Consider the following 57,251-nt stretch of genomic DNA (forward strand, 5'->3'; position numbering starts at 1 on the left):
AAACGCAGGCCAATCAGTGCGCCGCGATCGCCGCCATTGCCGCCAAGAGGCTGAAGCGCGCGGTCAAGATCCGGCTCGACCGCGACGAGGACATGACCGCCACCGGTAAGCGGCATGATTTCGCCATCGACTACGAGGTCGGCTTCGACGACGAGGGCAACATCCTTGGCGTCGACTTCACCTACGCTTTGCGCTGCGGCTTTTCAGCCGACCTGTCCGGCCCGGTCGGCGATCGTGCGCTGTTCCACTGCGACAACGCCTATTTCTATCCAGCGGTGCTGGCCAAATCGGCGCCGCTCTTTACCAACACCGTCTCCAACACCGCCTTTCGTGGCTTCGGCGGCCCGCAAGGCATGATCGGCGCCGAGCGCGTCATCGACGAGGTCGCCTTTTCGGTCGGCAAGGATTCGCTCGAGATCCGCAAGCTGAATTTCTACGATCCGATGGAAGCGACCGGCGGCCGCAACGTCACGCCCTATCACCAGAAGGTCGAGGACTGCATCATCCAGCGCATCGTGGCGGAACTGGAAGAGAGCGCCAGTTATGCACGCCGCCGTCGCGAGATTTCCGCGTTCAACGCCAACAGCCGCTTCATCAAGCGCGGCTTGGCACTGACGCCGGTCAAGTTTGGCATTTCCTTCACCAAGACCGAGTCCAACCAGGCCGGCGCGCTGGTGCATGTCTATGCCGACGGCTCGGTGCACATGAACCATGGCGGAACCGAAATGGGGCAGGGCCTGCACCTCAAGGTGGCGCAGGTCGTGGCCGAGGAATTCCAGATCGACCTCGACCGCGTGAAGATCACCGCCACCACCACCGCCAAGGTGCCCAACACCGCGCCGACGGCGGCGTCCTCGGGCGCCGACCTCAATGGCATGGCGGCACAGAACGCGGCGCGCCAGATCCGCCAGCGGCTGACCGACTTTGCCGCCGAGAGATACCAGATCCCTGTCGACCAGGTGGTGTTCCTGCCAAACCGGGTGCGCGTCGGCAACCAGGAGGTCAGCTTCAACGATCTGGTTAAGCAGGCCTATATTGCGCGTGTGCAGCTCTCGGCAGCCGGCTTCTACAAGACGCCGAAAATCCACTGGGACCGCGGCAAGGGCCAGGGCCACGCCTTTTATTACTACGCCTATGGCGCGGCCTGCGCCGAAGTGTCGGTCGACACGCTAACCGGCGAATATGTCGTCGAGCGCGCCGATATCCTGCACGATTGCGGCCGTTCGTTGAACCGGGCCATCGACCTCGGCCAGGTCGAGGGCGGCTTCATCCAGGGCATGGGGTGGCTGACCACGGAGGAATTGTGGTGGGACGACAAGGGCCGGCTGCGCACGCATGCGCCGTCGACCTACAAGATCCCGCTGGCGTCCGACCGACCGAAGATCTTCAACGTGGCGCTGACTGACTGGTCGCAGGCCTATGAACCGACCATCCATCGCTCCAAGGCGGTCGGCGAACCGCCGCTGCCGCATGGCATGGCGGTGCTGCACGCCCTGTCGGACGCAGTGGCCAGCGTCGCCGACCACAAGATCTGCCCGCGTCTCGACGCCCCGGCAACGCCGGAACGCGTGCTGATGGCAATCGAGCGGCTGAAGAAAGCGATCAAGGCTGGCGCCTGAATCGGGCAGAACGTGCAATTCGGACCGAAAAAGCCTATATTTCCCATTCGGGAACGTGAAACCATGACCTCGAAAGTACAAAACCTGAAAGCCTTTCTCGGCGGCGCCGGCCGTCTTGCCCTGGTCGAAGTGGCCGGCACCAAGGGCTCGACACCGCGTGAGAAGGGCGCCTTCATGCTCGTCTCGCGAACGGCGATCTTTGGCACGATCGGCGGCGGTCAACTCGAATACATGGCCATCGACAAGGCGCGGCAGATGGTGGCGCCATCGGGTGGATCCAACCGCCTGCAGTCGACGTCCCGCGTCGCGGTCGACGAAGTCCGCACCACGCTTGACGTCCCGCTCGGCCCCGAAATCGGCCAGTGCTGTGGCGGGCGGGTCGAGGTGCTGATCCGGTTGGTCGATACCGCATTGGCCGCCGAACTGGTCGCGGCGGCGGAAGCCGAGGAAGCTCATATGCCGCATGTCTATATTTTCGGCGGCGGTCATGTCGGCCAGGCGCTGGCGTCGACCATTGCGCTCCTTCCCGTGCGCGGCGTCGTCATCGAAACACGCGCCGAGGCGCTGGAAGGAATGCCGGAAACCGTGGAGACACGGCTGACCCCCATGCCGGAGGCCGAGGTGCGCAACGCCCCGGCCGGCACCGCCTTCGCCATCCTCACTCATGACCATGCGCTCGATTTCCTGATCGTCGCCGAAGCGCTGAAACGCGACGACGCGGCCTATGTCGGCATGATCGGCTCGAAGACCAAGAAAGCCACGTTCAGGAGCTGGTTCCTGAAGTCGGCGGACGGTACGGAGGCTGAATTCGCCCGCCTCGTCTCGCCGATCGGCGATGCGGTCAAGGACAAGCGCCCGCCCGTCATCGCCGCGCTGGCCGCCGCCGAGATCATGACGGCGCTGGTCAGCTACGTGACCGCGGATTATCGGGCTCTGCAGGGCAGGGTGATGGCCCGGCTAGACCAGCCTAGGCTGGCTTTCACGCAAGGCAACCGGATCGGATAAGCCACGAGGCGATCACTTGCAGGCCAGTTCGCTCTTCCGCCTACTTGCCGGCCAGAATGTCCTTGATCAGCCGCTGGCAGCGCTCCGCCATGAAATCGAGCAGCAGCCGCACCTTGGGATCCTGCAGCTTCTTGTGCGGATAAACGGCCGCGAACTGCACCGGCGTTGGTGGCGTATTGCTCAGGATCACCTTCAGCCGGCGGTCGCGGATGAAAGGCTCGACCTCGAAGCGCGGTTTGTTGATGATGCCGCGTCCTGACAGCGCCCAACCGGTCAGCACGTCGCCATCATCGGTGTCGTAGGGGCCGTGTACCTCGAACTTTTGTGGTCCGGTTGGGGTCTGCAAGGTCCAGACATATTCGCGCGCGCCGGAATAGCGCAGCATCAGGCAGTCATGTTTCCTGCCGATCAGCTCCTGCGGCTCCATCGGCTCGCCGCGCGCCTCCAGATATTTTGGTGCGGCGACCAGCACGCGTTCGCATTCCATGATGCCACGCATCCGAAGACTGGAATCCTCGATGATGCCGAGCCGGAAGGCGACGTCGATGCCTTCCTTCATGATGTCGACATTGTGGTCCGAGAGCCTGAGCCGCACCTCGATGTCAGGGTATTTGTCATGGAAATCGGGAATGCCCGACGCCACCAGCCGTCGCCCGAGACCGAGCGGCGCGGTGACGCGGATGGTGCCGCGCGGCTGGCCGGACAGCGCCGAGACGGCAGCCTCCGCCTCGGTGATCGCTTCCAGCACCTGCTTGGCGCCGGAATAGAAAACGGTGCCGTGTTCTGTTGGCATCAACTGTCGGGTGGTGCGGTTGAACAGCCGCACGCCGAGATGCTTCTCCAGTTCCTTGATGCGATTGGAGGCGACAGCCGGTGAAATACGCATGTCGCGGCCGGCCGCCGACAGATTGCCGAGCTCGACGACGCGGACGAAGACGGCGATGTTGTCGAGATAGGCCATGCGGAGCACCTTCGCCGGTTTGTGGCCATCAACCTAGTATTTTCCAATTTTTTTTGAAAGTCATCGTACACCTCGCCTCTTTTCGTTTGCGCACCACACCGTAAAGTCACCGGATCGGCAGGGACGACTTCAATGACGGATTTCGCGATTTTCTGGGACTGGCTGAGCTTCGCCGTGCGCTGGCTGCACGTCGTTACCGGCATCGCCTGGATCGGCTCGTCCTTCTACTTCGTCGCACTCGATCTTGGCCTGCGCCAGCGCCCGGACATGCCGGTCGGCGCCTTCGGCGAGGAATGGCAGGTGCATGGCGGCGGCTTCTACCACATCCAGAAATATCTGGTGGCGCCGTCCGAGATGCCGGAACACCTGACTTGGTTCAAATGGGAATCCTACGCCACCTGGCTGTCCGGTTTCGCGATGCTGTGCGTGGTTTATTACGCCGGCGCTGACCTGTTCCTGATTGATCCCAACGTGCTGCCGATGTCGGTACCGGTCGGCATCCTGCTGTCGATGGCGACGATCGGCGTCGGCTGGGTGGTCTATGATCTCTTGTGCCGCTCGCCGCTCGGAAAAAGCGATACCGGCCTGATGCTGGTGCTCTATGGCGTGCTGGTGTTCATAGCCTGGGGGCTGACGCATCTGTTCACCGGCCGCGCCGCCTTCCTGCATCTGGGTGCCATCACCGCGACGATCATGTCGGCCAATGTCTTCATGGTCATCATTCCCAACCAGAAGATCGTCGTCGCCGACCTCATCGCCGGCCGCAAGCCGGACCCGAAATACGGCAAGATCGCCAAGCAGCGTTCGCTCCACAACAACTATCTGACGTTGCCGGTGCTGTTCCTGATGCTGTCGAACCATTATCCGCTGGCGTTCGGCACCGAGTTCAACTGGGTCATCGCCTCGCTGGTGTTCATCATCGGCGTCCTGATCCGGCATTATTTCAACACCGTGCACAAGCGTGCCGGCAATCCGCACTGGACGTGGCTGGGTGCCCTTGTCCTGTTCCTCATCATCATCTGGCTGTCGACCGTGCCGAAGGTGCTGACTGGCGAGCCCAAGGCCTCCACCGCGGCTGAGGTCTATATCGCATCGGCGCATTTCCCGGCGGTGCGTGACACCGTGCTCGGCCGCTGCTCGATGTGTCATGCGCAGGAGCCGGTCTATGAAGGCATCTATCACGCACCCAAGGGGGTGATGCTGGATACGGACGTCGGCATCGCCGAGCATGCCCGCGAGATCTATCTGCAGGCCGGCCGCAGCCACGCCATGCCCCCAGCCAATGTCAGCCAGATCACCGACAAGGAACGGGCGTTGCTGGTGGCGTGGTTCGAAGGCGCGGGGAAATAAGCATGACCTTGACACTTCTGCGTGGCCGCACGCTGTCCTTCGTGCGCTGGCCGCAAACCATCGACGACCACTCCGCCTGGCGCTACGAGGAGGATGGCGGGCTGCTGATAAGCGACGGCAGGATCGTTGCAGCAGGCGCCTATGCCGATGTCGAGAAACAGGCCGGTGAGACGGCGAAAAAAATCGACCACCGGCCGCATTTGCTGCTGCCGGGCTTCATCGATGCCCATGTGCATTTCCCGCAGATGCAGGTCATCGCGTCCTATGGCGCCGAACTGCTCGATTGGCTGAACACCTACACCTTTCCCGAGGAGACAAAATTCGCCAACGCCCAGCATGGCCGCCGCATCGCGCGCCTGTTCCTTGATGAGACGGTGCGCCATGGCACCACCACGGTTGCCGCCTACTGTTCGGTGCACAAGGCGTCGGCGGAAGCCTTCTTCGCCGAGTCGCATGCGCGCGATATGCTCAACATCGCCGGCAAGGTGATGATGGACCGCAACGCGCCCGAAGGCGTGCTCGATACGCCGCAATCAGGCTATGACGACACCAAGGCGCTGATCGCCGAATGGCACGGCAAGGGCCGCCAGCTTTATGCCATCACGCCACGTTTCGCCATCACCTCGTCACCGGAGCAGATGGAGATGGCCGGCGCGTTGTGCCGCGAACATCCCGACCTGCACATGCAGACGCATCTGTCGGAAAACCACGCCGAGATCGCCTTCACTGGGGAACTCTACCCCTGGTCGAGCGACTACACCGATGTTTACGAACACTATGGGCTGCTGGGCAAAAAGAGCCTGTTCGGCCACTGCATCCATTTGTCGGAGCGCGAGGCGGACGCGCTGTCGGACAGCGGTTCGGTGGCTGTGTTCTGCCCGACCTCGAACCTGTTCCTCGGTTCCGGCCTGTTCGACTATCAGCGCTTTCGTCGCCGCGACAAGCCGTTGCGCATAGGGGCCGCCACCGATGTCGGCGGCGGCACAAGCTATTCGATGCTGCGCACCATGGACGAGGGCTACAAGATCATCGCGCTCAATGGCGAGAAGCTGAACCCGTTCCAGTCCTTCTGGCAGATCACGCGCGGCAATGCAGAGGCGCTGTCGGTGGCGGACAAGATCGGCACGCTGGAGGAAGGCACCGATGCAGACATCGTCGTGCTCGATGCCAGGGCGACGCCCGCCATGCGGCTCAGGATGGAAGCGGTCGAGACGCTGGCGCAGGAATTGTTTCTGCTGCAGACGCTTGGCGACGACCGCGCCGTGCGCGAGGTCTATGTGGCGGGGCGCGCGGCCAAGAGCGACATGATCGCGGGGTGAACCCCGTCTTGCCAACCGAATTGCGAAGGGCAATTCGGGGCAATCCGGCCTCTCCCCAAGGAGAGAGGAGGCCGCCGGCGCTGGCGCCAGGCTCTTCTCCCAACCGGGAGAACGCGGCCGCGCAGCGGCCGGATGAGGGCGCGCCGCGATGCAAGCTTGACCCGGCCGATGTTGTCGTACAAACGACACGTCACGATTTTCGGAGAAAAGAGACATGGCCGTTGCTGACGACATCGCTCTAATCAAGAGACAGGAAGAGACACTTGTCTTCGCAGCCTTCGACGAGGCCGTCGCCTTCGAGATAGGCGCAGCCATCCGTGGTCGTGCAATGGCCGAGAACCTGCCGATCATCGTCGACATCAGGCTATGGGACCGGCCGCTTTTCTATGCCGCCATGCCGGGTTCGAACGCTTCCAACCCCGACTGGGCGCGGCGCAAGATCAATGTCGTGAAGCGCTATCTCAGAAGCACTTACCGTCTGGTGCTTGAACAGCAACGTCCTGACCGCACCTTCAAGATCGGCGAGGGGCTGGATATTGCTGACTACGTGCTGGCCGGCGGCGGCTTCCCGGTCACGGTCAAGGGCGCCGGTGTCATCGGTGTGATCGCGGTGTCCGGCCTGCCGGAGCGCCAGGATCATGGCGTGGTGGTCGATGCGCTGTGCGATCACCTGGGCATGGACAGGCGCGAGCTGGCGCTGTCCCCGGACCCCGAATGACCGTGCCCGATCCCAAGGTTTTTCTTACCTCGATCTTCAATGCCGCCGTCGCCGCCGCCGATCCGGAGCGTACCATCCGCGACCATTTGCCGGCCAAGCCAAGGGGCCGCACCATCGTCATCGGCGCCGGCAAGGGCTCGGCGCAGATGGCTGCGGCCTTCGAAAAGGTCTGGGATGGCCCGATCGAAGGGCTGGTCGTCACCCGCTACGGCTATGGTGCCAAATGCGAGCGCATCGAGATCATCGAGGCGGCGCATCCGGTGCCGGACGCCGCCGGGCTCGAGGCCTCGCGGCGGCTGCTGGACAAGGTGCAAGGGCTGACAGCGGACGATCTGGTCGTGGCGCTGATCTCCGGCGGCGGTTCGGCGCTGCTGCCGTCTCCAGCCGCCGGCCTGACGCTGGCCGACGAGATCGCCGTCAACGAGGCGCTGCTCGCCTCCGGCGCGCCGATCGCGGCGATGAACACCATCCGCAAGCATCTCTCCACCATCAAGGGCGGCCGGCTGGCTGCCGCCGCATGGCCGGCCAAGGTGGTGTCGCTGGTGGTCTCCGACATCCCCGGCGACAATCCGGCCCTTGTCGCGTCCGGCCCAACCGTTCCCGATACCGGCAGCCGTGAAGATGCCCTGGCTTCGATATCAGCCTATGGCATGAAACTACCGGACGCGGTCATGGCGCACATCCGGTCGCCTGCGGCCGACGCGCCAGATCCCGACGACAAGCGCTTTGCGCGTAACGAAGTGCATCTGATCGCCTCCGCCGGTGTGTCGCTGGAAGCGGCAGCAGTGGAAGCGAGGCGGCAAGGCATAGAAGCCGTCATCCTCTCCGATGCCGTTGAAGGCGAAGCGCGCGAGGTCGGCGGCGTCCACGCCGCGATTGCCCGCGAAGTGGCGACGCGCAACCGGCCCTTCCAAAAGCCGGTTCTGATCCTTTCTGGCGGTGAGACCACCGTGACCTTGCGGGCCAAAGGCAAGGGTGGCCGCAACTCGGAATTCCTGCTCGCCTTCGCCATCGGCATCAATGGCATGGAGGGTATTCATGCCTTGGGGGCCGACACCGACGGCATCGACGGTTCGGAAAACAATGCCGGCGCCTTCGCCGACGGCTCGACCGTTTCGCGCATGCGCGCGGCGGGCGTGGATGCCAAGGCGATGCTCGCCGCCAACAACGCCTGGACGGCCTTCAATGCCGTCGGCGATCTCTTCGTGCCCGGCCCGACCGGCACGAACGTCAACGATCTCAGGGCAATTCTCGTCCGCTAATGCATGTCGCCCAAGTGACCTCGGTTTTGGGGGAAGGACATTCATCAAAACAAAGACCTAAAGCGCGTCGCATGAGTCCGTTTCGACGCGACGCGCTTTAGGCCGTAATCACGCGGCCATAAGCCGCTTCACCTGCTTCATATCCTGCAAGAACCGCTCGCGTTCGGCCTCTTTGTCGGCGTGATCACGAATGCGCAGGATGAAGGAGGGATGAATGGTGATGAAGACCCGCAAGCCATCCTCGCGTTCGATCACCTGGCCGCGCATCTTGGTCACCGGTATCGCCTTGCCAAGCAGGGACAGCGCCGCCGTAGCGCCGAGCGCCACGGCCACGTTCGGCTTGATCAGGTCAAACTCCTGGTCGAGCCACCAGCGGCAGGCTTGAACCTCGCCGACATTCGGCTTGGAATGGATGCGCCGCTTGCCGCGCGGCTCGAATTTGAAGTGCTTGACCGCGTTGGTGACGTAGACCTTCAGGCGATCGACCCCGGCATCGTCCAATATGGCATCGAACACCTTGCCCGCCGGGCCGACGAATGGCTGGCCGGCGATGTCTTCCTGGTCGCCCGGCTGTTCGCCGACAAAAATCACCTTGGCATTGTCAGGCCCTTCACCGAATACCGTCTGCGTCGCATCGCGCCAAAGCGGACAGCGGCGGCATCCCTTGGCGACCTCTCGCAATTCGGAAACCGTGTCCGCGGCATCGTCATCAGGTGTTTCGGCTGGCTGCTGCTTCGGCCAGTGCCTCGCCTGCACCTTGGCGTGGTGCGGCGCCGGCGTTGTCGGCATCTTCGCAATCATATCTCTGGCGGCCTTGTCCGCTCTCGCGATCAAGTCAGGAATGAGCGAGCCCTCGGGAAGGTTCCGCCAATATTTCTATGGGTAGGCCGATACGCCACCTCATTTTGATGACAACGGCGAAAAAGTGATCGTCGCCGGGTCACGCAGCCATCAGACTTCGTGCAGGTAAAGATGATAGTCCAGTTCGCTGACCGTGCGCGCCACGCGCAGGTATTCGGACTGCTTGATCGCCACGAAGGTGCGGTGCAGGTCCTCGCCGAGCGCGCCTTTCAGAAAGCTGGACGCCTTGGCTGCTTCGATGGCGGCGCGCCAATCGGCCGGCATCGTCGTACGGGTGACGGACGCCTCATAGCCATTGCCGGTCGTTTCGGGGCCTGGATCGAGCCCTTCATCGAGGCCTTTGACGATGCCGGCGAGTACCGTGGCCGCAATCAGATAGGGGTTGGCGTCGACGCCGGACGGACGATGTTCGATGCGCCGGTTTTTCGCATCGCCCGCCGGCACGCGCAGCGCCACCGAGCGGTTGTTGACGCCCCAGGTCGGCGCGACCGGTGCATAGGATTGCGAGACGAAGCGGCGCCAGGAATTGGCGTGCGGCGCAAACACCAGCATCGATTCCGCCATGGTCTGGATCAGCCCGCCGAGGCCACGCAGCAGCGGCAACGACCAGTTCTCGCCGGCTGCTTCCGAAAAGACGTTTCGGCCGTCCTTGTCCTGCAGCGAGACATGGAAATGCATGCCGGAGCCGGCATATTTCTCGATCGGCTTGGCCATGAAGCAGGCGGTGACGCCGTGGCGGCGCGCCTGCGCCCGCACCAGCCGCTTCAGCATGACCAGATCGTCCGCCGCCCGGATCACGTCCTTGCGGTAGTTCAGCGTCAATTCGTACTGGCCAGGCGCATATTCCGAGATCACCGTCTCGGCCGGAATGCCTTGCGCCTTGGCGGCGGCGTAGATGTCGGAGAACAGCGGCTCCATGCCGTGCAGATGGTCGACGGAATAGACTTCCGTTTTGCCCGAGACGCGGCCATCAAGCACCGCGCGCGCCGGCTGCACCTTGCCCTCGACATCGCGCTCATTGGCCAGCAGAAAAAACTCCAGCTCGAAGGCGCCAGCCGGATGGAGGCCCTTGGCCGCCAGTATGTCGACCTGCCGGGCAAGCGCCAGCCGCGGGTCCGACGACATTGGCTGGCCGTCGAGATGGTGCATCGCCATCAGCACCTGGCCGCGGGGCGGGTTCGTGCCGTAAAGCGGCACCAGCGTGCCGGGAATTGGCCAGGCCCTGAGATCGCCATCGCCGCTGTCCCAGATCAGCCCGGTTTCGTGCACATCCTCGCCGGTGATATCGAGGCCGAGGATCGAGATCGGCATATGCCGGCCGCCTTCGAAAATGCTTTTCAGCTCATGCCGGCGCACGATCTTGCCGCGCCCGACGCCATTGGCGTCGGTCAGCACGATATCGAAGGCCTCGACCTCGGGATGGGCGTCGAGGAAGGCTTGCGCCTCGGTGGGCGTCGAGCCCGAAGGTGAAGTCATGATGGAACTCGGGTTTGGCTTGGTGGCTTGTCTCATGCCGCAAGCTTTGCCGCAACCGAGCCAAAAGCGGTGATCAGCCGGTTGACCTGGGCGCCTGACGTTGCCGGTGAGATCAGCATCATGTTGTGGAAGGGTGCGATCAGCACGCCGCGATTGACCAGCGCGACATGGATGGCGGCCTCCAGTTCCGGTGCATGTGCATCCTCGGCCTCGGCGCCATTGCACAGCGGGCCGGGCGCGCAGATGAACTCAATGCGGGCCCCGACACGGGAGACATGCCAGGGCAGACGATAGCGATTGATCACGCCGGTCAGCCCAGCATCGAGCCGCCGCGCCAGATGATCCATGCGGTCGTAATTCTCCTGCGTCATCACCTCCTCGAGCGTGGCGCGCATCGCCGCGAACTGCAGCGGGTTGGCCGACAGCGTCGTGCCCATGCCGGAATAGCCAGGCTCTTTCGTCCTGTTGTAGTCGGCATAGCGCGACGCGACCTCCTCGCTCATCCCCCAGACGCTCGCCGGCACGCCGCCGGCAATCGGCTTGCCCAGCACGAACAAGTCCGGCTCCAGGCCATATTTCCTGGTGTAGCCGCCCGGGCCGGTCGAGATCGTGTGCGTCTCGTCGATCAAAAGCAGCGTGCCCGCTTCGCGCGTCAACTTTCGCAGCGCATCATGGTAGCCGGGATCGGCAAGCACCATGCAGGAATTGGTCAGCACCGGCTCGGCGATGACGCAAGCGACATCCCTGTCCTTCAGCGCCGCTTCGAGAGCGGCGACATCGTTGAATTCGATGACCTTGGCCGTTCGGGTCAGGTCGCGGAATTCGCCCGCCAGTCCGGGCCGGTTGATTGGTTTGCCGTCGATCAGCCGCACCATCGTCTCGTCCACCGAGCCGTGATAGCAGCCGTTGAAGACCAGGATTTTTTCTCTCCCAGTGATGGCGCGGGCGACGCGTAGCGCGAACCGGTTGGCGTCGGTCGCCGTCGTCGCGATCTGCCAGAAAGGCAGGCCGAAGCGCTGCTGCAGCAGCGGCCCGATGGCGAGCGCGTCTTCCGAAGGCAGCATGTAAGTCAAGCCGCGCCCAGCCTGGCGGCGAATGGCGCGTGCCACCGGCGGAGGCGAATGGCCGAACATCGAACCGGTGTCGCCGAGGCAGAAATCGTCGAGCTTGTTGCCGTCCATATCGGTGATCGTGGCGCCGCGGGCACTATCGACCAGGATCGGAAACGGCGTCGGCCAGTCGTTCATCCAGTGCATCGGCACGCCGCCGAAGAAGCCGGGGACACCGTTGCCGACCTTGGCCTGCGATTTTGGCCGCGCCTTGCGGAATACGGCACCTTCCGTCTCGCGCAATTGCGCGATGCGGTCGCGGCTGATACCGCCGATGGTTTTTGAACTGTCGCTGTGCATGAAAACCCCCTCTGGCACGTTCCTCTTAGCCAATCCACCTCCGCAACGGCAATTGGCCGCGCGGCCGTTCTGCATTGGCTCAGCTCTAGCTGGCGGCGCTTGACGCTCTGCGCGAAGTCGGCGCCAATGGAACGGAATTGGGGCAAGGGAAATGCGGACGATCATCTGCGTGACGGCACTGTTCCTGTCGGCCGGTACGGCTTTTGCGACCGGCGGCATCTGGTGCTCCGTCGATGATTCACAGGTGAAATTCCAGGTCGATGCTGGCGTCACCACTGGCATGGGCGGCCCGACCTTCAATTTTCGCGGCGACCTGGAGATCAAGGCAGGGCCGGCCGGCGATCAGCTGCGCAAGGCCACTTTCGAGAACTCCAACCTCACCCAATACTGGCTCGACAACAAGGAGCTGCGGCTGAACATCTACCACGAGCAGGAGGTGGCCAAGACCTACAGTTCGGTCGAACTCACGATCCTGACCAGGGCCAGCGACGAGGGCGTCTATGATGGAGACTACAAACTCGCCGTCTATGACAGCACGGCCGACAAGGACAGCGATGGCAAGCCGGTCGATCTGACCGGCAAGGTTTCCTGCGGCGCCGAGTAATCCGCTGTTTCGAAACTACGCAGTGATGTCGATGACGCCGCAGTCGCCGGCGGCACTGCCGAAGGCGACGCGGCGTTCTTCCTTGTCCCACATCATCGCGGTGATGGCGCCTTTGCCCGGGCGCCGCAAAAGCACTTCCTTGGCGTCGGAAAAGCGCACGGCCATGACCATGCCGTCGTCATAGCCGACGGCGACGACATCCTGGCTCGGGTGGCAAGCGACCGCCGTCACCATGGCGTTGCCGCGCGTGCCGAGTTCCAGCGGCGCCTTGCCCATCGGCCCGTCCTTAGCCGAAAACGGCCAGACGATCGCCGCCGGCGCGCCGGAACTGGCCAGCCACTTGCCTTTCACGCTCCACGACAGGCTTTTAACCTTGCCGGGATAGCCGCTCATGCGCATGTGCTTGCCGTCGGCGAGTTTCCAGCCATGCAGGGCGTTTTCCTGCATGGTGGTGACCAGAAAGGCGCCGTCCGGCGAGAAGGTGATGCCGGTGTGGGCGCCCGCCCATTCGAGTTCCACCGGCTTGCCTTCGGCGGCCGGGAAATGCAGCGTCGCGCCATTGTAGCGGGCAACGCCGAAGCGCATGCCCTTGGGCGAGAACGCCAGCCCCTCGACCGAGCGCGGATGGGCAAATTCCCGGGTCTTGCCATCGGCGAAGCGCACGAAAGCGGTCTTGCCCGTGGCATAGGCGACGGCCCCTTGCGGCCCGGCGGCAACGCTGGTGATCCATTTCTTGCCGGCGCTCGCCACCTCCTGGGTCTCGCCGCCGGCTTTGACGGCAAACACCTTGCCGTCCTCGCCGCCGGTGATCAGCCGGTCGTTGGCCGCGTCATGGAAAGCCGCGAGCAGCCCATCATTGGCCTGCACAGTCTTGTGGCCATTGTCGAGCCGATGGACGGCACCATCGGCCAGCGCGAAATGCGGCACATCGCCAAGGAAGACGGCGGTAACGCAATGGCCTTCGAGATCAAGCGGGGCGACTGTGGGCATGATTGTCTTTTTTCAACTGAATGAGATTACAGAGGCGGCTTACTCGACGTTTGCGGTTCCGGCAACCGGCAGATCAGATGGCGAGAGGCTGTCATCAAAGCAGCCCCTTCGCCCGCAGATCGGTTGCGAACGTCGCCAATGGCATCACCAAGGTCAGATCCGATCCATCGAGACGCTCGGCCCCGTAGCTGGCATACCATCTTGCGGCCCGCTCGCTCTTGGCATCGATGATGAGCAGGATGCCGCCGCCTTCGCCAGCAAGTCGCAAGCAGCGCAACGCGGCGGCGGCAAGCAGTTGACCTCCGAGTCCTTGCCTGGCGACGCTGCGGTCGGTCGCCAGCCGGGCAAGCTTGAAGCCGGAAACCTCGTGCCGCGCCAAGCCTCTCGTCATCGTCTCCGGCACGGTTTCATGAGCAATGGCTGACGGCGCGATCGTATAGAAGCCAAAGATCCGCTCCAAAGCCGTGTCGTCGATCGCACAGAAAGTCTTGGCGGCATTTTGTTCGTGGCTTTGCCGCGCGAACCGCCGCAGAAAATCGTTCATCTGCGCATCGCCGCAATCGAACGAGGCCCGATCATGGCGTTTCGCAATCGGCTCCTCGTGCCAGGCGGGAAGCGTCACAGAGTATCCGGCAAGGCTGCGATCGCTGCTCGGAGCTTGGCATTGGGTTTCGGCGGGTTCTCCAGCAGATCGAGTATACGTGTGAAATCGCGGTCGGACACTTTCGCAACCTCGGCTGCTTCGATTACGGCCTGTGCTTCCGGAACCACCTTGTTGAGAATGAAGTCGGTAACGTCCTGATGAGATAGCGCGGCAGCGCGCGCGATCATCGCCTTCTGCGCAGGCGCGATGCGGATTTGATAGCGCTCCGTTTTGTTGTCGGCCGACCTGGGCATCGGAAATCTCCTCGGATCCATGTACACATGATATGTGTACATGGATCCATAGTCAATCTCGAGAGCCCTTCAATACAGCCCTACGAGGCTTGGCAGGCCTCGAAACTCTTCCTCAGCCGCTCGGCGTCGAGTTCGCGGCCGATGAACACCAGCCGGCTTTCGTGCTTCTCGCCGTCCTTCCAGGCGCGCTGGTGGTCGCCTTCGATGATCATGTGCACGCCCTGGATGACATAGCGCTCATCATCGCCCTTGAGCGCGATAATGCCTTTCAGTCGCAGGATGTTGGGACCTTCCATCTGGGTGATCTTCTCGATCCAAGGGAAGAATTTCTTCGGGTCCATCTCGCCGCCGCGCAGCGACACCGACTGCACCGTCACGTCATGGATGTCGGAAGGATGCGCGTGATGGTCATGCCCATCATGATCATGATGGTGGTGATCGTGGCCATCATGGTCGTGATGATCATGATCATGGTCATGGTGATCATGATCGTCATGCGACTCGAGGAAATGCGGATCGTTTTCCAATGCCCGGGACAGGTCGAAGGCGCCGCGGTCGAGCACTTCCGACAGCTCGACACCGGCGCGGGTCGTACGATGGATCCTGGCCGCCGGATTGATGGCGCGGATCGTCGCCTCGACCTTGGCGAGTTCTTCCGGGGTCACAAGGTCGGTCTTGTTGAGCACCACGACGTCGGCGAAGGCGATCTGGTCCTCGGCTTCCTTGGAATCCTTGAGCCGCAGCGGCAAATGCTTGGCGTCGACCAGCGCCACCACGGCATCGAGCTTGGTCTTGGAGCGCACGTCGTCATCCATGAAGAAGGTCTGCGCCACCGGTACCGGATCGGCGAGCCCGGTGGTCTCGACGACGATGGCGTCGAAGCGGCCGGGCCGGCGCATCAGGCCCTCGACGACGCGGATCAGGTCGCCGCGCACCGTGCAGCAGACGCAGCCATTGTTCATCTCGTAGATTTCCTCGTCGGATTCCACGATCAGCTCGTTGTCGATGCCGATCTCGCCAAATTCGTTGACGATCACGGCGTAACGCTTGCCGTGGGTCTCCGACAGGATGCGGTTGAGCAGCGTCGTCTTGCCGGCGCCGAGATAGCCGGTAAGAACGGTTACGGGAATCTGCGTCTGTGCGTCGCTCATGGCTTGCCTCGAAATAACTGGGCCCTGAAATCCAGGCCGCGAAAGGGATTGTCGGCTCCATATAGGATGTGCGCCGGGCTTTTGCACGGGGCAAACCATGGGCCAAATTTAACGGCTGGGATTCGTTCTGACATCGTGGCCGCGAAAGGCGGTCGCCGCCGCGCGAATGATCAGGGGGGCGCCTTGCCCGGGCTGCCGGGTCACGCAGCGGTTGGTCCGAATGTCCTGCACGCGAAACTCGTTTGTCATCTAACTGAAATAAACATCTGGCATCACCACGGCGGACACCGCAAATGCTTGCCGGCAAAGCTGTTTCGGATGCCGGAATTTTTTCGATCGTCGATTGCCAACCGGCCGGCTGCGTCTATGCTGTGCGCACCGGTACGGCCGAAGAGGGATGACCATGGCCAAGGCGGACAAGACTGCAACGATGAGCCGGCTGCATTCGGCGGCAAGGCTGGCAAGGACCGCGCTGGCGGCACGGCTTCTGGCGCACGGGTTCTACGCCGGCCAGGACCAGATTATGCTGTCGCTGGACCGCGAGGACGGCCAGACACCGGGCAACCTTGCCGGGCGTCTCGGCGTGCGTCCGCCGACCATCACCAAGACCATCAACCGGCTGCAGGCACAGGGTTTTCTGGAAAAACGCGCGTCGAACTCCGATGCCCGCCAGGCCCATATCTTCCTCACCGATATCGGCCGTGAAACCATCCGTGCTATCGAGAAGTCGGTGAAGAAGACCGAAAAGCAGGCGCTGAAGGGCCTCGACAAGAAAGACCAGAAGGCGCTGTTCAAGCTGCTCGCCCGTATCGAGGCCAACCTCTCCAACGAGGAATTGGTGCTGATCGACGACGACGCCGAGGCGGACGAATGATCTCTTCGGCTATCAAGCCGCCGCGGTAGCTCCGTGGATCAAGGACGACCAGCGTCCCGGTGTCACGCCGAACGCTTTCTTGAATTGCCTGTTGAAATGGCTCTGGTCGCTGAAGCCGGCCTCGATCGCGATCTGTGCCAAGGGCTCGCCGGCGGCGATCATCCTGCGCGCGCTCTGAAGCCGGCGCATCACCAGGAAACGATGCGGACTGGTCGAGAAGGCCGCGCGGAAATGTCTCGACAGGGCATAGCGGTCGAGACCCGTGATGGCTTCCAACTCGTCCGAACGCACGGGCCGGTCGAGGTTTTCCGAGAGATATTCACGCGCCAGTGTCACCGCTCGCCACGCCGTCCCGGCTAGTGCCTTTGCCGGCTGACCGGCATGCCGGGCGAGGCTTTGCATCAGTTGAGCCAGGAAGTCGTCGACGAATAGCTCGTCGAGTTCCTGCTCCAATGGCCCAAGCGCCGAAAGCAGCGTCGCGCGGAAGGCATCGTCGCTCACCACGCCGTCGCTGACGAACGGCAGCGCTGTGCCGCCGAGACAGTCGAGCATCAGTGACGGCTCGAGATAGAGCATTCTGTAGCGCAGGCCTTCCTCGGTGCCCGCGCCGCCATCGTGCAATTCGTCCGGATGCAGCACGATGATCTGGCCTGGCAGGCTGTGCCGCGCGGCACCTCGATAGCGAAAGGTCTGCACGCCGCGCAGCGTCACCCCGATCGCATAGGTGTCGTGGCGATGCGGATCGAAGGCGCTGCCGTGAAACCGCGCCTCGATGCGCTCCATCCCCGCAGGGTCGGTAGCGGAGATGATGCAGCTTTCAGCGGCATCGGCGCACAAACGTCCAAGACCCTCGAAGGCCTGACGGTCTAGTTCGAACGACATCGTCTCCTTCAGCCTCGCAATACGGGGCCCTAACCTCGAATGGCGCATTTTCTCATGTTCGATACGAAATTTGCAATCGTACTGCGGGAAGACTTGCCCGTTTGGCAGAAACTCAACGTCACCGCCTTCCTGACCAGCGGCGTCGTCGCGCAATTCCCCGACATCATCGGCGAGCCCTATCGCGACCGCGCCGACAATCTTTACAATCCCCTGTCGATCCAGCCGGTCATCGTGCTCTCGGCCGACCATGCGGCGCTTGGTGCGATCCACCGGCGTGCGCTGGAACGCGGCGTCACCACCTCGCTCTATGTCGAGGAGATGTTTTCGACCGGCTTCGACGCCGCCAATCGCGCCGTCTTTGCCGAATTCGCGCCCGAAGACGCCAAGGTGGTCGGCATCGCGCTGCGCGCCGACAAGAAGGTCGTCGACAAGATCACCAAGGGTGCCCGCATGCATGCATAGAGGCAAACTCACAAACTCAATCGGCTGGCTGCCGACGATCGAGAAGAGCGGCATACAGTGCCGCCAGCAATGCGAATATCGCCGACACCAGCATCATGGAAAAAAGCGCTGGAGCTGAATCTGTAAGAAACGGGCCGGCGATGGAGGCGATGAGTGCCCCGCCGCCGATCCTCACGGCGGCGGCCAGTCCTGCGGCGGTGCCAACCAGATCCGGCTGTACCGACAATGCGCCGCTGTTGGCGGCGGGCATGGTCAACCCGTTGCCGACACCGATGAACACGCAAGGCCCAAAGAGGGCCAGAACGTGCGTGGTGCCAAAGCTTGACAGGACCAGGCCGACCAGCAGACCCGCGCAGGTCAGGAGGCGTGCAAAAACAAGTGTGGCGCTCAGCGAGATCTTCGAGGCGTAACGCCCGGCCAAATAGCTGCCGAGAATGAAGCCGGTCGGGACTAATCCCATGCAAAAGCCGAGCTTCATGCTTGATCCACCGAGCGCATCACCGACGATCAATGGCGCTCCTCCCAGGAACACATAAAGCACGCCCATCGAGCAGGCCATGCACAGGGTGTAGGCCCAAAACCGCGCTGACCGGAGGAGCAGTCCATATGAGGCAACGCAGTTCCCATTGGATCTCGACAATGGGGTGGCCGTTCTCCTGATCTCGCGCATGGACAAGGCCAAGGCGGCCGCGCCGAGGATCGCGAAGACAATGAAGCTTGACCGCCATCCGAACAGTTCGTCCAGGGACCCGCCAAACAAAGGACCGACCATTGGTGCGAGCGCCCACCCCATGGCGAGATAACCAAATTTGCTGGCGGCTTCGCGCTCACCTGATGTCTCTTTGATGATGACCAGAGCGACCGAGTAACAGGGGCCAATGCACGCTTGCATAGCGCGAAACAGAAGAAAAATGCCGATGTTGGGGGCCAGGGCGCAGCCGATGGACGCGGCGACGAAGATCGAGAGAGATGCCAAGACGACCAGCCTTCGCCCAAATCGGTCCGATATTACGCCTCCGACGGCCTCTATGAGGGCGGTGATGATCGCAAAGCCGGCAATCGACAGATTGACCAATGCGAAATCAGCTTGGAACGTTGCGGCAATGTTCGGCAGCGACGGCAAGATCATGTTCACCGGCAACACTGCAAGAGCTGAAAGCAAGATAAGAGTGATTAGTCGGGGTGGAGCCGCCGGTTCGGAGAATATCGTTTTCCTGATTGTGTCCGTGCTCGGACTCGGAACGGGGTTATCGCTCGCCATGATCTCGTTCGCCTGGTCAGTGGGATTGAAGTGAGGGTCTGACGGGGCGGCCCGAATTCCGGGCATAAAAAAAGGCCCCGTCAGGAGCCTGCTTACCGCGCATGGGTGCTTTCGCCCGATGGTTACACCATCCTGCCCATGCGCTCGCTTACCACGATGAAAATCATTGCGATGTTCATGGCATCACGGCTAGGCGGAAAGGTGCATGTCGTCAAGTCGGCATGCTTCGACGTCGATCAACAAAAAAGACCATGGAGCCTGCACTCAGACTTGACCTGATCGGATGGCGGTTTGGGCCGTGAAATGCCGGAAGAGGCTAAGCCTGTCCAGGCGTCTTGTTGTGCCAGACGCTTTTGGCTTGCCGGCAAGCGACAATTCCCGCAAAAGGTGGGCTCCAGCCCAGCTTTTCCCCCGGCCTGCACGTGAATCCTTCCCAAAGAGATGCAGAAAGCGCGACGCCGCCGGTGGCGATCCTGTGCATGCTGACGACCTATGTCTTTTTTACCTTCCTCGACACCAGCAGCAAATATCTCGTCCTTGCAGGCGTCTCCGTCCTGATCGTCGCCTGGGTGCGCTTTGCCGTGCATGTCGTGCTGGTCGGGGCGCTGCTGCGCGGCTGGCGCGAGCCGGTGCGGTTTCGCCCGGTCAACTTGCCCGCGCATGTGATACGCGGCGCCTTCCTGTTCGGCTCGACCATGTTCAACGTCCTGGCGCTGCGCTCCCTGCAACTGGCCGAGACGACATCGATCTATTTCTTCGGGCCGATGGTGATCACCGCGCTTGCCGGCCCGCTGCTGGGCGAATGGGCCGGCTGGCGGCGTTGGCTGGCGATCCTGGCCGCTTTCGCCGGGGTCTTGATCATCACGAGGCCGGGTGTCGGTGTTTTCGGCGTCGGACATCTCTTCGCGCTCGGCTCGATGCTGTCGAACTGCTTCTATGTCATCATGACGCGCCGCATGTCGGCGACCGAGACGTCGGAAAGCCTGATCCTGTTCTCGGCGCTGGCGCCGGCGGTGCTGCTTTTACCCATGCTGCCGTTCTCCTTCTCCTTGCCGCACGATGGGTGGCACTGGTTCGTCCTGCTCATGCTTGGTGTGTTCGGCGGCGTCGGCCATTGGCTGCTGGTGCAGGCCTATCGGCTGGCGACGACCACGGCGCTGGCGCCCTATCCCTATTCGCAGATGGTGTGGATGATCATTTCCGGCTGGCTTGTCTTCAAGCAGTTCCCCGACCGCTGGACGCTGGTCGGCGCCGCCATCATCGTCGCCAGCGGCCTCTACATCGTCCATCGCGAACACCGGCTTCGGCTCCGCAGCCGCGCGGCCTCGGATGTCGAGGCCGAAGCGCTGGCAAAAAAACTTTGATTTGGCCCCGATCGATGGCATAAGGCCGCCCTTAAACAGTTTAAAAAACGACGGGGAGCGAAAGCCTGGCACAGAAGATCAAGCTGTCGACGATCGCGGATGCGCTCGGCGTGTCCACGGCCACGGTTTCGCTGGCGCTGCGCGACAGTCCGCTGGTCGCCGGCTCGACGCGCGACCGCATCAAGGAACACGCCCGCGCCATCGGCTATATCTACAACCGCCGCGCCGCCAGTCTGCGCACCTCGCGCTCGGGCATTGTCGGTGTCGTCGTGCACGACATAATGAACCCGTTCTTCGCCGAGATCCTGCGCTCGATCGAGAGCGAGCTCGATCGCAGCCGGCAAACCTTCATCCTGTCCAATCATTATGATCAGCTCGAAAAGCAGCGCACCTTCATCGATACGCTGCTGCAGCTCGGCGCCGACGGCGTCATCATGTCGCCGGCCATCGGCACGCCCGCATCAGATATCGTCATGGCCGAGGACAACGGCTTGCCGGCGGTGCTGATCGCACGCACCGTGGAGGGCGCCGACGTGCCGGTGTTTCGCGGTGACGATGCCTATGGCACGGGCCTCGCCACCAACCACCTGATCTCGCTCGGCCACAAGCGCATCGCCATGATTGGCGGCACCGACCAGACCTCGACCGGGCGTGATCGCTACCAGGGCTATGTCAATGCCATGGAGGCGGCGGGGCTTGAAGTCAGACCGTCCTGGCGCATTGCCGGCCCGCGCACCAAGCAAGCCGGCTTCGAGGCGGCCGGGCAGTTCCTGGCGCTGAAGGACAGACCGACCGCCGCCTGCTGCTGGAACGACCTCGTCGCCATCGGCCTGATGAACGGCATAGCGCGCGCCGGCCTGGTGCCGGGCATCGACATCTCCGTCACCGGCTATGACGATCTCGAGGAGGCGGCGATCGCAACACCGGCGCTGACCACCGTCTGGAATGGCCAGCGCGAGGTCGGTCGCCGCGCCGCCAGCGCGCTGCTCGACAAGCTCAACGGGCAGACGGTGCGGCCCTCGCAGGAATTGATCAAGCCGGAACTGCATGTGCGCCAGTCGACCGGCAAGCCGGTGGAGCGCGCATGACCAGGGCCAAGGATCTGCAAGCCGTTGCCATTTTGGTGCCGGCGGATTTCAGCGATCACGCCGTCGGGCGTATCCAACGGACCTTCAGGCGCGTCGGCATCGAGCGCGCCGATCCCGCGCTGGTCACCGAGGAGATGCGCCGCGCCGTGCGTGGCATCGCATCCTTTGCCGGCATCAGTGCGGCGATGATGGATGCGTTGCCCAATCTCGAACTCATCGCCTCCTTCGGCGTCGGCTATGATTCGGTCGACGTCCACCATGCGGCGGCGAAGAACATCATGGTCACCAACACGCCCGACGTCCTGACCGAGGAGGTCGCCGACACCGCGATCGGCCTGCTGATCAACACAATCCGCGACCTGCCGCGCGCCGAGACCTGGCTGCGTGACGGCAGCTGGGTGCGCAAGGGCAACTATCCGCTGAGCCGGCTGACCTTGCGCGCGCGCCGTGTCGGCATTTTCGGCATGGGCCGCATCGGCCAGGCCATTGCACGGCGGCTGGAGGCGTTCGGACTGCCGGTCGCCTATCACAATCGGCGTCGTCTCGAAGGTCTTGCCTACCAATATCACGCGACGCTGAAGGGCTTGGCCGAGGCAGTCGACACGCTGATTTCGGTGGCGCCCGGCGGTGCATCGACACAGAAAGCGGTCAATGCCGAAATCCTGTCGGCGCTCGGCGCGAACGGCGTCTTCGTCAACATCGGCCGCGGCAGCACCGTCGACGAGGCGGCCCTCGCGGCCGCTCTCGCCGACGGCACCATCGCCGCAGCCGGGCTCGATGTCTTCGCCGACGAGCCGAATGTCCCCAAGGCGTTGCTCGACTTGCCAAACACCTCTCTGTTGCCGCATGTCGGCTCGGCCTCGGAGCACACGCGCCGCGCCATGGCCGATCTGTGCGTCGACAATCTGGTGTCGTGGTTCAGCGAACGCCGGCCGCTGACACCGGTGCCCGAGACGGCGCATGTGCGGGCGCACAGCTGAGCGCCCGGCTTCGCCATATTTATTAACGTCTGCTTAACCCTTTGAAATCATTCTTCATCCTGTGTACGCGTGGGTGAAGATCAGGATGAAGACGCTTTCCACCTTGATCGGGGCCGCTGCCTTGTTCGGCGGCGTTCAGCTGTTTCATGCCGGCGGTGTTGAAACCGTCGGCGAAGAGGCCACGCCGTCCAACACCTACAGGCTGGTGGCCAATGGCGATGAGGGGGCCTGCGCGGTCACGCGCGGCGCCTCGGTCTCGGGTGGCTTGTCGCTGTTGACCGTGGCTCCGAATTGCCGACGGCTCCTGCCGGGCCTCGAGCAGGCGAAATTCTGGCGCGAGCAAAACGACGGAACGGTCGCCTTCAGCGCCAACGGCATAGATCCGATCGTCACCTTCGCCGTGGCTGACGGCAACGGCTACGAATCCTACGCCCCGGCGCTGCCGTTGCTGTCGCTGGCATCAGACGGTGGCTTGAAGCGCGGAAACTGACTACTCAGCCGCGGCCCGTGCGCCGGCTTTCGCCGCCGCGTGCAAACGCACCGCATCACCGAAAGCGCGAAAAATCTTGGCGGAATTGCTGTCCGATTTGACCCAGTATTCGGGATGCCACTGGACGCCGACGGCGAAGGCGCGCGCGCCCTTGACCGAAACCGCTTCGACCGTGCCGTCGGCGGCGACAGCCTCGATCTCGAGCTTCGAGCCCAACCGGTCGATCGCCTGGCGATGCAAGGAATTGACCTTGATGTCGCCCGCGCCGAACACGCCGGCGAGGCAACTGCCTGGCTTGATCGAAATGGTCTGGTGAATGGCGAAGCGCTCATCCTGTTTGTCGCTCACCGCCGCGCGGTGGTCCAGCGACCCCTCGCGCTCCTGGATCTCGGTGCCCAGCGTGCCGCCAAGCGCCACGTTCAGCTCCTGGATGCCACGGCAGATGGCAAGCAGCGGCACGCCGCGCTCGATCGCCTTGCGGATCAGCGGCAGCGTCGTGGAGTCGCGCGCGGTGTCATAGGGGCCATTGGCTTCGCTGGCATCGCCGCCATAGAGTGAGGGATCGACATTGGATTTCGAGCCGGTCAGCATGACGCCGTCGACCGACGACAGGAGTTCGTCGAAGTCCAGCCGGTCGCCGAACGAAGGCACGAGCAAGGGGAAAACGCCGGCACCTACGATTGCTGCTTCCAGATATTGTTGGGGCGCGGCATGCCAGGTGTAGTTGTCGAATTGACGGACGTCGGTCGATATGGCGACGAGCGGCTGCTGCATTTTGGGTCTGTTTTCCATCTGGCAAGGGATGTCCTGCCTTTAAAATAAGCGATCCCCGGGCATTTTTCCAGCCAAGTTTCGGCGTGCCGCATGGGCCAGGAAACCGCCTGTTAGACTATAGTTGCAGGATCGCGCGGCTTCGCCACCAAATCCGGCCGCGGTGCTGGACTCGACTCCTTGCCCGTGTATTGTTTCGTGCGAACCGATGCGGGGGCCGAGGATTTCCCGAACGTCGGTCTGTTGATCCAAAAGGGAGGAACTGCATGGATCGTCGTTCATTCATCCGCAAGGCCGGCGTCACCGGCGTGGGCGCAGCCGCGGCAGCGGCCACGCTCGCCGCACCGGCAATAGCCCAGTCCAATACCAAGGTGACATGGCGGCTGGCGTCCTCCTTCCCGAAGTCGCTCGACACCATCTATGGCGGGGCCGAAGTGTTCTCCAAGATGCTGTCTGAAGCCACCGACGGCAATTTCCAGATCCAGGTCTTTGCCGCGGGCGAACTCGTTCCCGGCCTGCAGGCCGCCGACGCCACCACGGCCGGCACGGTCGAGGCCTGCCACACGGTGGCATATTATTACTGGGGCAAGGATCCGACATGGGCGCTGGGTGCGGCGGTGCCCTTCTCGCTCAACGCGCGCGGCATGAATGCGTGGCACTACCATGGCGGCGGCATCGACCTGTTCAATGAGTTCCTCGCCACGCAAGGTCTGTTCGGCCTGCCGGGCGGCAACACCGGCGTGCAGATGGGTGGCTGGTTCCGCAAGGAGATCAACACCGTCGCCGACCTCTCCGGCCTCAAGATGCGCATCGGCGGCTTTGCCGGCAAAGTGGTGCAGAAGCTCGGCGTCGTGCCGCAGCAGATCGCCGGCGGCGACATCTACCCGGCGCTGGAAAAGGGCACTATCGACGCCGCTGAATGGGTCGGTCCCTATGACGACGAGAAGCTCGGCTTCTACAAGGTCGCGCCCTATTACTACTATCCAGGCTGGTGGGAGGGCGGCCCGACCGTCCACCTGATGTTCAACAAGGCAAAATACGACGAGCTTTCGCCGACCTACAAATCGCTGCTGCGCACGTGCGCCCAGGCCGCCGATGCCAACATGCTGCAGAAATACGACTACGTGAACCCTCCGGCGGTGAAGCGGCTGGTGGCCGGCGGGGCGAAACTGCGTCCGTTCAGCCAGGAGATCATGGCCGCGTGCTTCGAGAAGGCCAACGAGGTCTATGCCGAAATGGAAACCTCGAACGCGCCGTTCAAGAAGATCTGGGAATCGATCAAAGGCTTCCGCAAGGAGCACTATCTCTGGGCGCAGGTGGCCGAATACAACTACGACACCTTCATGATGGTCCAGCAGCGCAACAGCAAGCTGTAGGCGATCGCACTTTATTTGTTCGAAAGCCCCGGGGCTCTTCTGTCCCGGGGCTTTTCCTTGCTCAACGGCGACGGCAATTGCCAGACGCCCGAAGCCCGCGCCTCAGCCCAAACCCGGCACCGCCAGCACCTTCACTTCGCCTGGAGCCGGCGCGTTGGCGATCACCGCCGGCGCCTCTTCGAGCGTGACTTGCCTGGAGATCAGCTGGTCGATCTCGATGGCGCCCGACGCGATGAGCGCGGCGGCGCGGCGGTGTGTGTAGGGGTTGAGGAACGAGCCCAGCACCTTCAGCTCCCGGAACAACAGGTCGAAGGGCTCGAATTCCGCCTTCATGCCTTGCGGCGTCACGCCGACGATGACGACGGTGCCGCCGGCCCTTGCCAGCCGCATCGACTGCTCGACGGTCTCGCGCACACCGGCGCATTCGAACACGACGTCGACGCCGTCTGGCATCAGGCCGGTCGGACCGGCGATGGTATCGATCACATCGGCGGCTGTGGGGTCGACCGTCGCCGTCGCACCGAGTTCCCTGGCAAGCGCGCGCCGCGAGGCTTGCCTTGTCGACAGGATGATGGTGGTGGCCCCGGCAAGCCGCGCCAGTTGAACGGTGAGCAGGCCGATGACACCGCCGCCGAGCACGACAACCGAACTGCCTGGCTTGATCTCGGCAAGGTCGACGCCGTGCAGGCAGCAGCCGAGCGGCTCGCAGAAAGCGCCATGTGTCGGCTTCATATCCGCGGGAAGGATAAAGGCCTGTTTCTGCGGCATCACCACATAATCGGCAAAGCCGCCGTCGCGGTGGATGCCGATGGCGGTGAGATTGCTGCACAGATTGACGCGGCCGGCATGGCAGTGGCCGCAGCGTCCACAGGCGATGTTGGGATCGCCAGTGACCCGATCACCGACAGCAAAGCCTGAGACGGCGGTGCCAATCGCCTCGATGATGCCGGAGAATTCGTGCCCCGGCGTCACCGGCGGCCTGCAGGGAAACTCGCCGTGAAAAAGATGCCGGTCGGTGCCGCAGACACCGCAGGCCTCGATCCGCACCAGAAGCTCGTCCGGACCGGGGGCCGGCTTGGCGACCTCGCGCAGCGCGATGCTGCCCACTCTCTCCAGCCGCACGGCTTTCATGGCGTCTTCCCCTCCGATCTCAATTGAAATTCGGCGGCTGCGACAGGTCCGGCGTCGGCGTCGCCGGCTTGGCCGGCGGCGTATCGCCGAAATTTGGCGGTTGCGACAGGTCGGGCGTGCCGGGCGCCGCCGGTTCGCCACCGCCATTGGCAGGCGCGCCGCCATTTTCCGGCCTGCCAAGCGGCGACAGGCTGGGCATTTCCGGCACCTTGTAGTCGATCGTGCCGGAATCGACGGCCGCGCCCTTGTAGCGCATCACCATTTGCGGGAAGGCGATGGTCAGGCCGATCATGATGACCTGGATGCAGACGAACGGCACCGCGCCCCAATAGATCTGGCCCGTCGTCACCGGCGCGATCTTCTTGCCGGTCAAGCGATCGAGATAGGGCACGCGCGAGGCGACCGAGCGCAGGTAGAACAGCGCGAAACCGAACGGCGGATGCATGAAACTGGTCTGCATGTTGATGCCCAGAAGCACGCCGAACCAGATCAGGTCGATGCCGAGCTTGTCGGCGGCCGGCGCCAGCAGCGGCACGATGATGAAGGCGAGTTCGAAGAAATCGAGGAAAAACGCGAGGAAGAAGACGAGGATGTTGACGCCGATCAGGAAGCCGACTTCGCCGCCCGGCAGCGAGGTCAAGAGGTGCTCGACCCAGATCTGGCCGTTGACGCCGTAGAAGGTCAGCGAGAACACCCGCGCGCCGATCAGGATGAACAGCACGAAGGACGACAGCCGCGTCGTCGAGGCCAGTGCCTGCTTGATCACGTCCATCGACAGCCGGCCCTTCATCGCCGCCATCGCCAGTGCGCCGACCGCGCCCATGGCGCCGCCCTCGGTTGGGGTGGCGATGCCGAGGAAGATGGTGCCGAGCACCAGGAAGATCAGCGCCAGCGGCGGGATCAGCACGATCACGACCTGCTGCGCCAGCCGCGACATCATGTTGATGTTCAGGCCGCGGTCGAGAATCGCGACGACGTAGATGAAGATAACGCCGACGGCCGCGCCGAGAATGTCGGCATTGTCGCCATGAGCTGGCACTAGGTAACGGTAGGCCGCGTAAGCGATGGCCACGGCCGCTATCAACGCGATCAGCAAGGACACCACGCCATGGCCAAGTGTCCGCGCCTCGAGCGGCAGCGCCGGCATCGACTTTGGCCGGACGATCGACATGATCACGATGTAGAGCGTGTATAGGCCGGTCAGCACCAGGCCGGGGATCAGGGCGCCGGCATACATGTCGCCCACAGAGCGGCCGAGCTGGTCGGCGAGAACGATCAGCACCAGCGATGGCGGAATGATCTGGGCGAGCGTGCCCGACGCTGCGATGACGCCCGATGCGACCCGGCGGTCATAACCATAGCGCAGCATGATTGGCAGCGAAATCAGCCCCATGGCAATGACGGATGCCGCCACCACGCCGGTGGTCGCCGCCAGCAGCGCGCCGACGAAGATCACCGCATAGGCGAGGCCGCCGCGGATCGGTCCGAACAACTGGCCGATGGTGTCGAGCAGGTCCTCGGCCATGCCCGATCGCTCAAGCACGATGCCCATGAAGGTGAAGAACGGAATGGCCAGCAGCGTGTCGTTCGACATCACCCGGCTGCCGTAGAAATTGTCCGGCAGCGCATAGAGCAGCGGCCAGGCGAGATTGATCGCGCCCCCCGAATAGGGCGTCAAAAGCACGCCGATGAAGAAGAACATCAGGCCGTTGGCGGCGAGCGAAAAGGCAACGGGATAGCCGATCAGCATGAACAGGATCAGCGAGGCGAACATGATCGGCGCCATGTTCTGGGCGATGAACTCCATCACGAACGCACCTCTTCAGCGAGCGCCTTGGCTTCTTCAGCGAGCGCCTTGGCTTCGAGTTCAGCCTGTTCGTGCACGGAAATGAACGGGTTGGGATCGTCAATGATGCCGCGCATGATGGCGATCTTCTTGATGATCTCGGAAATGCCCTGCAGCGCGAGCAGGAAAAAGCCGACCAGCAGGATGGCCTTGGCCGGCCACACGATCAGGCCGCCGGCGTTGGTCGACATTTCACCGCTGTGGAACGACAGCGATACGTAGGGCACGAAATAGAACACCATCAGCGTCACGAACGGCATCAGGAAGAAGAGGTGGCCGAAGAGGTCGATCCAGTGCTGCAGGCGGCGTGAAAACAGGCCGTAGACGATATCGATGCGGATATGCTCGTTCTGTTTCAGCGTATAGGCGGCGGCCAGCATGAAGGCGGCGCCGAAGAGGTACCATTGCAGCTCGAGCCACGCGTTCGACGACGTGTCGAACACCTTGCGGATGACCGCGTTGGCCGCACTCACCAGGATCGCCAGCAGGATCAGCCAGGATACCGATTTGCCGATGAACTCGTTCATACGATCGATCGTTCTAGATAGAGCGAGAAGCCCTGCCATGCATTCCTCCCTGATGCGGTGACGCGCGATCCCCCTTTTTTCGTCGCGCCGCCTGGCCCAACCGTATGCAGTGCGTGGCCCGGTTGGTCAACACGAGGAGGAAGGATGCAGGCCATCGGCTCTTGCGGCACGGTGGAAAACCGCAGCCTGACGACACGTCATGCAACCAAAGTCTGATGGGTTCAGACGACCTTGCCGGCGTCGCGGCCGGCGCCGATCAGGATCAGCATGGTCACCAGGAACAGATACATCCACGCATCGCGCCATTCGACCGGGAAATAGCCCGCCCACAGTGATTCGGCCATGCCGAAAGCGGCCGCGCCCAGCGCGGCCCTTGGCGGCGAGAGATAGCCGCCGACAGCCGTCACGAACAGGATCTTCAGGCCGTAGACCAGGCCGGAACCTAAGCTGACATTGCCGTAATAGAGACTGGCCATGACCCCGGCCAGCGCGGCGCAGAAGCCTCCGAACAGCACGGCGCGCCTAAACACGCCACGCACGTCGACGCCGCACAGGGCGGCGGCCCTGGGGTCGTCGGAGACGGCACGCCAGCACCGGCCGAAGTTTGAGTGGGCAAACGCCCATGTAGCGAGTGCGACCGCCGCCAGGACCACGACGCAGTCGAGCACCTGGATCAGCGTCAGCGTCGCCTTGAAACCGGAGCCTTCGGCGAAAACGATGGGCTCGGCCAGCATCGGCGGCAGCCACAGATCATGCGTGTCGGCCGCGATGCGGCTTGCTTCCGACAGGATGATCAGGATGCCGAGAGTCGTCACCACGATGGCATTGGGCGAGCGGTCGGCCAATGGTTCAAAGACGCTGCGTGACAGGACATGGCTGATGAGCGCGGCATAGAGGAACGCCGCGACAACGCCGAACAGCACCGAAGCCAGCAGCGTCAGCCACAGCACCTGATAGCCGAAGGCGACGCTCAGGATCATTGCCTGGCCGCAGAAGGCAAACAGCGCCCCATAGGCGAGGTTGGTACGGTGCAGGATGCCGTTAGTCAGCACGTAGCCGAAGGCAAGCAGGGCATAAAGCGCGCCCGAATGCAGCCCGTTCAGCACCTGCTGGAAGAAATAGAGCATGCTCGACAACACCACAATCATCCCGCCCAAGAGCGGATCGGACAGGAGCGGATCGGATAAAGGCGATCATACCGTGCGCATCTGAGGTTTGCATCGCCGAATCTAACTTGTCAAATGCGATTTATCGGTTAGATTTTCGGAATGACAGTCGCCTGGACCCCGCACCGCTTCGCCGGCGGCCTGCTTGCGCTCGACACGGCAAACACCGTCGTGCTGCGCGGCGATCCGGAGCGCACGTTCGACCGCTTCGACGATCCGGTCGAAATCGCCCGCTTCGCCGACGCGGCCAGCGGCTTTCGCGCCGTCGAGCTTGGCGACAGGCGGCTGGCGGTGTCCTCGCCGGCTGCAATCGCGCCCGTCGTGCTGTCGATCCGCGAGACGACCGACCGGCTGTTTCGAGGCGCGGTCTCGAAGGGCGCGGTGGCCACCGCCGACCTGCCTGAATTCCTGCGGGCCTGCGCCGACGGCCTGGTCGCCGGCCGGACCGAGATCGGGGCGCCGGGACGGCCATTCGGCGATCCGGCGACGCCGATCGCCTTCGAGGCGGCGCTGGCGGTTTCAGCCCTTTCACTGCTGCGCGGCGACACGGTCGCGAGGCTCAGGATTTGCCCCAACTGCACCTGGCTGTTCGTCGACAGAAGCCGCAATTCCAGCCGCCTTTGGTGCGACATGGCGGTGTGCGGCAACCGGCAGAAGGCAAGCCGTCACTACCGTCGCCGTATCGCGGCCAATGAGGTCAGGAATGCCTAGAATTCTTTCCCGCTTGATCGTTGTTGGCGTGGCGCTGGTAGCGGCGATGGCACTCGGCGCCTGTCGCGATACCGGCGGCGAGGGCAAGCTGTTCGAGGTTTCCGGCAAGATATTCATCTTCAATTACCGTCTCGCCAGGGCGACTTATGTCGTGACGCTGCGGCCCTTGCGGCCGATGGGCGAGGGTCAAGTGGCGGTCGCCAGTTTCCAGAATCCGGCCGGCGGCGCGCCCTTCGTGGTCGAACAGAAGATCTGGCCGAAGCTCGACAAGGTGAGCCTGGAAAGCCCGGCGCTCACCTGCGTCGTCAAGAACAAGCCCTATGCCATCGCCATCAGCATCAAGGGCGCCGACGGTGCCGTCCTGCAGACCATCGACACCACGCTGATGTCGACGGAAGACCAGTCCATCCTGCCCGACCGGCCGCTGGTCATCGACCAGCTCTACACGGCCAATCCCGATCTCGCCGGCCATCCCGACGGCAAGCTGCCGGGCGAGCCAAAGCCGAACTGCTCGAAAGCCGGCTGACGCCTTCCGACGGCATCGATTTCGCCCGGAATTTTTGTGCGCCGTCGCACTGTCGGCGCACCCTTTCATGCGCGGCCCAGCACCCGCCGGACTGTTTGTTGCGCGTTGGCTGGTCCTTTCGATTTTGTTTGACCTGTCTTGCAAGGGAAGAAAGGATGCGTCATCCGATCCCGACGTTGGCCGCTGCCCCGCGCGGCCTTCGCAGAGGAAATGCCTGATGACGCTGCATGATGTCGCGCTCGACGACAAATTCGATCTTGGTAAGGAGCGCATCTTCCTGTCCGGCGCGCAGGCGGTCATCCGCATGCTCCTGATGCAGCGCGAGCGCGACCGCCGCGCCGGCCTGAACACGGCAGGCTTTGTCTCGGGCTATCGCGGCTCGCCCCTCGGCGGCCTGGATATGCAGCTTTGGAAGGCGAAAAAGCAGCTCGGCGAGGCCGATATCGTTTTCCAGCCTGGCCTTAACGAGGAGCTTGCCGCCACCGCCTGCTGGGGTTCGCAGCAGACGGAACTGTTGGGCGAGGGTACCCATGACGGCGTGTTTTCGGTCTGGTACGGCAAGGGTCCGGGCGTCGATCGTTCAGGCGATGTGTTCCGCCACGCCAATCTCGCCGGCTCGTCTAGATATGGCGGCGTCCTCGCGCTCATGGGTGACGACCACATGGCCGAATCCTCGACCAATGCGCACGCCACCGAATTCCTCTTCGTCGACACCATGGTGCCAATCCTGAACCCGGCCGGAGTCCAGGAGATCATCGACTACGGCCTGTATGGCTTTGCCATGTCGCGCTTCGCCGGCACCTGGGCGGCGATCAAATGCGTCAAGGACAATATCGAATCGACAGCTTCGGTCGATGCCTCGCTTGAACGGTTGAACATCGTCGTCCCGGATTTCGACATGCCGCCGGGTGGTCTCAACATCCGCCACGAGATCGACATGCTCGGCCAGGAAGAGCGGTTGCATGAGCACAAGCGTGCCGCGGCCTCCGCCTTCATCCATGCCAATGGGCTGAACAGGATCGTCTATTCGGGCGGCCGCAATCCGAAGCTCGGCATCATCACGCTGGGCAAGAGCTATCTCGACGTCCGCCAAGCGCTGGAGGATATCGGCATCGACCAGGCGGAAGCCAACCGCATCGGCGTGCGGCTGTTCAAGGTCGGCTGCCCCTGGCCGCTCGACCTGCAGCACATCGCCGAGTTCGCGCGCGGTCTCGACACCATCGTCGTCGTCGAGGAGAAACGCTCGCTGATCGAGGTGCAACTGCGCGAAAGCCTTTATGGCACCGCCACGCAGCCGGTCATCGTCGGCAAGAAGGACGAGCGCGGCGACTGGCTGTTCCCGGCCAAGGGGGCGCTGGATCCCAACGAGATCGCCATTGCACTGGGCGAGAGGATCGTGAAGACCATCGGCCCGTCCGAAGAGATTTCGGCAAGGGTCGCGAAGTTGCGCCAGTTCCAGGCGATGCTGAAGGACGCTACCGACATCGGATCGCGCACGCCCTTCTTCTGTTCGGGCTGTCCGCACAATTCCTCGACCAAGGTGCCGGACGGCTCGATCGCCGCCGCCGGCATCGGCTGCCACTTCATGGCGCTCTGGATGGACCGCAACACGCTCGGCTTCACCGCCATGGGCGGCGAGGGCGCGCAATGGGTCGGCCAGGCGCCGTTCTCGAAGCGCGGCCACATCTTCCAGAATCTCGGCGACGGCACCTACAACCATTCGGGCACGCTGGCGATCCGCTTTGCCCTGTCGAGCGAAGCCAACATCACCTACAAGATCCTCTACAACGACGCCGTCGCCATGACCGGCGGCCAGCCGCATGAAGGCGGGCTGACCGTGGACATGATCGCCAGGCAGGTGCGGGCGGAGGGCGTCGACCGCATCGCCATCGTCACCGACGAGCCCGACAAATATGCTGGGAAGGCCGAGTTTCCGGCGGGCGCGACTATCCACCACCGCGACGACCTCGATCTCGTCCAGCGCGAGCTGCGCGAGGTCAAGGGCGTATCGATCCTGCTCTACGACCAGACCTGCGCTGCCGAAAAGCGCCGCCGCCGCAAGCGCGGCACTTTTCCCGATCCTGACAAGCGCGTCTTCATCAACGAACTGGTCTGCGAAGGCTGCGGCGATTGCGGCGTGCAGTCGAACTGCGTCTCGATCCAGCCGGTCGAGACCGAATTTGGCCGCAAGCGCAAGATCGACCAGTCGAGCTGCAACAAGGACTTCTCCTGCGTCAACGGCTTCTGCCCGTCCTTCGTCACCGTGCACGGTGCCAAGATCCGCAAGGCAGAAGGCCTGGCCGGCAAGACCGACCCGCTCGAAGGCGTACCGACACCAGTGGAATTCCCGCTCGGCGTCGAGGGTTGGGCGGCGATTATCGACGGCGTCGGGGGCACCGGCGTCGTCACCGTCGGCGCCGTGCTCGGCATGGCGGCGCATCTGGAGGACAAGGGTTGCGGCATGATCGACATGGCCGGCCTCGCCCAGAAGGGCGGCTCTGTGTTCACCCATGTCCGCATCGCCCGCACACCGGAAGACATCAATGCCATCCGCGTTTCGGCGGGCAAGGCCGACCTCGTGCTCGGCTGCGATCTCGTCGTATCGGGGGCCAAGAAGGTGCTGACGGCGGTGCGCGAGGGCCATACGATCTTCCTTGCCAACACCGCCGAGATCATGCCGGGCGAATTTGCCCGATCGGCCGATTTCTCGCTGCCGGTCGAGCGCCTGAAGAAGGCGATCCGGTCCGCCGCCGGCGACGACAAGGCCCATTTCTTCGACGCCACCCGTACCGCCACCGCACTGTTCGGCAATTCGCTCGGCGCCAATATGTTCATGCTTGGCTTTGCCTTCCAGCACGGTGGTCTGCCGCTCTCGGCCGAAGCCGTTGAAAAGGCCATTGAATTGAACGGCGAAGCGGTGGCGATGAACATCGCCGCTTTCCAGTGGGGCCGCCGCGCCGCACATCAGCCGGATTTTGTGCGCGGCCTCGTCGCCCAGCCGGGCTCAACCTTCGCCGACAAGACCGGGCACGCCGCGCCGGCCGCCGAGACGCTCGACGAGATCATCGCCCGCCGCGTCACTTTCCTCACGGCCTATCAGAACGCTGCTTACGGCAAGCGCTATGCCGACAGGATCTCGACGCTGCGAGCGGCGGAAACCAAGGCCATGCCGGGTTCGACGACCGTGACCGAGGCCGCTGCCAAAAGCCTGTTCAAGCTGATGGCGATCAAGGACGAATACGAGGTGGCGCGGCTCTACACCGACGGCTCCTTCGCCGCCGAGCTTGGCAAGCAGTTCCAGAGCTATGAGAAGCTCGAATTCCATCTCGCGCCGCCGATCATGGGGCGTCGCGGTAACGACGGCAAGCCGAGGAAATCGAGCTTCGGGCCTTGGATGATGAAGGGCTTTCGCCTGCTGGCGGCGATGAAGGGCCTGCGCGGCACGGCTTTCGACCTGTTCGGCTACACCGCCGAGCGGCGCACGGAACGGCAATTGCTGGCGCAGTACGAAGCCGATCTGCAGCTCGTGGCCAGCTCGCTGGCGCCGGGCAAAATCGAGGCCGCGGTAGCCCTGTCCTCGGTCCCGACGCTGATCCGCGGCTATGGCCATGTCCGGCGGGCAAGCGCCGAAAAGGCGGCGGGCGAGCGCCGCAGGTTGCTCGACCGTCTTGCGGCGGCACCGGCAAGGCCTGAACTCCAGGCCGCCGAGTGAGCCAAAAGCGCCCGAAAATCAGGCGTTTGAGCCCAAGCTAAAGGTTTTTTAATGGGACTATGCCAAGGCTGGGGCTCATTGGGCGCCAGTAATGGGCAGAACAAAAACCGATAACATCCCGGTGGATGTTTATATCCAGTTTGTGCGCTCGTTGTTCGACAACGCGCATATGCTGGTTATCGGCGCGCTTTGCCATGCCGTCATCAGCCTCATGGTGTACTGGCGCAACGGCCAACCCATCTTCTTGGTTCTCGCAAGCGCGCTGCTTGCCATCGGCGTCTGGCGCTACTTCAGCCTGCGGCGGTTCCACCGCTCGGGTGGCGTGATGCGCGACGCCGCCGATGCGACCAGGTGGGAGCGCGAATACATCCTGAAGGGAAGCCTTCAGGGGTTATTGCTGGGGTTCTTTTGCTTCATTTCCATCTATGTCTACTCGGATTCCTATGCCGAGATCGGCGCGCTGTCGGTAACGCTGTCCTCGCTGGTGACTGTCGTGGGCCGAAATTACGGCTCGCCGCGCATGGTCATGATCTTCGCGGTCACCTTCGTCGGGCCGATCGCCGCCGCCCTCATTCTCAGGTTCGACATTCCCTACGTCGTGCTTGGCCTGCTGATCATTCCGTTCATGTTCATCATCAAGGGCAGCGCCGACCATGTCCGCAACGTGCTGTTTTCGGCCGTTGTCGGACACAAGCAGGCGAGGCAGATCGCGCAGCGCTTCAATCGCGCCCTCAACACCATGTCGCATGGCCTCGTCATGCTCGGCCCCGATGGCAAGGTGGTCGTCGGCAATGCGGAAGCCGCCCGTCTGATGTCGCTCAAATCGCCGGACCAGTTGCTCGGACGGTCGATCCATTCGCTGCTCTTGCGCGGCGTCGCCGGCGGCATGCTCGCACCAAAGGACTGCCGCTATGTCGAGGCGCAGCTGACGCGCGCGTTGCGCGAAGGGCGCGACCGCAAGGTGCTGGTTTCCTTTTCCAACGGGCAGAACTTCGAATTTTCGGCGCGCGAGGGCAACCAGGAATTGGGCGTCATCACCTTCGAGGACGTCACGGCGCGTGTCGAAGCGGAGGAAAAGATCCGGTTCATGGCGCGCTACGACAACCTCACCGGCCTTCCGAACCGCGCCTATTTCCACGAACTGGTCGGCGAATTGATGGCCTCGGGCGACCGCGATCGCATGTGCGGCCTGGCCGTGGTCGACCTCGACGATTTCAAGAGCGTCAACGACACGCTCGGCCATCCTGTCGGCGATGGCCTGATCTACGCCGTCGCCGAACGGCTGGCGGCCATTGCCGGACAAGGCCTTACCGTCAGCCGCTTCGGCGGCGACGAGTTCATGCTGTTCTTCGATCGCATTGATGATGAGAGCCATCTGGCGAGCCTGCTCGACGAGATTTTCGCCGAGCTGCAGGGAGAGGTCGACGTCGCGGGCCATGGGTTGCGGATTCAGGCCAGCGCCGGCGCGGTGCTGTCCAAGGTCGACGAAATCGATGTCGACGCCATGATCGTCAAGGCGGACCTGGCGCTCTACAAGGCCAAGGAACTGGGCAAGAACGGCTGGCGGCTGTTCGAGGCGGCGATGGACGCTGCGTTCCGCAACCGCCAGCTGATGAAGGCGGACCTGCGCACCGCCGTGGAAAGCAGGGACCTGCGGGTCGTCTATCAGCCGATCGTGGCGATGAATACCATGCGCATCGCCAGCTGCGAGGCGCTTTGCCGCTGGGATCATCCCGATCTCGGGCCGATTTCGCCCGGCATCTTCATTCCGCTTGCCGAGGAGATGGGCATCATTTCCGAGATCAGCACCTTCGTGCTGCATGCGGCTTGCACCGAATGCGCCAAATGGCCTGACCAGACCAGTGTCTCGGTCAATCTCTCGGCCAGGGATTTCCGCAGCCGGGACGTCATCCAGAAGGTGCGCGATGCCTTGGCGAACTCCGGGCTCCCCGCTAGCCGCCTGGAAATCGAAGTCACGGAAACCGCGCTGCTCGACGACAAGTCCTTGACCCGCCAATATATCGAGGAACTGAAGCAGCTCGGCGTCCGCATCGCCCTCGACGATTTCGGCACCGGCTATTCAAGTCTGAGCTATCTGCACAAGCTTCCACTCGACAAGATCAAGATCGACCGGTCGTTCGTGATGGACATCACCCACAATCCGCGCTCGCTCGAGCTGTTGAAGGGCGTCGTCGACCTGATCCGCATCCTCGGACTCTCCGTCACCATCGAAGGCGTGGAGACATTCGAGCAGCTCAAGATCCTCATGCAATCGGTGAAGCCGGATCTTGTCCAGGGCTTCCTTTTCGGCGCCGCGCTCAGCGCGTCGGGCATCGAAACCATGTCCAACGTGACCTGGCCCTTCGCTGCCGAATTGCGGCCGCTCAAGAAGCGCGCCACCACCTGACATCGTCATGAAGTCGTTCGTCGAGGGGCATGATGCTCCCGTGCTCGGTATTTACGATCTGTTAACGTTAATTTAGGGTAAACGCGAAAGCTCGCAATTTTGCTTCTTGTTCCTCCAGCGCTTCGCTATGGTCGTTTGTGCGGCGGTACGAGGGTCAAATGGACAATAAGTTGGTGAGTAGGCCGCTGGCGGCGGCTGCGGGCAGGGACAAGAATCGTCCTTCGGTGTTTACAGATCACATCATGGATGTTCTGGAGCACGTGGAGTATCGCCTTTGCGATGGCGCCGAGGATTTGGAAGCGATCTATAAGCTTCGCTACAATTCCTACCTTCACGCCGGCATGGTCAAATCAGATGCTTCCCACATGGTGAAGGACAGCTTCGACGATCTGCCCAATTCTTACCGCTTTGGCGTCTTCTTCGACGGCACGCTCGTCAGCACCATCAGAATTCACTACGCCAGCGCGAGGTATCCTGTTTCACCCAGCACCGATGTTTTCGGCGACGTGCTGTCACGGCGTCTGGCTTCTGGCGAGACGTTCGTCGACCCGAGCCGGTTCGCCGCCGATCTCGAGTGGTCGAGCAGCCTGCGGGTGCTGCCCTACATCACGTTGAGGCTGGCGGTGGTCGCCTGCAGCCATTTCAAGCCAACCTATTGCCTGACGGCGATCAAGGAAGAGCATTCCGCTTTCTATCACCGCATCTTCCGTTCCGAGCAGGCGGTGCCGCCGCGGAATTATCCCGGACTTACCGTTCCCGTGCATCTGTTCCAGTCGAAATGCTCCGAGAACATGCAGGCGACGCTGGATCGTTTCCCTTTCTTCAATTCCACGGCGTTCGAGCAGCGCATGCTTTTCCAACGCCCCAGGCGGGGCGAGTTGGCGCCGCTGACCATTTTGCCCACGGCCAAGTATTTCGAGGCGGCCTGACCCCACGCCATTTCCGGGCCTTATGCCTCCTGCGGGTCGATGGAGCTTTCCAGGCCTGACCGCGTTGTGGCTGGCGGCGTCGACGCGAGTTGATGCTTATCGCTTCTTGAAAGGACAACGACATGCATCTATCCCAGTTCGCGCTCACGCCGCTGATCTCGCTGATCGCCGGCGTGCTGATCCTGATCATGCCACGGCTGCTGAACTATATCGTCGCGCTCTATCTGATCATCGTTGGGCTGCTCGGGCTTTTTCCTCACCTTGCTGGCTGAGACGCTGGGCAGGCCTCGCGCAAAACCCATCCCTGCGGGCATCGGCCCGCCAGTTTCAATTTTCCCTTGAGGCAGTTGTCGGCTGCGATGCGGCAATAGCGCCATTGCTCTCCGCGCGGCTTTTCGGTATGTGCCTGAAAGATGTCTTCGAAGGGGTATTCCTATGGCTGAGCATACGCCGAGCGGTCCTGCAGAACTGGGCGCGAAGATGGACTATGCCGAGCATGACCGCACCTATGCGGGCTTCCTGGCGCTGGCCAAATATGGTTCGCTCTTCTGCGGTGCGCTTCTTCTGGCGATGGCTTTCGGCTTCTTCGCGGGCGGGTTCTTCTCTGCGCTGATCCTGTTCGTGCTTATTCTGGCCGTCGGCGCCTTCATTCTGCGATAGACCTTCCAAAAACCCTCTTGCGGTTGAAGTAGCCGGATATCCCGGCCGAAACTTCGCGCAGACAGGTTCCAGCCGAAAGGATCATGCGGTGGGACAGACGGTTTTCATCCCTCGTGAGCTCGATGCGAACGAGCCGCGCGTTGCCGCCTCGCCCGATACGGTGAAGCGGCTGGCGGGGCTGGGATTCGACATCATCGTCGAAGCCGGTGCCGGCACCCGCTCGCGCATCCCCGACGAGGAGTTTGCCAAGGCAGGCGCTGCCATCGGCAAGGCGGCGGATGTCGCCAAGGCCGATGTCGTGCTGAAGGTTCGCCGGCCAACGCATGCGGAGCTGAAGGGCTACAAAGCCCGCGCAGCGGTGATCGCCATTATGGATCCGTACGGCAACGATGCTGAAGTCGCGGCCCTTGCCAAAGCCGGCGTCACTGCCTTCTCGATGGAGTTCATGCCGCGCATCACCCGCGCGCAATCGATGGACGTGCTGTCCAGCCAGGCCAATCTTGCCGGCTACCAGGCGGTGATCGACGGAGCCGCCGAATATGACCGGGCGCTGCCGATGATGATGACGGCCGCGGGCACGGTGCCGGCCGCGAAGGTCTTCATCATGGGCGTCGGCGTCGCTGGCCTGCAGGCGATCGCCACGGCGCGCCGTCTCGGCGCGGTCGTCACCGCCACCGACGTTCGGCCCGCCGCCAAGGAACAGGTCGCCTCGCTCGGCGCAAAATTCCTGGCCGTCGAGGACGAGGAGTTCAAGGCCGCCGAGACCGCGGGCGGCTACGCGAAGGAAATGTCGAAGGAGTATCAGGCCAAGCAGGCGGCGCTCACCGCCGAACATATCGCCAAGCAGGACATCGTCATCACCACCGCGCTGATCCCAGGCCGGCCGGCGCCTAAGCTTGTCTCGGCGGCCATGGTTGCCTCGATGAAGCCTGGCTCGGTGATCGTCGACCTCGCCGTCGAGCGTGGCGGCAATGTCGAGGGTGCCGAGCCGGGCAAGATCGTCACCACCGCCAACAATGTGAAGATCGTCGGCCATCTCAACGTGCCGGGTCGCATCGCGGCATCCGCCTCGCTGCTCTATGCCAGGAACCTGTTCGCATTCCTCGAGACGCTGGTCGACAAGACCACCAAGACGCTGGCCATCAACCGCGACGATGATCTGGTCAAGGCGACGATGCTGACCGATGGCGGCAAGGTCGTCCATCCGGCCTTCGCCAAGGCCGACCAGCAGCCTTATATCGAGCCGCCCGCGATCCCGGCCACGACCATGGTCGCCGATGCTTCGGCTGCGCCGAAGAAGTCATCGACCCGGAAGACCGCCGCATCCAAGTCACCCTCGCCGAAGCCGAAAGGGACCGCGTGATGGATCAGACCTTGCAGAAAGCCCTGGACCAGCTCGACCAGGCGAGTGCCGCCGTCAGGCTCGCGGTGCAGAACCTGGCCAATGCCCCGGGTGGCACTGAGGCCGCCGGTGACGCCGCGCACGCGCTGTCGGGCGGCGCCATCGACCCCTTCGTCTTCCGTTTTGCCATCTTCATCCTGGCGATCTTCGTCGGCTACTACGTCGTCTGGTCAGTGACCCCCGCACTGCACACGCCATTGATGGCGGTCACCAATGCTATTTCCTCGGTCATCGTCGTCGGCGCGCTGCTCGCCGTCGGCATAGCGGCCTCCGGCGTCGCCGCCGGCTTTGGCTTCGTCGCGCTGATGCTGGTCTCGGTCAACATCTTCGGCGGCTTCCTCGTCACCCAGCGCATGCTGGCCATGTACAAGAAGAAGGACAAGTAGAGCGCCATGAACGCCAACTTCGCGTCCTTCCTCTATCTGGTTTCCGGCGTCCTGTTCATCATGGCGTTGCGCGGCCTGTCACACCCGACCACCAGCCGCCAGGGCAATCTCTACGGCATGATCGGCATGGGCATCGCCATTGCCACCACATTGGCGCTGGCAGTCCCGTTGGTCCCGTCGGCCGGCCGCTACGGTCTGATCGTGCTCGGTCTCGCCATCGGCGGCGGCGTCGGCGCCGTGACCGCGCGCCGCATCGCCATGACCTCGATGCCGCAGCTGGTCGCCGCCTTCCACAGCCTCGTCGGTCTCGCCGCCGTCATGGTCGCGGCCGCGGCCATCTACGCGCCGGAAAGCTTCGGCATCGGTACTATGGGCGACATCCATGCCCAGGCCCTGATCGAGATGAGCCTGGGCGTCGCCATCGGCGCCGTCACCTTCACCGGCTCGGTCATCGCCTTCCTGAAGCTCGATGGCCGCATGTCGGGCAAGCCGATCATGATCGGCGGCCGTCATTTCATCAATGCCGCGCTTGGCGTGGCCCTGATCGTGCTGATCGTGCTGCTGGTCACCACGGAATCGAAACTGGTGTTCTGGCTTATCGTCGCCGCCTCGCTGGTGCTCGGCGTGCTCCTGATCATCCCGATCGGCGGCGCCGACATGCCGGTCGTCGTCTCGATGCTGAATTCCTATTCCGGCTGGGCAGCGGCCGCACTCGGCTTCACGCTCGGCAATCTGGCGCTGATCATCACCGGCGCGCTGGTCGGCTCGTCGGGCGCGATCCTGTCCTACATCATGTGCAAGGGTATGAACCGAAGCTTCATCTCGGTCATCCTCGGCGGTTTCGGCGGCGAAACGGCGGCTGCCGCCGATGACGGCATCGAGCGCACCGTCAAGCAGGGTTCGGCCGACGATGCCGCCTATCTGATGATGAACGCGCAGAAGGTCATCATCGTGCCGGGTTACGGCATGGCGGTCGCCCAGGCGCAGCACGCGCTGCGTGAAATGGCCGACAAGCTCAAGGCCAATGGCGTCGACGTCAAATACGCCATCCACCCGGTCGCCGGCCGTATGCCTGGCCATATGAACGTGCTGCTCGCCGAAGCCAACGTGCCTTACGACGAAGTGTTCGAGCTCGAGGACATCAACTCGGAGTTTGCCCAGGCCGACGTCGCCTATGTCATCGGCGCCAACGACGTCACCAACCCGTCCGCGCGTGATGACAAGAGCAGTCCGATCTACGGCATGCCGATCCTCGACGTCGACAAGGCGCGCACCTGCCTGTTCGTCAAGCGCTCGCTCGGTTCCGGCTATGCCGGCATCGACAACACGCTGTTCTACAAGGACGGCACCATGATGCTACTCGGTGACGCCAAGAAGATGACCGAGGAAATCGTCAAGGCCATGGATCACTGACCGGGCGGCCTTGACCGTCGAATAGAAAGAGTCCGGTCGATGCCGGGCTCTGCGATTCTGGCGTGATGCTGCCTTCAACCGTTGGTCAGGAAGACCGCTTCCTCTTCATCGCGCTGCCGGCCGCCGAGCGCGGCGGCCGCACTGGCGATGAAGGCGCCGACGACCAGCGACAAGGCGCCGAGGAGCGCAAAGGTGGCGCTTGCCTTCCTTGCCGTGTCGGCCGCCTGTTTTGCCTTGACCTTCGCGTCCTGCGCCTTCGCCAGCACCGTGTCGACACGCGTCTTGGCGTCTGCCTCGGAAAGACCGGTGCGCGCGGCGACCAATTGGGCAAGATAGGTCTTGTCCTCCGCGGGGACCTCGCCCGCGACGGCACCGGCGATCAGGATGCGCGAGGCCTGCGCGGCCGCGGCCGCTTCGTCGCCTGGATTGGCGGTCCCGAGCTTGGCCGGATCGGCCGGGCGGAACAGCGAATCCACCAGATAGGACGTCGCATTATCGGCCGAGGTGGCGCTGGCATTGGCGGAGGCACCGGCCGACGCACCCATGGCGGCTCCCGAGGCCACGGTGGACGCGGCCTGGACGCCTGAACCAATCGCGGCGGAAAGCGCCGAGCCGAGCAGGCCGACGACCAGCAAGGTGGCCAATGCCCAGGCGAGGAAGCCGTGCGCGGTGTCGCGGAAATAGACCTCGTCGGTGTGGATGCCGACCCATTTGGTGCGCAACCGGCCCGCGAGGTAGCCGCCGACGCCCGACGACAGCCATTGCACGATGATAAGCCAGATGGCGGTCGATACCGCGAAAGTGGTGGCCGATGCACCGGACCCCGACCATGGCGAGACCATGCTCAATCCAAGGCCCGAGCCGAGCAGCATGAGGATGAACGTCAGCGTCGAGGCCGCGAAGGCACCGGCAATGATCGGTCCCCAGCTGACGGCGGTGGAGGACGATTCCGTTGAAGCTGATACGTCGACAGCCGATAGGGTGGCGGACTGCATAGCGGCCCCCTATCGCATGAAAAGCATGAGAAGAATGATGATCGGAATCGGAACTCCGAGCAACCAGAGTAGAATGCCGCGTCCCATGAAAGCCTCCTGCAAGAAATTGTGATCGACACTGTCACAATGTCTCTGAAAGCCTTCTGTTCCGGCAGGTCCTCATTATTGGCGCGCGCCCGAGCTACGCCAATGTACCGAAAAGGCTGGGCGAAACCTCAAATATCCAGATTTGCAACCGACAATGCGTTGTCCTGGATGAATTCGCGCCGTGGCTCCACCTCGTCACCCATCAGCCGCGAGAACAGGCTGTCGGCATCGGTCGCATCGTTGACCTTGACCTGCAGCAGCGAACGCACATTCGGGTCGAGCGTGGTTTCCCAGAGCTGCTCGGCATTCATCTCGCCGAGACCCTTGTAGCGCTGCATGGTCAGCCCCTTGCGGCCGGTGGCAAAGACCGCGTTGAGCAGCGCCAGTGGTCCCGAGACTGTCTCGGACACCTCCTTGCGGCGCAGCACCGGCGGCGCCCCGTAGACCTCGCTGAGGCGCTGCGCGTAGCGGTCGAGCTGGCGTGCGTCGGCGGAATTGATCAGTGCCATGTCGAGATGGGCGTATTCCTTGACGCTGCGCACGGTGCGTTCGAAGACATAGCCGCCGATGCCCTCGTTCGAGGTCGACATGCGGCCGGTCCAGCCGCGCTCGGTGTCCTCGGCAATGATGTCGAGGCGTTGCGCGATCCGCTCGGCCATCGCGTTGGCGCGACCGAGATCGGCGAAGACATCGGGATTGAGCCCGCCGGCGATCGCCGCCTGCTCGACGACGTCGCGGTTATAGCGCGTGTGCAAGCCGTTGATGAGCTGGCGCACGGCAAGCGCATCGGCGACGGCGCCGTGCAGATCCTGTCCGGTCCGCACTTCCCCTGAGCCGAGCGTAAGGGACGCTTCCTCCAATCCCGAATCGATAAGGAATTCTTCGAAGGCGCTCTCATTCTTGATGTATTGCGAGCTCTTGCCGCGGGTCACCTTGTAGAGCGGCGGCTGGGCGATGTAGAGATGGCCGCGCTCGATCAGCTCCGGCATCTGCCGGAAGAAGAAGGTGAGCAGCAGGGTCCTGATATGGGCGCCGTCGACGTCGGCGTCGGTCATCAGGATGATCTTGTGATAACGCAGCTTGTCGGCGTTGAATTCGTCCTTGCCGATCGAGGTGCCGAGCGCGGTGATCAGTGTGCCGATCATGTCGGACGAGAGCATTCGGTCGAAGCGGGCCCGCTCGACATTGAGGATCTTGCCGCGCAGGGGAAGGATCGCCTGGTTTTGGCGCGAACGGCCGCCCTTGGCGGAGCCGCCGGCCGAGTCGCCCTCGACGATGAAGATTTCGGACTTCGCCGGGTCGCGTTCCTGGCAGTCGGCCAGCTTGCCCGGCAGCGAGGTGACGCCGAGCGAGGTCTTGCGGGTGATGTCGCGCGCCTTGCGCGCGGCTTCGCGCGCCGCCGCGGCCTGGATCACCTTGTCGACGACCACCTTGCCCTCGGCCGGATGCTCTTCGAGCCACGTGCCGAGCGCTTCGTTGACCAGTCCCTCGACCACGGGACGGACTTCCGACGAGACCAGCTTGTCCTTGGTCTGCGACGAGAATTTCGGGTCGGGAACCTTGACCGACAGCACCGCCGTCAGGCCTTCGCGGCAATCGTCACCGATCAGCGAGACCTTTTCCTTCTTGGTCAGGCCCGAGGATTCGCCATAGCCGGTGATCTGGCGGGTCAGTGCGCCGCGAAAACCGGCCAGATGGGTGCCGCCATCGCGCTGCGGAATGTTGTTGGTGAAGGCCAGCACATTCTCGTGGTAGCTGTCGTTCCACCACATCGCAACTTCGACGGTGATGCCGTCACGCTCGGCCCTGATGGAAATCGGCTTCTCGATCAGCGGTTTCTTGACCCGGTCGAGATATTTGACGAATTCTTCGAGGCCCCCGTCATAGTGCAGTTCATGCCTCACGACGTCGGCATGACGGGCGTCTGTCAGCACGATGCGCACGCCGGAGTTCAGGAAGGCGAGCTCGCGCAGCCGGTGCTCCAGCGTGCCGAAATCGAACTCGACCATGGTGAAGGTCTCGGCGGACGGAAAGAAGGTGATCTCACTACCGCTGCGGCCCTCATTGGTGCCCGGGCGCTTGTTCTGTTCGTAGCTGCCGGTCGCCTTCAGCGGCGCGTCGGCATCGCCATGGGTAAAGCTCATTTCGAAGATCTGGCCGTTGCGGCGGATCTTGAGCTTCAGCCAGGCCGATAGCGCGTTGACCACCGAGACGCCGACGCCATGCAGGCCGCCAGACACCTTATAGGAGTTCTGGTCGAATTTTCCGCCGGCATGCAGCTGCGTCATGATCACTTCGGCCGCCGAAATGCCCTCGCTGGGGTGAATGTCGGTCGGAATGCCACGGCCATTGTCGATAACCGTCACCGAGCCATCGGGGTTGAGCGTCACCGAAACCAGGTCGGCATGGCCCGCCAGCGCCTCGTCGATGGCGTTGTCGACCACCTCGTAGACCATGTGATGCAGGCCCGAGCCGTCATCGGTGTCGCCGATATACATGCCCGGCCGCTTGCGGACAGCGTCCAACCCCTTCAAAACCTTGATGGAATCGGCGCCGTATTCGGCTTCAGCGCCGTTGGTGTTCTCGGTCTGGTCGCTCATGAAAACCTATTGTCTAGATGCCGTTTTTGCAGCGCGAAAAATTGGCCCCGAATCGCGCTTCTGAGATCGATAGATATAGGCGCTAAAGGCGGTTTTTCCAAGGTTTGCAGGCATTTCCGGCGCAAATCCCAAGCCGGCGGCCGGCTATTTTTTTCGGGCGTTGATTTTGGCGAGAAGGCCGCGCAAATATTTGATCGTGGATTTGTCCCTGGGCGCCAGCCGGCCCGTGCGGTCGAGCTCCAGCGTCAGGTTCAGCGCCTTGGTCAGCACCGCCTTCGGATCCTTGGCCACATACGCATAGTTGATGTAAGCCTGCACCAGATCAAATTGCCAAACCGCATTGTTCGGATCGGACTGAGCCAGTTGCTGGCGGATGCCGAGGCTGGCTTCGAAGGCCCTCTTGGAGCCCTCGAAGTGGCGCTGCTTGGTCTCCAGCATGCCGATTTCCGACAGAGTGATCGACAGGTCGCGTTGCCAGTCGGAATTGCCTGGGTCGAGCTGGGCCAGCCGGTCGGCGATGGCAAGACTGTCCTGGTAGTTTTGCAGCGCCTCGCTGACATTGCCCTGCGCATCAAGCACACCGGCAACCTTTTCCAGACAGACCGACAGGTCGCGCTGCCAGCCGGTGTTGCCGGGGTCACTCCGGGCAAGGTCACCCGCTACGGCCAGCGCTTTCTGATAGGAGACCAGTGCTGCCGGCCAGTTCTCCTGGTCGTTGAGCGCGTTGCCGACCTTGGCGTAACTGATCGACAGGTCGCGCTTCAAGTCGGTATCGTTGGGGTCGCGGCGCACCAGGCTCCCGGCGATCGCCTGGCTCTTGTTGTAGGCCACAAGCGCGCCGGCGGCGTCGCCTCGCTCGCGCAGCACGTCGCCGATCCTCTCGTGGCTGACAGAGACAGCCCGCTGGCGCTCAAGGTCGTCGGGTTTGTTCTCGGCCAGCGCCAGCCGGAGTCTCAGGCTCTCTTCAAAGGCGGTCTGGGCGCTGTTCAACTGGCCGGCGGTACGGGCAAGGTCGCCGATTTCGTCATAGGTTATGGTCAGGTCGCGCAGCAGATAAGCGCTGTTCGGCTCGGCGTCGGCCAATTTCTGCTTGATCGACAGGCTTTGTTGATAGGCCTGGGCCGCCGCACCCACATCGCCTTGTGTCGCCAGCACGTTGCCGATCTTGTCATTGGCCATGGCAAGATCACCGAGCCAGTCTTTCTTGTCCGGCACGCTTGCGGTCAGCTCCTGCAGCATGCCCCTGGCCGCCTCATAGTTTTCGAGCGAGTTTGGCAGATCGCCTTGCGCCATCTCTATGTTGGCGAACTTGATGTGGCTGATGGCGAGATCGCGTTTGATGCTGGGATCGGTTTCCAGAAGCGACCGCTGCTCGAGGTTGGCCAACAGGGCGGTGAAGGCCCGGCCGGCCGCCTCGACATTGCCGACCGTCGTATAGAGCAGACCGAGCTCGTCCAGCGGCTGCTCCGGCGGTCGGCTTGTTCCAGGCTGAGCGAGGTCTGCCCGGCCTCGCCATACAGCGACAGCACCGTTTCATAGCCCTTGATGGCCGCCGCATAATCGAGGTCGGCGCGCGCCGTGCCCGCCGACAGGAACAGCGTCGCGGCCTGCGACAGCGTTCGATCGACGAAATTCACCTTCAGCGCCTTGCGCGACACTTCGTCGATGCCGACCGCCTCGGCCAACTTCGCCCGTGCGGTGCCGAAGGCGCCCAGGGCCAGCTGCTCCTCGGCCTGACGGCGCAGATCCGTCACACGCGGATCGTCGGCAGCCAGCGCCTTCATCTCGGCACGCACCTTGACGAAGGCGTCCGCCGCCTCGCGCAGCCGGGCATTCAGGCTCTCCGCCGACAGATGGCTGGTGTCGGCGCTGATCAACGCCCCATAGAGCGGCGCCAGCGGCATGTCGGGGTCGCTGGCGATCCGCTCGACCTCGCCCCGCATCTCCGGCGTCACGTCGGCCATGGCCAGCAGCAGCCTTTCGCGCTCCGGCAATTGCTCCTTGGCGGCAGCGGCGAAAAACAGCTTCGGCAGGCCGCTCTCGACATAGGGTAGTTGCTTGCCGCGCGACACGTCGTAGACCTCCTGCTGCACCAGCGTCAGCACCGAGCGAATCTCAAGCCCGTCGGTGCCGAGATATTTGGTCAACGCCGTGGTGAAGGGTGAGTTCTGGCCGGTGCCATCGGCGGCCGTCTCGCCGGGTGCGGCCGAGAACGCGAACAGGATGTTTTCCGCCCGCCCGATGCGGCCAAGACCCGGTTTCACGCTGTCGGCGACATCCTTGGCCAGCGAGGTCGCGCCACGACCGGTGCCGCCATTCCCCGAGAACGGATCGCTGCGGCAGGCATCGAGCACGATCAGCCCGACTTTCGCGGTGGCGGCGACAGCGTCGCGCACCTCTTCCAGCGGCAGGCTGGTCTTGTCCGGCGCATCGAGCGAAGACGCGTCGGCATCGACCGGCAGCAGCCGGTTGTCGCCCGATATTTCGACGCCATGGCCTGAGAAATACACCAGCGCCACGTCGGCGCCCTTGGCGTCTTCGCGGAAATCGTCGAGCGCGCGGCGCATGCGCCTGAGATCACGATTGGTTTCGAGCACCACCTCGAAACCAAGCTTCTTCAGCGCCGCCTCCATCGCCTCGCCGTCATGGATGGGGTTGGCAAGCGGCCGGACCAGCCGGTAGTCGTCATCGGCCATGACCAATGCCACGCGCCGCTCCGCCACCGCCGCGGCGGTGGTCGCAAGCATCAGCAGCAAGGCAAACAGCAAACGCAAGTCGAACCGCCCCGGCTCGGTCATTTGCCGACCATTCCACCTCTTTATGGCGCGAGCAAGCCGCGCTGAGAGCGGCTCTCTCAGGCAGCGCGCATTGGTTTCAACGCCTCGCTCCAGCGCAACAGTTCGTCCAGCATGGTCTTGGTTCCGCCCCGCACCTGCTCGCTGGCATCGAAGGCGCCATTCTCGTCGAGCAGTTTCTGGTACAGCGGCAGCGCGACACCTTCCGGGATCGGCATGATCCCGACCGCGGTCAGCAGCGGTTTCAGCGCCTGCGCCGCGCGCAGGCCGCCGGAAACACCGCCATAGCTGAAGATGGCGGCTGGCTTGTATCTCCATTCGCGGGCGAGATAGTCGACCGCGTTGACGATCGCGGGCGCCACGAAATAATTGTATTCCGGCGCCACGAAGACTAAGGCGTCTGCAGCGTCGATCGCCTTCGACCAGACCTTGGTGTGGTCGTTTTGATAATTGCCGAGCCTTGGATGATAGGGTTCGTCCAGCACCGGCAGACCGAACGCGGCGATGTCGGTCAGCACCGGCTCGAATTTTCCGTGCTCGCGCGCGAACGTCTCCAGCCACTCGGCGAAAACCGAGCCGGCGCGGCCGGGCCGCGTGCTGCCGATGATGATGTTCAACTGGTGCTTCAAGGCAGGCTCCTTTGTCAGGCGGTATCCGTTGGTGACCGTCACTACGGCAGAGCGTTCCAGCGGACAAGGTCGGAGCCCTGACGGAACGGTCACGATCGGATGAACAGACCGTCTGCCCTGCGTTCCTGAAGTCATGGTCCGCTCTGCCGTTTGGCCACATGGACGCCCGGTGTGCCAGCCACTACATTGATGGGAACAGCGGAGCACTCCATGGATACTCAGCCCGCCCCCTTCGTTCCTCCCGCCCCGAAGCCGCGCACGTCGCCGCCTTCGACGCTGGAGATGATCCGCATCGTCTATCGCAACCCGCTCGAACTCTGGGGCGAGCCGACCTACAACGAACCCTGGATTTCGGCCAAGGGCGCCGGCGGGCCGCTGGTCATCGCTAATGATCCCGCCCTGATCCGCCATGTGCTGGTCGACAACGCCAAAAACTACAAGATGGCGACGGTGCGCCAGAAGATCCTGAGGCCGATCCTGCGCGATGGCCTGCTGACCGCCGAGGGCGAGGTGTGGAAGCGGTCGCGCAAGGCGATGGCGCCGGTGTTCACACCGCGCCACATTTTCGGCTTTGCCCAGCCGATGCTGAAACGCACGCTGGAGTTCGTCACCCGTTACGAGGCAGGCGGCGCGTCCGATATCGCCCATGACATGACGCTGCTCACCTACGACATCCTGGCCGAGACGCTGTTTTCCGGCGAGATCGCAGGCGAGCCGGGCAGTTTCGAAAACGAGATCGACCGCCTGTTCGAGACCATGGGCCGCGTCGACCCGCTCGACCTGTTGCGTGCGCCCGACTGGCTGCCACGGCTGACCCGCATCCGCGGCCGCAAGACGATGGCCTATTTCCGCAAGATCGTGACCGACACGGTCAAGATGCGCGAAGAGAAGTTCAGGCGCGACCCCGATGCCGTGCCCCAGGATTTCCTGACGCTGCTGCTCAAGGCCGAAGGCCCCGACGGGCTGACACGCCCGGAAGTCGAGGACAACATCATCACGTTCATCGGTGCCGGCCACGAGACCACGGCGCGCGCGCTCGGATGGACCCTTTATTGCCTGGCCGAATCGCCCTGGGAGCGCGACCGCGTCGAACAGGAGATCGACCAGGTGCTGGCGCGCGAGCCCGATCCGACGAAGTGGCTCGACGCCATGCCGCTGACACGCGCCGCCTTCGACGAGGCGCTTCGGCTCTACCCGCCGGCGCCATCGATCAACCGCGAGCCGATCGTGCCGGAAATGTGGAGGGACCTTTATATTCCCAAGCACGCCGCCGTGCTGGTGATGCCGTGGGTCGTCCACCGCCACAGGAAGTTGTGGGACCGGCCCGACGCTTTCCTGCCCGAACGCTTCCACCCGGGAAACCGTGAAAAGATCGACCGCTTCCAGTATCTGCCCTTCGGCGCGGGACCGCGCGTCTGCATAGGCGCCAGTTTCGCCATGCTGGAGGCGATCATCGCGCTCGCCATCCTTTTGTCACGCTTCCGCTTCGACGCGACCGCTGAAACAAAACCTTGGCCGGTGCAGAAATTAACCACGCAGCCGCAAGGCGGGCTGCCGATGCGGATCACGCCTCGTCATCGTTGAGGGCTGACGCTTCTGGAGATTATTACCGCGGGCTTGCGCTGCTGGAACTGGCCGGCGGCGCGGAAGCGCCAGAGATAGCTGGGCAGGATCGTCGCGATCGACTGCGGCTGGATGCCGAGCCCCGCCAGTGTCCGGTTGGCCTTGGCGGCTTCGTCCGAAACGATGTTGTGCTCGCGCAGCTGCGTCACCTGGTCCTTGGTCAGCATCGGGTTGGGCAGCAGGCCGAGGATCGAGGCCTGGATGTTGGCCACCCACCACGGCACCGGCACCAGCAGGCGCTTGCGCTCGATCACGGTGAGCATTTCCTGCATGCACTCCTTGAAAGTGAGCACGTTGGGGCCGCCAAGCTCATAGACCCGGCCGCCATCGATCTTGCCGTCGACCGAGCGCCCAACAGCTTCAGCAACATCGCCGACATAGACCGGCTGGAATTTGGTCTGGCCGCCGCCGATCAGCGGCAGCACCGGCGAATAACGCGCCATGTTGGCGAAGCGGTTGAAGAAGCTGTCTTCGGGCCCGAAATTGATCGACGGCCGGAGGATCACGGCGTCGGCGATCGTCTCCAGCACGGCCTTCTCGCCCAACGCCTTGGTGCGCGCATAATCCGATTTGGAGTCCAGATCGGCGCCGAGCGCCGAAATATGGGTGAGGCCGGCGCCGACGGCGCGCGCGGCCTCGGCGATAGCGCGAGCACCGAATTCGTGCACGGCGGAGAATTTCTGACGGCCGCTCTCATGCAGGACGGCGACGAGATTGACGACGTGGTCGGCGCCTTGCACGGCGCGGTCGACAGACCAGCGTACGCGCACATTGGCCTGCACCGGCTGGATCTGACCGACATTGCCGAGTGGCTGCAAATGGCCGGCAAGATCGGGCCGCCGGCAGGCGACCCGGATACGATAGCCGCGCTTGGCCAGCGCCCGCACGACATGACGGCCGACAAAGCCTGACCCGCCAAAGACGACGACGAGCTTTGGGGTCTGCAGGATTTCGGTCATGGCGGGCTCCGGCGCGCGTTCCAGATGGCTTGGCTGAGCCGTTTCATAGTCCGTTTTGCGCTAAAGGCAAAGGGTGACGCGTCGTCGCGTCATCCTTGTTTCTTGGGCAATTCCAGAAAAAGTGTGAAGCGGTTTTCCGCGAAAGCGCATGGCACTTTCATCATGTTTTGGCGCCGCGAACGACAGACGCAGAAAACCCCGCCGAAGCGGGGTTTTCCGGGTGACGTTCGCGCCGAAAGCAGGGTCCAACGAGGCGGCCTGACCTGAGACGGTATCAGCGTGGCGTGAAGCAAGTACGCCCGCCCCAGCCCTGAACGCATCCGACAGAAGACACCGACCGGGCAAACCCGACCCGGACAGCCATTGGTCGTCGCGAGGCGCGGGAAGGTTCACCGACGCGCGGGAAATTTCGTCAGTTTCTTCAGACCGAATAGCGCTCGGCGAATTCGGAGATGCGCTGGATCACCGCCTTGGGCGCGGTGATGCCGCGCGCCTGCGCCTTCTCGACCGCTTCGGCCCGGGCGCGGCCGGGCACATGCACGCCATAGCGTCGGCGCAGCCGGTCGAGTTGGTCCTTCATGCGCTGCTCGAAATCCGGATCGAGTAGCTTCGGCTCGACCGCGAGCACGAACAGGCCGGTTCCCGGACTGTCGGGACCGCCGCTGAACCACGGTGCGTCGAGCGACCAGTTGGCGCCCGACAGGCCCGCCGCCAGCACTTCGACCATCAGCGCGATGTTGGCGCCACGCTGGCCGCCAAAGGCAAGCATGGCGCCCTTCATGGCGGCGGCCGGGTCGGTCGTCGAATTGCCGCTGGCGTCCAGCGCCCAGCCTTCGGGAATCTTCTTGCCGTCTTCCGCCGCCTTGCGGATGTTGACGAAGGCGGTGGCGCTCGACGACTGGTCGATGACCAGCGGCGCGCCGTCGGCGGCGGGCGCGGCGAACGACATCGGATTGGTGCAATAGACCGGCTTGACCGACCCCGAGCCGGCCAGGACGGCCGGGCCGTTGGTGGCGGCGAACGACACCAGCCCCTGCGCCGCCAGCCGGCCGGTGAAGTAGCCGAGCGCCCCGCACGTATAGGCGTTTTTCTGCGAGAAGATGGCGACGCCGAACAGTCTTGCCGCCTTGGCGAGGTCGTCGATGGTGCGGTCGAATCCGGTATGCGCCAGCCCGCGGCGTGCGTCCGAGAGATAGATGGCCAGCGCCGGCCGCGTGATCACCGGATCGGCATTGCCGTCGATGCGCCCGGCCTCGAACGCCTCGAGGTAATCGATGAAATGCGACAGCCCGACGGTGGCAAGTCCTTCCGCCTCGGCCGCGATGATCGAGGCGGTGAGCGATTGCGCCGCTTCCTCATTGGCGCCGGCGCCAAGTGCCGCCATCCGGCACAGTCCTTTTGCCTGGTCGAGACTGAGTTGCATCAGGGCTGCTCCTGAGTGAGTAGGAAATAGGGAGTAGTCAGTAGAATAAAACCGGCAAGCAGCCCACTATTTCCTATTCACTACTCGCTTACCCGATCTTGACCGGAATCCGCGCCTCGATCCGGCTGAACGCGAAGACCAGAATGCCGGTGATCGCCATATAGATCAACGCCAGGAGCAGCAAGGGCTCGTAGGTGAGATAGGTGTCCTGCCGCACCTTGGACGAGACGGCGAAGATGTCGATCACACTGATAGTCGCCACCAGCGGCGTCGATTTCAGCTGCAGCACGGTCTCGCCAGTCAGCGTCGGCAGCGCCCGGTAGAAGGCTTGAGGCAGCCAGATCCGGCGGAAGATCTTCCAGCGGCTCATGCCGAAGGCGCGGGCGGCTTCCAGCTGCCCCTTGGGCACGCCGGCAAAGGCGCCGCGCATCACTTCGCCTTCATAGCCGGCAAAGGACAAGGTCAGCGCCAGCACGCCGTACGGCCAGGCCTGCCTGAGATAAGGCCACATCCAGGATTCGCGGATCCATGGATATTGCGGGAACAGCGAGCCCAGCCCGTAATAGAGCAGCCATAGCTGCAGAAGCAGCGGCGTGCCGCGAATGATGGTGCAGAACACTTTCGCCGGTGTCGCGACCCAGATCGAACCGGCCGCCTGCGCCAGCCCGACGGGCAAGGCGATCATGAAGCCGAGCGTACAGGTGACGGCCAGGATCCACAGGGCACGCCAGATGCCCATCAGGCCCATTTCCCAATATTGCGGCAGCCAGTCCCAGCGCATGAAATAAGCGGCCGAGGCCACGAGCCCCAACGCGATGAGGATCAGCACGATGCGATGTGGCTGCAGCCAGAGCGAAGCGCGCGCTGCCGTGTCGATGACGGCTGTTTCGCTGGTCATCAGCGTGCCTCCTTGATGGAAGGCATGCCGCGCCGCGCCCATTTCTCGGCGCGGCCAAGCAGGAAGTTCGAAACCAGCGTCACGCAGAGATAGAGCACGCCGGCGGCGAGGAAGAAAACCAGATAGGCCTTGGTGACGCCCGCCGCCTGTCGTGTCGCCAGCGTCAGTTCGAAGAAGCCGACGACGGCCAGCAGCGCGGTGTCCTTTGTGGCGATCAGCCACAGATTTGCGAGGCCCGGAATGGCGAAAGGCAGCATCGCCGGCAGCGTGATGCGCCGCAACAGAAGGCCGGGAGACATGCCGAAGGCGCGAGCGGCTTCGATCTGGCCCTGCGGAATGGCGAGGATCGCGCCGCGGATGACTTCCGTCGAATAGGCGCCCTGGACGAAGCCGAGCACGGCAATGCCGGCCACCAGCCCGCTTATATCGACACGCTGGTAACCCATCGCGGCCAGCACCTGGTTTATCAGGTCGGTACCGGCATAATAGAGCAGCAGTATCAGCACCAGTTCCGGCACGGCGCGCACCACCGTGGTGTAGACCGCGAACAGGTCGCGCACCACGGGCCCGCCGTAGAGCTTGCCATAGGCACCCCAGGTTCCAATCAGCAGGCCGACGATCGTGGCGCCGACTGCGATCTCGAGCGAATGCAAGAGCCCGAGCAAAAGGGTCCCACCCCAGCCGACGGGCGCCGGCGAGAGGAGTTCGACGATGCCGGCCGCGGAGGCCGGAAGAAAGGATTCGATCAGCGTCGCCCCCCGGATTGCTGGCTCGATCCGCCGGCACCAGCGGCCGGCGGCAAGCATGCGTGGACTGGCTAGCTGGAGGATGGGGACGTCAGCGCCCTGTCCTCCAGCCCATGCGAGGGTCGTCAGTTCGACTGCGTGGCGCCGCCGTAAATGTCGAAATCGAAGTATTTCTTCGAGATCTCGTCATATTTGCCGTTGGCGCGGATCGCCTTGATGCCGGCGTTGATCTTCTCTTTCAGATCGGTGTCTTCCTTGCGCACGCCGGCGCCGACGCCCGGTCCGAGCACTTCGTCGTCAGGGGCCACCATGCCCTTGAGATCGCAGCAGGCCTTGCCCTGGTCTGTCTTGAGGAACTCCTTGAGCGCGATGGAATCGGCCTGCACCGCGTCGAGGCGGCCGGCGGCAAGGTCGTTGTTGGCTTCGTCCTGCGTCTGGTATTCCTTGATCTCGGATGCCGTGGGGCCGAAATGCTTCTTGGCGTAGACGGCATGCACCGTCGACACCTGGACGCCGAGGACCTTGCCCTTGAGGTCGTCAGGCGTGGCGCCGAACTTCTGGTCCTTCGGGCCAATGATCGCGGTCGGCGTGTTGTAGTACTTGTCCGAGAAGTCGATGGTCTTCTTGCGTTCGTCGGTGATCGACATCGACGAGACGATGAGGTCGATCTTCTTGGTGGTCAGCGCCGGGATGATGCCGTCCCAGGCGACAGGGGTGATGACGCAATCGAGCTTTTCCTCGGCGCAAACGGCGTCGATGAAGTCGATCTCCCAGCCGACCCATTTGCCCGAAGCGTCGGGCGAGGTGAAGGGCGCGTAGGGTTCGGCGGCGACGCCGATCTTAACCGGATCGGCTTTGGCCACGCCCATGGCGGCGACGCCGAGCAGCAGCGCCGTGGCGAATGTCTTCAGAACAGTCTTCATTTTCAGAACTCCCAGTTTGTTGTTGGTTCCCGGTTTTCTTCCGTCCCGGCCGTTCCCTAGCCGATGTTGCGGATGAACTGCTTGAGCCTTTCGGATTTGGGCGCGCCGAAGATCTGCTCCGGTGGCCCCTCCTCCTCGACCAGCCCGTTGTAGAGGTAGACGACGTGGGTCGCGACCTCGCGGGCGAATTTCATTTCGTGGGTGACCAGCACCATGGTGCGGCCTTCGCGCGCCAGATCGCCGATCACCTTCAACACTTCGCCGACCAGTTCAGGATCGAGGGCCGAGGTCGGTTCGTCGAACAGCATGACACGCGGATTGATGGCCAAGGCGCGAGCGATCGCGGCGCGCTGCTGCTGGCCACCGGAGAGATAGGCCGGGTAGACATCGCGTTTCTCGGCGAGCCCGACACGCGCCAGCAGCTTTTCGGCCTGGGCGACAGCCTCGTCGCGCTTGACGCCCAGTACATGCACGGGCACCTCTATGACGTTTTCGATCAGCGTCATGTGGCTCCACAGGTTGAAATTCTGGAACACCATGCCGAGCTTGGAGCGGATGCGTTCGATCTGCCTGCGGTCGGCCGGAATGGTGTGGCCATGGCTGTCCGCCTTGAGCTTGATCTCCTCGCCATTGACACGGATGATGCCGCTGGTCGGATTTTCCAGGCAGTTGATGCAGCGCAGCAGCGTCGATTTACCCGAGCCCGAGCCGCCGATGATGGCGATGACCTCGCCGTCGCGCGCCGACAGCGATACGCCCTTCAGCACATGCAGTTGACCGAATTTCTTGTGCAGGTTCTCGACATGGATGGCTTCTGCGGCGCAGTCCTGCGCCTCGCCGGATGAGATCTTGGCAGCTGCCAGAGCGCTCACCAAATGACCTCCATATGGCCGCCGGCGGTTCGTCGAACGTCTACCCGGCTAATCAACATACGCTGTACTGCCCTGCTCCAGATTTCAAGCATGGACTCAACAGAGCGAGCCCGTCAATCCCGCTCATTACGGCACTTGCGGCCTTGTTGTGCAAGTGTATAAATAACCTCTCATGAAATTTTCTCGATTTTTTTCAGCTTAAAAAGGGCATCGATGAGCGCTTTCGGGTCACAGTCCATGGCGGCGCCGCTGCGGCGCGTGCTGATGCGGTCGGCGGCCAACGCCATGCGCGACGCCGACAGGGCCGCCTGGCACTATGGCCCGGGATTCAACGCGGCGAAAGCAGCCTCGCAGCACGCGGTCCTTGCTGAACTGGTGGCCGCTTCAGGCGCCGAGATCGAATGGATCGAGGACAAGGCCGACGGACTTTCGGATTCGGTGTTCACGCACGACCCCTCGCTGATGACCGACCGCGGCGCGCTGATCCTGTCCATGGGTAAGCCGTTGCGGGCCGGCGAGCCTTCGCTGCATGAGGAAACCTACAGAAGACTGGGTATTCCGATCCTCGGCCGCGTCGAGGCTCCTGGCCAGGTCGAAGGTGGTGACTGTGTATGGGTCGATGCCCGCACGCTGGCGATCGGGCGCGGTGTCCGCTCCAACCAGGAAGGCATCCAGCAGGTTTCCAATCTGCTGACGCCGCTGGGCATTTCCGTCT

The 57,251-nt window shown here is 63.3% G+C and carries 52 protein-coding genes (2 of these 52 only partly in view); 26 read left to right on the top strand and 26 right to left on the bottom strand.

Annotated features, from left to right (window positions below; all coding sequences use genetic code 11):
• Positions 1–1,619: the 3' portion of a xanthine dehydrogenase molybdopterin binding subunit gene (gene xdhB, locus FJ960_RS20380; protein ID WP_140506768.1), read on the top strand. 745 nt of this gene lie to the left of the window's left edge; the window shows 1,619 of its 2,364 coding nt (coding positions 746–2,364); its start codon lies beyond the left edge, outside the window; the stop codon is at positions 1,617–1,619.
• 63 nt (positions 1,620–1,682) lie between these two features.
• Positions 1,683–2,624 carry a xanthine dehydrogenase accessory protein XdhC gene (gene xdhC, locus FJ960_RS20385; protein WP_140716348.1) on the top strand — a complete coding sequence of 314 codons (942 nt, stop codon included), beginning with the start codon at positions 1,683–1,685 and terminating at the stop codon, positions 2,622–2,624.
• 40 nt (positions 2,625–2,664) lie between these two features.
• Here xdhC and FJ960_RS20390 read toward each other — a convergent pair whose 3' ends face one another.
• The gene (locus FJ960_RS20390) at positions 2,665–3,585 is read right to left on the bottom strand and encodes a LysR family transcriptional regulator (protein ID WP_140506764.1); all 921 of its coding nucleotides are present in this window, start codon (positions 3,583–3,585) and stop codon (positions 2,665–2,667) included.
• 132 nt (positions 3,586–3,717) lie between these two features.
• On the opposite strand from FJ960_RS20390, the gene FJ960_RS20395 reads away from it, so the two are divergent.
• The 4 genes from FJ960_RS20395 (at position 3,718) to FJ960_RS20410 (ending at position 8,234) form a co-directional block, all read left to right on the top strand.
• Positions 3,718–4,935 carry a urate hydroxylase PuuD gene (locus FJ960_RS20395; protein ID WP_140716350.1) on the top strand — a complete coding sequence of 406 codons (1,218 nt, stop codon included), beginning with the start codon at positions 3,718–3,720 and terminating at the stop codon, positions 4,933–4,935.
• 2 nt (positions 4,936–4,937) lie between these two features.
• A complete protein-coding gene (gene guaD / locus FJ960_RS20400) occupies positions 4,938–6,254 on the top strand; it encodes a guanine deaminase (protein WP_140716352.1) in 1,317 nt (438 codons plus the stop codon).
• A 214-nt stretch (positions 6,255–6,468) separates the two neighbouring features.
• Complete coding sequence (locus FJ960_RS20405; protein WP_140716354.1) at positions 6,469–6,972, top strand: heme-degrading domain-containing protein; 504 nt, start codon at positions 6,469–6,471, stop codon at positions 6,970–6,972.
• Positions 6,969–8,234, top strand: coding sequence for a glycerate kinase (locus FJ960_RS20410; protein ID WP_140716356.1), 1,266 nt, complete (start codon positions 6,969–6,971; stop codon positions 8,232–8,234). Before FJ960_RS20405 ends, FJ960_RS20410 begins: the two co-directional genes overlap by 4 nt.
• Positions 8,235–8,342: 108 nt before the next feature.
• Here FJ960_RS20410 and FJ960_RS20415 read toward each other — a convergent pair whose 3' ends face one another.
• The 3 genes from FJ960_RS20415 to FJ960_RS20425 all read right to left on the bottom strand — a co-directional run bounded on the left by FJ960_RS20415 (position 8,343) and on the right by FJ960_RS20425 (position 11,980).
• Entirely contained in the window at positions 8,343–9,068 is a 726-nt protein-coding gene (locus tag FJ960_RS20415) for a UdgX family uracil-DNA binding protein (RefSeq protein WP_281406150.1), read from the bottom strand.
• A 117-nt stretch (positions 9,069–9,185) separates the two neighbouring features.
• Positions 9,186–10,571: a glutamine synthetase family protein gene (locus FJ960_RS20420; protein ID WP_181165948.1), complete on the bottom strand. Its 1,386-nt coding sequence runs from the start codon at positions 10,569–10,571 to the stop codon at positions 9,186–9,188.
• A gap of 32 nt (positions 10,572–10,603) precedes the next feature.
• Entirely contained in the window at positions 10,604–11,980 is a 1,377-nt protein-coding gene (locus FJ960_RS20425) for an aspartate aminotransferase family protein (RefSeq protein WP_140716362.1), read from the bottom strand.
• A 151-nt stretch (positions 11,981–12,131) separates the two neighbouring features.
• Between FJ960_RS20425 and FJ960_RS20430 the strand changes: the two genes are divergently transcribed.
• Positions 12,132–12,584, top strand: a complete 453-nt coding sequence (locus FJ960_RS20430) for a hypothetical protein (protein ID WP_140716364.1) — start codon at positions 12,132–12,134, stop codon at positions 12,582–12,584.
• A 15-nt stretch (positions 12,585–12,599) separates the two neighbouring features.
• Here the strand turns inward: FJ960_RS20430 and FJ960_RS20435 are convergent, their stop codons facing one another.
• The 4 genes from FJ960_RS20435 to FJ960_RS20450 all read right to left on the bottom strand — a co-directional run bounded on the left by FJ960_RS20435 (position 12,600) and on the right by FJ960_RS20450 (position 15,622).
• Entirely contained in the window at positions 12,600–13,574 is a 975-nt protein-coding gene (locus FJ960_RS20435) for a WD40 repeat domain-containing protein (protein ID WP_140716366.1), read from the bottom strand.
• 94 nt (positions 13,575–13,668) lie between these two features.
• Positions 13,669–14,196 (bottom strand): GNAT family N-acetyltransferase, encoded by a 528-nt coding sequence (locus FJ960_RS20440; RefSeq protein ID WP_140716368.1) that lies wholly within the window; start codon positions 14,194–14,196, stop codon positions 13,669–13,671.
• Positions 14,193–14,471, bottom strand: coding sequence for a DUF1778 domain-containing protein (locus FJ960_RS20445; protein WP_027142795.1), 279 nt, complete (start codon positions 14,469–14,471; stop codon positions 14,193–14,195). The genes FJ960_RS20440 and FJ960_RS20445 overlap by 4 nt, the downstream gene beginning before the upstream one ends.
• 80 nt (positions 14,472–14,551) lie before the next feature.
• The gene (locus FJ960_RS20450; RefSeq protein WP_140716370.1) at positions 14,552–15,622 is read right to left on the bottom strand and encodes a GTP-binding protein; all 1,071 of its coding nucleotides are present in this window, start codon (positions 15,620–15,622) and stop codon (positions 14,552–14,554) included.
• Positions 15,623–16,025: 403 nt separating this feature from the next.
• Here FJ960_RS20450 and FJ960_RS20455 point away from each other — a divergent pair, with 403 nt between their 5' ends.
• Entirely contained in the window at positions 16,026–16,496 is a 471-nt protein-coding gene (locus tag FJ960_RS20455) for a MarR family transcriptional regulator (RefSeq protein WP_140506741.1), read from the top strand.
• Positions 16,497–16,508: 12 nt separating this feature from the next.
• Here the strand turns inward: FJ960_RS20455 and FJ960_RS20460 are convergent, their stop codons facing one another.
• Positions 16,509–17,378, bottom strand: a complete 870-nt coding sequence (locus FJ960_RS20460) for an AraC family transcriptional regulator (protein ID WP_140716372.1) — start codon at positions 17,376–17,378, stop codon at positions 16,509–16,511.
• A gap of 54 nt (positions 17,379–17,432) precedes the next feature.
• Here FJ960_RS20460 and FJ960_RS20465 point away from each other — a divergent pair, with 54 nt between their 5' ends.
• Positions 17,433–17,840: a DUF2000 family protein gene (locus tag FJ960_RS20465; protein WP_140506737.1), complete on the top strand. Its 408-nt coding sequence runs from the start codon at positions 17,433–17,435 to the stop codon at positions 17,838–17,840.
• A gap of 16 nt (positions 17,841–17,856) precedes the next feature.
• On the opposite strand, the gene FJ960_RS20470 is transcribed toward FJ960_RS20465, so the two are convergent.
• Positions 17,857–19,101 carry an MFS transporter gene (locus FJ960_RS20470; protein WP_140716374.1) on the bottom strand — a complete coding sequence of 415 codons (1,245 nt, stop codon included), beginning with the start codon at positions 19,099–19,101 and terminating at the stop codon, positions 17,857–17,859.
• 479 nt (positions 19,102–19,580) lie between these two features.
• Between FJ960_RS20470 and FJ960_RS20480 the strand changes: the two genes are divergently transcribed.
• The 4 genes from FJ960_RS20480 (at position 19,581) to FJ960_RS20495 (ending at position 23,023) form a co-directional block, all read left to right on the top strand.
• Positions 19,581–20,465, top strand: coding sequence for a DMT family transporter (locus tag FJ960_RS20480; RefSeq protein WP_181165949.1), 885 nt, complete (start codon positions 19,581–19,583; stop codon positions 20,463–20,465).
• A 65-nt stretch (positions 20,466–20,530) separates the two neighbouring features.
• Positions 20,531–21,553 (top strand): LacI family DNA-binding transcriptional regulator, encoded by a 1,023-nt coding sequence (locus FJ960_RS20485; protein WP_140506730.1) that lies wholly within the window; start codon positions 20,531–20,533, stop codon positions 21,551–21,553.
• Positions 21,550–22,533: a 2-hydroxyacid dehydrogenase gene (locus FJ960_RS20490; RefSeq protein ID WP_140716376.1), complete on the top strand. Its 984-nt coding sequence runs from the start codon at positions 21,550–21,552 to the stop codon at positions 22,531–22,533. Before FJ960_RS20485 ends, FJ960_RS20490 begins: the two co-directional genes overlap by 4 nt.
• Positions 22,534–22,618: 85 nt before the next feature.
• Complete coding sequence (locus FJ960_RS20495; RefSeq protein WP_140716378.1) at positions 22,619–23,023, top strand: hypothetical protein; 405 nt, start codon at positions 22,619–22,621, stop codon at positions 23,021–23,023.
• Here the strand turns inward: FJ960_RS20495 and FJ960_RS20500 are convergent, their stop codons facing one another.
• Positions 23,024–23,797 (bottom strand): gamma-glutamyl-gamma-aminobutyrate hydrolase family protein, encoded by a 774-nt coding sequence (locus FJ960_RS20500; RefSeq protein WP_140506725.1) that lies wholly within the window; start codon positions 23,795–23,797, stop codon positions 23,024–23,026. It abuts the gene before it with no gap.
• Positions 23,798–24,060: 263 nt separating this feature from the next.
• Between FJ960_RS20500 and FJ960_RS20505 the strand changes: the two genes are divergently transcribed.
• Complete coding sequence (locus FJ960_RS20505) at positions 24,061–25,170, top strand: TRAP transporter substrate-binding protein (RefSeq protein ID WP_140716379.1); 1,110 nt, start codon at positions 24,061–24,063, stop codon at positions 25,168–25,170.
• A 102-nt stretch (positions 25,171–25,272) separates the two neighbouring features.
• On the opposite strand, the gene FJ960_RS20510 is transcribed toward FJ960_RS20505, so the two are convergent.
• The 4 genes from FJ960_RS20510 to FJ960_RS20525 form a co-directional block, all read right to left on the bottom strand.
• A complete protein-coding gene (locus FJ960_RS20510; protein WP_140716381.1) occupies positions 25,273–26,301 on the bottom strand; it encodes a zinc-dependent alcohol dehydrogenase family protein in 1,029 nt (342 codons plus the stop codon).
• Between the two features lie 19 nt (positions 26,302–26,320).
• On the bottom strand, positions 26,321–28,108 hold the full coding sequence (locus tag FJ960_RS20515) for a TRAP transporter large permease subunit (protein ID WP_140716418.1): 1,788 nt from the start codon (positions 28,106–28,108) through the stop codon (positions 26,321–26,323).
• Entirely contained in the window at positions 28,108–28,713 is a 606-nt protein-coding gene (locus FJ960_RS20520; RefSeq protein ID WP_140716383.1) for a TRAP transporter small permease subunit, read from the bottom strand. The genes FJ960_RS20515 and FJ960_RS20520 overlap by 1 nt, the downstream gene beginning before the upstream one ends.
• A 182-nt stretch (positions 28,714–28,895) precedes the next feature.
• A complete protein-coding gene (locus FJ960_RS20525) occupies positions 28,896–29,801 on the bottom strand; it encodes a branched-chain amino acid ABC transporter permease (protein WP_140716420.1) in 906 nt (301 codons plus the stop codon).
• A 141-nt stretch (positions 29,802–29,942) separates the two neighbouring features.
• On the opposite strand from FJ960_RS20525, the gene FJ960_RS20530 reads away from it, so the two are divergent.
• The 10 genes from FJ960_RS20530 (at position 29,943) to FJ960_RS20575 (ending at position 41,986) form a co-directional block, all read left to right on the top strand.
• Positions 29,943–30,551 (top strand): CGNR zinc finger domain-containing protein, encoded by a 609-nt coding sequence (locus FJ960_RS20530; protein WP_140716385.1) that lies wholly within the window; start codon positions 29,943–29,945, stop codon positions 30,549–30,551.
• Positions 30,532–31,077: a hypothetical protein gene (locus FJ960_RS20535; RefSeq protein ID WP_140506716.1), complete on the top strand. Its 546-nt coding sequence runs from the start codon at positions 30,532–30,534 to the stop codon at positions 31,075–31,077. Before FJ960_RS20530 ends, FJ960_RS20535 begins: the two co-directional genes overlap by 20 nt.
• Positions 31,078–31,294: 217 nt before the next feature.
• On the top strand, positions 31,295–34,789 hold the full coding sequence (locus tag FJ960_RS20540) for an indolepyruvate ferredoxin oxidoreductase family protein (protein ID WP_140716387.1): 3,495 nt from the start codon (positions 31,295–31,297) through the stop codon (positions 34,787–34,789).
• 91 nt (positions 34,790–34,880) lie between these two features.
• Positions 34,881–37,196 (top strand): EAL domain-containing protein, encoded by a 2,316-nt coding sequence (locus FJ960_RS20545; protein WP_140716389.1) that lies wholly within the window; start codon positions 34,881–34,883, stop codon positions 37,194–37,196.
• 158 nt (positions 37,197–37,354) lie between these two features.
• On the top strand, positions 37,355–38,125 hold the full coding sequence (locus FJ960_RS20550) for a hypothetical protein (protein WP_027142815.1): 771 nt from the start codon (positions 37,355–37,357) through the stop codon (positions 38,123–38,125).
• Between the two features lie 122 nt (positions 38,126–38,247).
• The gene (locus FJ960_RS20555; protein WP_140716391.1) at positions 38,248–38,397 is read left to right on the top strand and encodes a DUF3096 domain-containing protein; all 150 of its coding nucleotides are present in this window, start codon (positions 38,248–38,250) and stop codon (positions 38,395–38,397) included.
• A gap of 163 nt (positions 38,398–38,560) precedes the next feature.
• Entirely contained in the window at positions 38,561–38,785 is a 225-nt protein-coding gene (locus tag FJ960_RS20560; protein ID WP_027142816.1) for an aa3-type cytochrome c oxidase subunit IV, read from the top strand.
• Positions 38,786–38,873: 88 nt separating this feature from the next.
• Positions 38,874–40,148 (top strand): Re/Si-specific NAD(P)(+) transhydrogenase subunit alpha, encoded by a 1,275-nt coding sequence (locus FJ960_RS20565; protein WP_140716393.1) that lies wholly within the window; start codon positions 38,874–38,876, stop codon positions 40,146–40,148.
• Positions 40,145–40,573 (top strand): NAD(P) transhydrogenase subunit alpha, encoded by a 429-nt coding sequence (locus FJ960_RS20570; protein WP_027142818.1) that lies wholly within the window; start codon positions 40,145–40,147, stop codon positions 40,571–40,573. Before FJ960_RS20565 ends, FJ960_RS20570 begins: the two co-directional genes overlap by 4 nt.
• 6 nt (positions 40,574–40,579) lie before the next feature.
• A complete protein-coding gene (locus FJ960_RS20575) occupies positions 40,580–41,986 on the top strand; it encodes an NAD(P)(+) transhydrogenase (Re/Si-specific) subunit beta (RefSeq protein WP_140716395.1) in 1,407 nt (468 codons plus the stop codon).
• 74 nt (positions 41,987–42,060) lie between these two features.
• Here FJ960_RS20575 and FJ960_RS20580 read toward each other — a convergent pair whose 3' ends face one another.
• The 5 genes from FJ960_RS20580 to FJ960_RS20595 all read right to left on the bottom strand — a co-directional run bounded on the left by FJ960_RS20580 (position 42,061) and on the right by FJ960_RS20595 (position 49,092).
• A complete protein-coding gene (locus tag FJ960_RS20580; RefSeq protein WP_140716397.1) occupies positions 42,061–42,981 on the bottom strand; it encodes a hypothetical protein in 921 nt (306 codons plus the stop codon).
• 215 nt (positions 42,982–43,196) lie between these two features.
• On the bottom strand, positions 43,197–45,668 hold the full coding sequence (gyrB, locus tag FJ960_RS20585) for a DNA topoisomerase (ATP-hydrolyzing) subunit B (protein WP_140506704.1): 2,472 nt from the start codon (positions 45,666–45,668) through the stop codon (positions 43,197–43,199).
• 144 nt (positions 45,669–45,812) lie between these two features.
• Positions 45,813–47,054, bottom strand: coding sequence for a hypothetical protein (locus tag FJ960_RS29920; protein ID WP_246672885.1), 1,242 nt, complete (start codon positions 47,052–47,054; stop codon positions 45,813–45,815).
• Positions 46,964–48,466: a caspase domain-containing protein gene (locus FJ960_RS29925; protein WP_246672886.1), complete on the bottom strand. Its 1,503-nt coding sequence runs from the start codon at positions 48,464–48,466 to the stop codon at positions 46,964–46,966. The genes FJ960_RS29920 and FJ960_RS29925 overlap by 91 nt, the downstream gene beginning before the upstream one ends.
• A gap of 56 nt (positions 48,467–48,522) precedes the next feature.
• Entirely contained in the window at positions 48,523–49,092 is a 570-nt protein-coding gene (locus FJ960_RS20595; RefSeq protein WP_140716399.1) for an NADPH-dependent FMN reductase, read from the bottom strand.
• A 210-nt stretch (positions 49,093–49,302) separates the two neighbouring features.
• Between FJ960_RS20595 and FJ960_RS20600 the strand changes: the two genes are divergently transcribed.
• Positions 49,303–50,676, top strand: a complete 1,374-nt coding sequence (locus tag FJ960_RS20600; protein WP_140716401.1) for a cytochrome P450 — start codon at positions 49,303–49,305, stop codon at positions 50,674–50,676.
• Here the strand turns inward: FJ960_RS20600 and FJ960_RS20605 are convergent.
• From FJ960_RS20605 to FJ960_RS20630, 6 genes are all read right to left on the bottom strand, one after another.
• On the bottom strand, positions 50,667–51,674 hold the full coding sequence (locus FJ960_RS20605) for a complex I NDUFA9 subunit family protein (RefSeq protein WP_140716402.1): 1,008 nt from the start codon (positions 51,672–51,674) through the stop codon (positions 50,667–50,669). The genes FJ960_RS20600 and FJ960_RS20605 overlap by 10 nt on opposite strands.
• 421 nt (positions 51,675–52,095) lie before the next feature.
• Complete coding sequence (locus FJ960_RS20610; protein ID WP_181165952.1) at positions 52,096–53,097, bottom strand: Ldh family oxidoreductase; 1,002 nt, start codon at positions 53,095–53,097, stop codon at positions 52,096–52,098.
• 88 nt (positions 53,098–53,185) lie between these two features.
• Entirely contained in the window at positions 53,186–53,995 is an 810-nt protein-coding gene (locus FJ960_RS20615) for an ABC transporter permease (protein WP_140716406.1), read from the bottom strand.
• Positions 53,995–54,660, bottom strand: a complete 666-nt coding sequence (locus FJ960_RS20620) for an ABC transporter permease (RefSeq protein ID WP_140506889.1) — start codon at positions 54,658–54,660, stop codon at positions 53,995–53,997. Before FJ960_RS20620 ends, FJ960_RS20615 begins: the two co-directional genes overlap by 1 nt.
• 206 nt (positions 54,661–54,866) lie before the next feature.
• Positions 54,867–55,664: a transporter substrate-binding domain-containing protein gene (locus FJ960_RS20625; RefSeq protein WP_140716408.1), complete on the bottom strand. Its 798-nt coding sequence runs from the start codon at positions 55,662–55,664 to the stop codon at positions 54,867–54,869.
• 56 nt (positions 55,665–55,720) lie between these two features.
• A complete protein-coding gene (locus FJ960_RS20630) occupies positions 55,721–56,536 on the bottom strand; it encodes an ABC transporter ATP-binding protein (protein ID WP_051442619.1) in 816 nt (271 codons plus the stop codon).
• 213 nt (positions 56,537–56,749) lie between these two features.
• Between FJ960_RS20630 and FJ960_RS20635 the strand changes: the two genes are divergently transcribed.
• Positions 56,750–57,251, top strand: the 5' portion of a protein-coding gene (locus tag FJ960_RS20635; RefSeq protein ID WP_140716410.1) for a dimethylarginine dimethylaminohydrolase family protein. The gene runs 371 nt beyond the window's last position; the window shows 502 of its 873 coding nt (coding positions 1–502); its start codon is at positions 56,750–56,752; its stop codon lies beyond the right edge, outside the window.

Origin of the sequence: Mesorhizobium sp. B2-3-11 (assembly GCF_006442215.1) — a bacterium.
GTDB classification, from domain to species: domain Bacteria; phylum Pseudomonadota; class Alphaproteobacteria; order Rhizobiales; family Rhizobiaceae; genus Mesorhizobium; species Mesorhizobium salmacidum.

Coding starts and splice junctions, on each gene's coding strand:
- xdhC (WP_140716348.1), top strand. CDS start 1,683: ATGACCTCGAAAGTACAAAACCTGAAAGCCTTTCTCGGCGGCGCCGGC.
- FJ960_RS20390 (WP_140506764.1), bottom strand. CDS start 3,585: ATGGCCTATCTCGACAACATCGCCGTCTTCGTCCGCGTCGTCGAGCTC.
- FJ960_RS20395 (WP_140716350.1), top strand. CDS start 3,718: ATGACGGATTTCGCGATTTTCTGGGACTGGCTGAGCTTCGCCGTGCGC.
- guaD (WP_140716352.1), top strand. CDS start 4,938: ATGACCTTGACACTTCTGCGTGGCCGCACGCTGTCCTTCGTGCGCTGG.
- FJ960_RS20405 (WP_140716354.1), top strand. CDS start 6,469: ATGGCCGTTGCTGACGACATCGCTCTAATCAAGAGACAGGAAGAGACA.
- FJ960_RS20410 (WP_140716356.1), top strand. CDS start 6,969: ATGACCGTGCCCGATCCCAAGGTTTTTCTTACCTCGATCTTCAATGCC.
- FJ960_RS20420 (WP_181165948.1), bottom strand. CDS start 10,571: ATGACTTCACCTTCGGGCTCGACGCCCACCGAGGCGCAAGCCTTCCTC.
- FJ960_RS20425 (WP_140716362.1), bottom strand. CDS start 11,980: ATGCACAGCGACAGTTCAAAAACCATCGGCGGTATCAGCCGCGACCGC.
- FJ960_RS20430 (WP_140716364.1), top strand. CDS start 12,132: ATGCGGACGATCATCTGCGTGACGGCACTGTTCCTGTCGGCCGGTACG.
- FJ960_RS20435 (WP_140716366.1), bottom strand. CDS start 13,574: ATGCCCACAGTCGCCCCGCTTGATCTCGAAGGCCATTGCGTTACCGCC.
- FJ960_RS20445 (WP_027142795.1), bottom strand. CDS start 14,471: ATGCCCAGGTCGGCCGACAACAAAACGGAGCGCTATCAAATCCGCATC.
- FJ960_RS20450 (WP_140716370.1), bottom strand. CDS start 15,622: ATGAGCGACGCACAGACGCAGATTCCCGTAACCGTTCTTACCGGCTAT.
- FJ960_RS20455 (WP_140506741.1), top strand. CDS start 16,026: ATGGCCAAGGCGGACAAGACTGCAACGATGAGCCGGCTGCATTCGGCG.
- FJ960_RS20460 (WP_140716372.1), bottom strand. CDS start 17,378: ATGTCGTTCGAACTAGACCGTCAGGCCTTCGAGGGTCTTGGACGTTTG.
- FJ960_RS20465 (WP_140506737.1), top strand. CDS start 17,433: ATGTTCGATACGAAATTTGCAATCGTACTGCGGGAAGACTTGCCCGTT.
- FJ960_RS20470 (WP_140716374.1), bottom strand. CDS start 19,101: ATGGCGAGCGATAACCCCGTTCCGAGTCCGAGCACGGACACAATCAGG.
- FJ960_RS20480 (WP_181165949.1), top strand. CDS start 19,581: ATGCTGACGACCTATGTCTTTTTTACCTTCCTCGACACCAGCAGCAAA.
- FJ960_RS20490 (WP_140716376.1), top strand. CDS start 21,550: ATGACCAGGGCCAAGGATCTGCAAGCCGTTGCCATTTTGGTGCCGGCG.
- FJ960_RS20495 (WP_140716378.1), top strand. CDS start 22,619: ATGAAGACGCTTTCCACCTTGATCGGGGCCGCTGCCTTGTTCGGCGGC.
- FJ960_RS20500 (WP_140506725.1), bottom strand. CDS start 23,797: ATGCAGCAGCCGCTCGTCGCCATATCGACCGACGTCCGTCAATTCGAC.
- FJ960_RS20505 (WP_140716379.1), top strand. CDS start 24,061: ATGGATCGTCGTTCATTCATCCGCAAGGCCGGCGTCACCGGCGTGGGC.
- FJ960_RS20510 (WP_140716381.1), bottom strand. CDS start 26,301: ATGAAAGCCGTGCGGCTGGAGAGAGTGGGCAGCATCGCGCTGCGCGAG.
- FJ960_RS20515 (WP_140716418.1), bottom strand. CDS start 28,108: ATGGAGTTCATCGCCCAGAACATGGCGCCGATCATGTTCGCCTCGCTG.
- FJ960_RS20520 (WP_140716383.1), bottom strand. CDS start 28,713: ATGGCAGGGCTTCTCGCTCTATCTAGAACGATCGATCGTATGAACGAG.
- FJ960_RS20525 (WP_140716420.1), bottom strand. CDS start 29,801: ATGCTCTATTTCTTCCAGCAGGTGCTGAACGGGCTGCATTCGGGCGCG.
- FJ960_RS20530 (WP_140716385.1), top strand. CDS start 29,943: ATGACAGTCGCCTGGACCCCGCACCGCTTCGCCGGCGGCCTGCTTGCG.
- FJ960_RS20535 (WP_140506716.1), top strand. CDS start 30,532: ATGAGGTCAGGAATGCCTAGAATTCTTTCCCGCTTGATCGTTGTTGGC.
- FJ960_RS20540 (WP_140716387.1), top strand. CDS start 31,295: ATGACGCTGCATGATGTCGCGCTCGACGACAAATTCGATCTTGGTAAG.
- FJ960_RS20545 (WP_140716389.1), top strand. CDS start 34,881: ATGGGCAGAACAAAAACCGATAACATCCCGGTGGATGTTTATATCCAG.
- FJ960_RS20550 (WP_027142815.1), top strand. CDS start 37,355: ATGGACAATAAGTTGGTGAGTAGGCCGCTGGCGGCGGCTGCGGGCAGG.
- FJ960_RS20555 (WP_140716391.1), top strand. CDS start 38,248: ATGCATCTATCCCAGTTCGCGCTCACGCCGCTGATCTCGCTGATCGCC.
- FJ960_RS20560 (WP_027142816.1), top strand. CDS start 38,561: ATGGCTGAGCATACGCCGAGCGGTCCTGCAGAACTGGGCGCGAAGATG.
- FJ960_RS20575 (WP_140716395.1), top strand. CDS start 40,580: ATGAACGCCAACTTCGCGTCCTTCCTCTATCTGGTTTCCGGCGTCCTG.
- FJ960_RS20580 (WP_140716397.1), bottom strand. CDS start 42,981: ATGCAGTCCGCCACCCTATCGGCTGTCGACGTATCAGCTTCAACGGAA.
- gyrB (WP_140506704.1), bottom strand. CDS start 45,668: ATGAGCGACCAGACCGAGAACACCAACGGCGCTGAAGCCGAATACGGC.
- FJ960_RS29925 (WP_246672886.1), bottom strand. CDS start 48,466: ATGACCGAGCCGGGGCGGTTCGACTTGCGTTTGCTGTTTGCCTTGCTG.
- FJ960_RS20600 (WP_140716401.1), top strand. CDS start 49,303: ATGGATACTCAGCCCGCCCCCTTCGTTCCTCCCGCCCCGAAGCCGCGC.
- FJ960_RS20605 (WP_140716402.1), bottom strand. CDS start 51,674: ATGACCGAAATCCTGCAGACCCCAAAGCTCGTCGTCGTCTTTGGCGGG.
- FJ960_RS20610 (WP_181165952.1), bottom strand. CDS start 53,097: ATGCAACTCAGTCTCGACCAGGCAAAAGGACTGTGCCGGATGGCGGCA.
- FJ960_RS20615 (WP_140716406.1), bottom strand. CDS start 53,995: ATGACCAGCGAAACAGCCGTCATCGACACGGCAGCGCGCGCTTCGCTC.
- FJ960_RS20625 (WP_140716408.1), bottom strand. CDS start 55,664: ATGAAGACTGTTCTGAAGACATTCGCCACGGCGCTGCTGCTCGGCGTC.